Here is a 55,727-nt window from a genome sequence, read left to right as displayed (position 1 = left end):
GTCGCCTCAATGGCGCCAGAGGCATGCAACGTGCGCTCGGAGAAGAAGACCTCATGGTCGATGCCGAGAACGGCGAGGTCGCCACGGATGAGTTCCATCATCGCGTCGATCGACGCATTGCGAACGATGGGCAGCCATTCGGCCTCCTCCATCTTCGCCAGCACGTCGCCATGTTCGGCGGCGAGCATCGCGCCCACGGGCTTCAGATAGTCACCCGGATAAAGGCCCTCGGGGATAGAGATCGTTTCGCCGAGCGCTTCGCGGTAGCGCAGATAGGCGCTGCGGGCGAGCACCTCGATCTGACCGCCGGCATCGTTGATGTAATATTCGCGGCAGACCGTGTGGCCGACCTTTTCGAGCAGGTTCGCCAGCGCATCGCCGAAAACCGCGCCGCGCACATGGCCGACATGCATGGGGCCCGTCGGATTGGCGGACACATATTCGACGTTCACACGTTCGTTCTTGCCAAGGTCGCTCGCGCCATAGGTCGCGCCGCTGCGGAGAATCGCGGGAAGGGCCGCTCGCCACATGTCGGGCTTCAGGCGCAGGTTGATGAAACCCGGCCCGGCGATGGAGACCTCCGTCACCGATTCCTCGCCAGAGAGCTTCGCGGCGAGTTTCTCGGCCAGCTGGCGTGGCTGAACGCCTGCGGGCTTCGCCAGCACCATGGCGGCATTGGTCGAAAGGTCGCCATGCGAGGGATCGCGGGGCGGTTCCACGGCGATGCGCGACGTGTCGAGCCCCGGAGGGATCACCCCTTCGCTCGCCAGAGCCTCCAGCCCCGCCTTCACACGCTCTTCGAAATGCCGAAAAATATTCATGGGATCCGTCGCTTAACCCGGTTTGGGCGCGCACTCTAACGGCTGACACGTATGCTTTCCAGTCGCTTCGGGGGCTAAGGGCCAGCCCCTAGCGACAAAATGCTCCTTTCGCGCCGTGGCGCGGCATGATTGTCTCGTCACATGCAAATCGGCGGGGCATATCGCGGGAGCGACCTTCTCCATACCATCCGGTACCGGATGGCGGGCGTGGCCTTTCTTGCGATCTTCCTGCATGTCGTGGTGCCCACGGCCTATGAGATTTCCGGCCCCTCCGTTGCCGGCCTGTTGAAGACCGTCATCTGCTCCGGCGGCGTGGCGACCGAGGTCTACATCGACGCGGATGGCAAGCCTGTCCATCCGGCGAATACGGGCCACCAGGACTGCAAGTTTTCCTGCCTGCATCATTGCGCGGCGCTCGCCGTTTCAGCGCTGACCATCGTTTCCCCCTCCTGGACGATCCTCCTCACCGTCCTGACAGGCGCCGAATCCGCCCCGGCGCATGTCGTCAACGCCTCGAACCCGCGCGGGCCTCCGGCCTGACGCGCCTGTTGCCTGGCGCCCTTTCAGGTCCGCAAGCTCCGATTGCGGGCTTTTTGTTTGTCGAAAGCTCAGGCGCGCGGATCGTCGAGATCGAAGAGGCGCTTATGCTCTTCAATGGCGAACTTGTCGGTCATGCCGGCGATGTAATCGCAGACGCGCCGCGCGGTCTTCATACCCTCCACCCCATCGCATCCTTGCTGCCATTCGGGTGGTAGCAGATCGGGCTCGGTATGAAAGAGGCCGAAGAGATCGCTCACAATGCGCTTCGCCTTGCTCATCGAACGATTGACGCGATAGTGGCGATACATGCGCGTGAAGAGAAACTCCTTCAGCGTCGCGTTGTTCTCGTTCATCTCACACGAGAACGAAACGAGGGGACGGCCGAGCGCGCGCACATCGGCGGCGGATTGGGGCTTGGCCGCAGCGATGCGCGCCTTCGTTTCCGTGATGACGTCACCGATCATGCTGCCGATGAGGCGACGCACGGATTCATGGATGACGCGGTTCGTTTCGAGTCCCGGATATTTTTCGATGACGGCGCGGAAGATGTCGCCCACATGCGGCAGCGCCATGAGATCATAGATGGTGAAGAGCCCCGCCCGGAGCCCGTCGTCGATGTCGTGATTGTCATAGGCGATGTCGTCGGAAAGCGCGGCCACCTGCGCTTCCGGCCCGGCATAGGTCGCGAGTTCGAGATCCTGCGTATCGGCATATTCGGCCAGCGCGCGCGGCAGATCGGCCATCGTGCGGTTCGGCGTCAGCAATGGGCCGTTATGCTTCACCAGGCCTTCGAGCGTTTCCCAGCAAAGATTTAACCCGTCGAATTCCGGGTAGCGATGCTCGAGCTTGGTCACGATCCTGAGGGTCTGGGCGTTATGGTCGAATCCGCCATAGCCCTCCATGCAGGTGTCGAGCGCCGTTTCGCCCGCATGGCCGAAAGGTGTGTGGCCGAGGTCATGGGCCAGTGCGAGCGTTTCGGCGAGGTCTTCATCAAGGCCGAGCACCCGGCTGATCGAGCGGGCGATCTGGGCGACCTCCAGCGAATGGCTGAGGCGCGTCCGGTAGTTGTCGCCCTCGTGGTAGACGAAAACCTGCGTCTTGTATTTGAGGCGGCGGAAGGCGACGGAATGGATGATGCGGTCCCGGTCGCGCTGAAAGGCGGTGCGCGTCGCGCTGTCGGGTTCCGGATAGAGCCTCCCCCGGCTCGCTTCGGCTCGGGTCGCATAGGGGGCAGTCGCGGCTGGGTTGGAAAGCGACAAGGAGACAGGTCCCCGATTGTTAGGCGCGGGTTTAAATCTTCGCCCGCGACGACTACATCATCGATAGGCTATACTTAGTATCGTTCCAGAGTAAAAGCCCAATCCCCGTGGGGATGAGGGCGGAGTGGACCCATATGACCGACACGCTGATCGAAACCATGCCGGGCGCCGGCAAGCCCATCACGCTGAGCGACCGGGCCGCGAAGAGGATCCTCGAGGTTCTCTCCGGCGAGGATGAAGGCGTGACGCTGCGCGTTTCCGTTTCCGGCGGCGGGTGCTCAGGCTTTCAATATGGCTTCACGCTGGACGATCACCGCGATGCGGACGACCTCGTGGTCGAAAATGCGGGCGCGACAGTCTTGATCGATTCGGTTTCGGTGATGTATCTCGAAGGATCGGAAATCGACTTCGTGGACGATCTGATCGGCTCGGCCTTCAAGATCCACAACCCGAATGCTACGGCGTCCTGCGGCTGTGGAACCTCATTTTCCGTCTGAGCCGACCTCCCGGTCAGTGGCCCACGGCCAGCTGCATCAGGAACGGTTCAATCGCGACATAGGTGTAAAGGCAATAGGCACCGATGGAGATGATGGGCGACAGGACGAGCATTGCTACCGTCGCCTTGCCCTGGATCATCACGCCGAGGATCGAGCAGAAAAGGCAGATCGCCGGCACCCAGATGCCGAGCGTCGCAATTGTCCAATAGACCTCAATATCCTGCTTTACGGTGAGCGGCGGAAGCGCCGACATGGTCAGCATGCCATGCACCAGCGTCATGAATGCCGCAAGAATGCCGATAACGCTGAGAAGACAACGCTCCGTCAGGTTTGCCGGCGCATGATATGCGCGGGCCATCTGGCGGTCCTTTGGTCTACTGACCACAGCACGAGTCACCACTTCCGACTCCCTCCCCGGGGGCATTTTGTTGGCGATGATGCTGAGGCTTCTTTGTGCCCCCGTCAATTACCTTCATTAAACTGTTAAAAGGCAGGCGGCAAAGGGGCCCCGTGCTTGTGGGGCCCCCTCATATGCATGGCGTCTGATGCCGACTCAGGCGGATGTGTTGACGACCGTGCCGGTTCCCGGACGCGGCGCGGCGGAGGAGATGGCGGCGCTGGATCCGTCGTCGCCGTCATGATCGTTTTTCGCTCCGACTTCCGGCCCCGGCGCTTCCATGGCTTCCGGCTTCTTGAGCGCGGGTGTGGCGCCCGCGACGCTCGACACATTCATGCGATGTTCCTTTATATGTTAGACGGGCATTCCATATGCCGTACAGCCCGATGCTAGGTCGGGCGGGTTAACGAGATCCCAGCTACATCGAGACGGCCGAAGGGTTTTTCATGAAAGTTTCGTCATTCAACGTCAATTCGCTGAAGGCGCGCCTCGGCAATCTGAAGGACTGGCTGAAAAAGGCGAGCCCGGATGTCGTCTGCCTTCAGGAAACAAAATGTACCGACGACACCTTCCCGCGCGGTGAGATCGAAGACCTCGGCTACAACGTCGCCTTCCACGGGCAGAAGACCTACAACGGCGTCGCCATTCTCTCGAAGCATCCCATCGATGAAGCGATCCCCGGCCTGCCCGGCAATGATGGCGACGATCATGCGCGTTATCTCGAAGCCGTTATCTCGATCGATGGCGGCGCGATGCGCGTGGCCTCGATCTATCTGCCAAACGGCAATCCCATCGGCACCGAGAAATTCTCCTACAAGCTCGCCTGGATGGATCGGCTGATCGCCCATGCGAAGGAGCTTCTGAAATACGAAGAGCCGCTCATTCTCGCTGGCGACTACAACGTCATTCCCATGCCCGAGGATTGCTATGATCCGATAGCATGGGCGGGCGATGCGCTGTTCCAGCCGGAGTCGCGGGCAAAGTTCCGTGAGCTGCTCAATCTTGGTCTGACGGATGCCTTCCGCGCCTGCCACACCGAGCCCCATCGCTACACCTTCTGGGACTATCAGGCGGGGTGCTGGCCAAAGGACAAGGGCATCCGCATCGACCATCTGCTGCTTTCGCCACAGGCGGCAGACAGGCTCAGGGCTTGCGACATCGACAAGGAGCCGCGCGGCCGAGAGAAACCTTCTGACCACACGCCGATCTGGGCGGAGTTCGATTTTTGAGAAATCAGCCCGTGTAAGGCTTGCCGAGCGGCATAACGCGCACGCCGTTGCGCAGATGCTTGTAGTGGAGCTTCGAGAGATCAGCCGTGTTGGGGCCGGGGCTTTCGACTACCAGCACCTCGCGGGCGAGCGGTCCGAAATCGGCGCGGAAATGCACCGAGCTTTTGACAACAAGGATGCCGAGCTTCGCGGGCTCGATGCCGATATGTTTCAGCATTTCCTGATCGGCGCATTGGGCCTTGCGCGATGCGACGACGATTTCGACGCCGCCTTTTCTGAGCCGCGCCGTGGTGCCGAGCGACATGCGGGAGCCGCCATAAAAGGGGCCGGTGGCGAGGAATTCACCATCGGAAATGCGCGCCACTTCGAACTCATCATCAATGGGCTCTTCATCGGCCCCGCCCGTTTTAGCGCCAAGCCGCAGGCGAATGCGCGCGCCCTCGCCCGCTTCCGCCGCCGCTTTTGCGGACTCAGGGTCGAAGAGAACGCCGAGCACGGCGCTCTGTGCATTCTGTACGATCAACTCGCGCAGAATTCCCACCGTGTCGCCATTGCCGCCGGCGCCGGGATTGTCCTGCGTGTCTGCAAGAATGATCGGCCCGCCCTCGCCTGCATTGGCAATCGCATGAGCTACCGCGTCGGGCGCCGACCAGAGTTTTTCCCGGAAGGCGCTTTCGCTGTCGTTCACTTTTTTCGCGATGCGCTCCGCCGCTTCGTTCGCCGCCACTTCCGTATCCGCATAGGCGATGATGGTGGGGCTGCAATCCTTGATGTCGGCGGGCGCAAAGCCCCCGGCAAATGAAACGGTGCTGACGCGGCCATTGCCGAGTATTGCGCCTTCAAGCGCTGCGACGTCGCGATAGATGCTCGCGGAAGGTTCAACCAGGGTGCATTGCGCGGTGAGCGGTATGAGATAGTCGATCTTGCGCATCGCCTTCGCCTGACGCGGCAGGCCCGCGAACATCGCATCGAGATGCGCTGCGGCTCGCGCGCCTGTCTCTGCCATATCGACATGCGGATAGGTGCGATAGGCGATCAGCACGTCGGAATATTCGACCATTTCCGCCGTGACATTGGCATGAAGATCGAGGCTTGCAACCACTGGAATTTTCGGGCCAACCGCCGCGCGGACGCGCTTCAGCAACTCGCCCTCTCCGTCCTCGAGATGCTCGGTCACCATCGCGCCGTGGAGATCGAGATAAACGGCGTCGATTTCCCCCGCATAGCCGAGCGCGTCGAGCAATATTTCGGCGACACGCTCATAGGCTTCCTCGGTCACATGGGCCGATGGCGTGGCGGAACACCAGACGAGCGGCAGCAGCGTATGCCCCCTCGCCTCCGCCTCGTCGATGAAACCGGCAATCGGAATGTTCATACCCTTGAAGGCGGTCAGCAGATGCGGGCCCTTTTGCAGGCCGGGCCATGAATCGGCCTGTTCGAACGCTGCCCAAGGCGCCTTGGACGGCGCGAAGGTATTTGTTTCGTGCTGAAATCCGCCGACTGCTATGCGCATGATGTGCTCAACGCCTCATTCGAAATCCGGCATGACGACCGCTCTTCGGCCTGCCGCCTGTCCATCGTAGGATGGCGCAACAAAAAAAGGGAGGACCGATGATCAAGCTTACCTTCTGCCTCACGCGCAAGCCGGGGATGAGCCGCGAGGCATTCCAGGATTACTGGTTCAACAACCACGCGCCGCTCGTCGCGAAACATCGCGCGGCGCTGAAAATCAGGCGTTATGTTCAGCTTCACACCGGCGATTTTGCCATGACGGATGCCATCCGCGCGGCCCGGTCGGTCAGCATCGAGGCGGTCCCGGCGATCTATGACGGCGTTGCGCAGCTCTGGTGGGACAATCTCGACGATCTCATGACCGACACGCCGGAGGCGCGGGAAGCAGGCCGTGCGCTTCTCGAGGACGAAGCGAAGTTCATCGACTTTTCGAAATCACCCCTCTGGTTCGGCGAGGAAAAGGTGATCTTCGGCTAGGCGCTTCAGAAGGCGGTCAGCCCTCGTGCTTGGCGAGCCAATCGTCGGCGACCGTCTTCGCCTGCTCCTTCTCTCCGTCGCGCATGCGCCCCGAATATTTCGTCATCGCCGTGTTCACTCGGCCCGCATTGTTGGGCTCGGCGAAGCGGTTGGCGAGATCGAGAAAGGACCATCCCGTAATTCGATCCTGCTGGACGCCCTCGCCGTCGAAATAAATGCGCGCAAGCTCAAGCAAGCTCAGCACATGGCGCTTTTCGGCGGCAAGAATGAGCCAACGCAGGCTTTCCGAACGCTCGATCGGAACGCCGAGGCCCCGGCGATACATGTCCGCAAGGTGATATTGCGCATCGGGCCAGGCCGCGAGCGCGCCCACCTCGAACATCTTGAAGGCCTTCTGATAGTCGCGTTTGACGCCGACCACCGCATTGCCGTTCCGATAGACGAGGCCAACCTTGTCGGCGGCCTGCGCGTTCCCGGCCTGCGCCGCGAGAAGGTAATAATGGAACGCCGTTCCATCGGATTGCGGCACGCCGCGCCCCTGCTCATAGAGACGCGCCACCAGATAGCCGGCCATACCATGGCCGCCCTTCGCGGCCTGCGACCATGAATCGACCGCCGCCGTGATGTCGCCCGCGCGAAAGGCCTCGACGCCCGCATTGAACATTGCGTTGGCCGCCGCCGTCGGCTCGGCATGAACCGTGCCAGCAGCGCCGAGCGTCAGTCCTAGCGAGAGAATGAGGGCGGCAAATTTCTGGCGTCGGGACATCGAGGCAACTCCGGCTACGGGGCCGCCATTCTGGCATAAAGCCCGAGCTTGCAAAGCCCCTCGAAGCGCGACCGCATCGACCATTGACCCGGGCCCGTCCCGCAGGTCACCATTGCCCCATAACAGGCCGGTAAACAGGCCGCTCCGGGAGGTAAATTCAAATGAAGGCTGCCGTTCTACGCGAAACAAGAAAGCCCCTCGTCATCGAGGACGTCCAGATCAACAAGCCGGGCCCGCATGAGGTGCTGATCCGCACCGTCGCCGCGGGCGTCTGCCACTCCGACCTCCATTTCGTCGAGGGCTCCTATCCCTATCCGCTTCCTGCCGTGCTCGGCCATGAATCCGCAGGCATCGTGGAACAGGTCGGCTCCGAGGTTCACACCGTGAAGCCCGGCGACCATGTCATCACCTGCCTTTCGGCCTTTTGCGGCCATTGCGAACATTGCCTCACCGGCCACATGTCGCGTTGCGTGAGCCCGGAGACGAAGCGTCAGGCGGGCGAAGAGCCGCGCCTGATGAAGGATGCGGGGCCGATGAACCAGTTCCTCAACCTCTCCTCCTTCGCCGAATACATGCTCATCCATGAGCATGCCTGCGTGGCGATCCGCAAGGACATGCCGCTCGACCGCGCCGCGCTGATCGGTTGCTCGGTGACGACAGGCGTCGGCGCCGTCATTCACACCTCGAATGTGCGCCCCGGCGAAACCGTCGCCGTCATCGGCTGCGGCGGCGTGGGCCTCGCGGCCATCAACGGTGCGGCAATCGCGGGCGCCGGCCGCATCATCGCCATCGACATGCAGGGCTCGAAGCTCAACCTCGCCAAGGAATTCGGCGCGACCGACGTCGTCAATCCGAAGGATGGCGATGCGGTGAAGCAGGTCATGGACATGACCAATGGCGGCGTCCATCACTCCTTCGAGGCCATCGGCATGAAGCAGACCGCCGAGCAGGCGTTCAGGATGCTCGCGCGCGGCGGCACGGCGAACATCATCGGCATGATTCCGGTCGGCGTGAACATCGAACTTCACGGCGCAGACTTCCTCGGCGAGAAGAGGATTCAGGGCTCGCTCATGGGCTCGAACCGCTTCCCCGTCGACATGCCGCGCCTTGTCGATTTCTACATGGCGGGCAAGCTCAAGCTCGACGACATGATCTCGCGCCGCCTGAAGCTCGAACAGATCAACGAGGCTTTCGACGAGTTAAAGCGCGGCGAACTCGCCCGTTCGGTCATTGTTTTCGATAGCTGAGCGATCTATCACCTCAAACGCAAAGAGGCAGCCCAAAGGGCTGCCTCTTTAGTTTTGCAGTCGGCAGCGCCCAAAATGGGCTCACAGTCCTAATTCGTCAGCGCAACGGCCTTATCGACAATTTTGGACGGCTGTTGTTTTTCAGGCTCGACAGCGGCCGAAGCGCCGTTCTGTGCGAGATTGATGTTCACGGTCGACTCATATTTGTTGTCCGAGCCGCTCGCGGAGTCGATCGCCCAGCCGATGCCACCGCCAAGGATGATATTGCCGACCGTCGCTCCGGCCACGTCGGAATGATTGACGTAGCTCGCCTTTTGATAGCCTTCTTTCGAGCACTCGATCATGATGTCGTATTTGGTCTTGTCGATCTTCAGTGAACCCGGCGTCGGATCGATCTTGCCAAGGCTCTCGCCATGGCGCGTGAACTCACAGGCAGCGCCAGGTGGCGTCGTATTCACGCTGATGCGCTGCGAAGTGCCTTCGACCATAGTCGAGCAACCGGCAAGCACCACCATGGCGCCGCCCATAATCAGGATGCGTTTCATTATTTCCCCCAGTGAACGCCGCGAATGCGGCCAGCCCGGGAAAATGCTAGCTGAATTGAATGATTAATCAACCGCTCAGAGTGCGGAGCTTTACACCGCACCTTCGAGCATCTTCAGCGCGTCCTTGAACTTCGTCCGCGCCGCTTCGGCGTCGGCCTTGCGTTCGCGCTGTTCCTCGACGACGTGCTCTGGCGCGGATGCAACGAATTTCTCGTTTGCGAGCTTTGCCGTCAGCTTCTCGATCTCGCTTTCGAGCTTGCCGATTTCCTTGGCGAGGCGCGCAGTCTCGGCCTTGAGGTCGACGAAGTCGGCGATCGGCAGAAGAACCGTCGCCTCGTCGAGCACGAGCTGGAGTGAGCCTGCGGGCACGGCATCCGTCGTGTCGGCGGAGGCAAGCCGCGCGAGGCGCAGGATGAGGTCCTTGTGACGCGCGAGTCGCTGGAGGTTTTCCTGTGACGCGCCCTTGATGAGCAGCGGAATCTTGGCACCCGCCGGTACGTTCATTTCCGCGCGCACCGAACGAACATCGGAAATGAGACGGATGACCCAGCCCATTTCGGCGTCGGCGTCGGCGTGACGCAGACCCGAAAGGTTCGGCCACTCCGCCATGACGAGCAGGCTCTTGCGCGCCGGGCCCGCCGTCGTCGCCCAAAGCTCTTCGGTCATGAAGGGCATGAAGGGATGGAGGATCAGCAGGATCTGGTCGAGCACCCAGGCCGCCGTCGCACGGGTCTCGGCCTTGGCCGATTCATCCGTACCCAGCAGAAGCGGCTTGATGAATTCCAGATACCAGTCGCAGAAGACGTTCCAGACAAAGCGATAGATGGCGCCTGCTGCCTCATTGTAGCGATAGCCCTCGATCTCTTCGGTGACCTTCGCGGCGGTACGTGCGACTTCGCCGACGATCCACTGGTTGACGGTCTGCGTGACCTTCGCCGGGTCGAAGCCCTCGACACGGGCGCATTCGTTCATCTCGCAGAAGCGCGCGGCGTTCCAGAGCTTGGTGCCGAAATTGCGATAGCCTTCGACGCGGTTCGTCGCGAGCTTGATGTCGCGGCCCTGAGCGGCCATGGCCGCCAGCGTGAAGCGCAGCGCATCCGCGCCGTACTCGTCGATGAGCTTCAGCGGGTCGATGACGTTGCCCTTCGTCTTCGACATCTTCTGGCCCTTCTCGTCGCGAACCAGCGCATGGATATAGACGTCGCGGAACGGCACTTCGTTCATGAAGTGCAGGCCCATCATCATCATGCGGGCGACCCAGAAGAAGATGATGTCGAAACCGGTGACGAGCACATCGGTCTTGTAATAGCGCTTCAGTTCCGGCGTCTCGTCCGGCCAGCCAAGCGTCGAGAAGGGCCAGAGCGCCGAGGAAAACCAGGTGTCGAGCACGTCTTCGTCGCGCTTCAGCTCGACGCGCTTGCCGTAATGCTTTTCCGCGGCCGCATATGCTTCGTCCTCGCTATGGGCGACGAAGATTTCTCCGTCTTCGGCATACCAGGCCGGAATGCGATGGCCCCACCAGAGCTGGCGCGAGATACACCAGGGCTGAATGTTACGCATCCATTCGAAATAGGTCTTTTCCCAGTTTTTCGGAACGAAGGTCGTTTCGCCGCGCTCGACGGCGGCGATGGCGGGCTTGGCAAGCGTCGCCGCATCCACATACCACTGGTCGGTCAGATAGGGCTCGATGACCGTCATCTTCGACTTTTCGTCGTGCGGAACCATGACGGTCTTCGGCTCGATACGGTCGAGAAGTTCCAGCGCCTCGATGTCGGCGACGATCTTCTTGCGCGCGTCGAAGCGATCGAGGCCGCGATAGGCTTCCGGCGCCTCGTCATTGATCTTTCCGTCCGCCGTCAGAATGTTGATCTGCGGCAGCCCATGGCGCTTGCCGACTTCGAAGTCGTTGAAGTCATGCGCGGGCGTGATCTTGACGGCGCCCGAACCTTGCGTCGGGTCAGCATGCTCGTCAAAGACGATCGGAATCTTGCGGCCGACCAGCGGCAGGATGACATGCGCGCCCTTGAGGTGCTTGTAACGCTCGTCTTCCGCATTCACGGCAACGGCGGTATCGCCCAGCATGGTTTCGGGGCGCGTCGTCGCGACGACGATATAGGGGCGATCCTCCCACGCGGTGGGCTTGCCCTCCTCATCGAATTCGCTCGGATAGCGAACCGTCTTGCCATCGGCGAGCGGATAGCGGAAATGCCAGAAGTTGCCCTTCACCTCGATGTTCTCGACTTCGAGGTCGGACACGGCGGTCTGAAGCTTCGGGTCCCAGTTCACCAGCCGCTTGTCGCGGTAGATGAGGCCCTGGGCATGCAGTTCGACAAAGACTTTGGTGACGGCGCGGACCATCTGCTCGTCCGGCGCACCGCGCTCGCCAAGCGTGAAGCGCTCGCGGCTCCAGTCGCAGGAGGCGCCGAGGCGCCGCAACTGGTTGATGATGCTGCCGCCCGATTCGCCCTTCCACTTCCAGACGCGCTCGATGAAAGCCTCGCGGCCCATGTCGCGGCGGCGGACATTGCCCTCACCCTCGAGCTGGCGTTCCACGATCATCTGCGTCGCGATGCCTGCATGGTCGAGGCCCGGCTGCCAGAGCACGTCCTTGCCGCGCATGCGCTCGAAGCGGATCAGCACGTCCTGCAGCGTGTTATTGAGCGCATGGCCCATATGCAGGCTGCCGGTGACGTTCGGCGGCGGGATAACGATGCTATAGGGCTTGGCGCCCGCCGCTACCCGCTCGGGATTGCCCGCCTTGAAGGCTCCGCTCTCTTCCCACTGGCGGTAGAGGCGTTCTTCGACGTCCTTGGGGCTGAATGTTTTCTCGAGCATGGGAATAGGTCCGGGTGGGCAGATCGGCACCGGGCCCTTTCGGGGGCCTCCGGCCGGGGAGATGGGAAACAGAAGCGCGGAATACCGCCGTCTTACAGCACGTGCCGTTCCCGGCCAAGCGCCGTGAACGGGGGCAGCACGTGCCGTTCCCGGCCAAGCGCCGTGAACGGGGGCAGCACGTGCCGTTCCCGGCCAAGCGCCGTGAACGGGGGCAGCACGTGCCGTTCCCGGCCAAGCGCCGTGAACGGGGGCAGCACGTGCCGTTCCCGGCCAAGCGCCGTGAACGGGGGCAGCACGTGCCGTTCCCGGCCAAGCGCCGTGAACGGGGGCAGCACGTGCCGTTCCCGGCCAAGCGCCGAAAGCGGCGGGCCCTTTATCGAGGACCACCGCAAGGCTCGAAGCTCGAAGATAGGCGATCCTAGCGGTGGCCGCGGGCCACACGCTCGATTTCCTCGCGGACCAGCCGTTCGACAAGCGGCGGCAGGTTCTGGTCGAGCCACTGCTTCAGCATGGGTTTCAGTAGGTCGGCCACCAGATCCTCGAGCGTGCGGGAGCCGCCCGCCGAGGTCATGAGCGAATTCGCCAATGCGCCGAAGGCCGCCGAAGCGGCGCCGGCCGCATCGCTGGACAACAGGCCGGACGGTGCGGGCGCCGCGGGCTGCGGGGTAAAGGTCGGAGCGGGGGTCGGTTGCGCGTTCATCACGGGCTCGCCAAAAGTAATGTCTTCGTCGGATTCGTCATAAGCAGGCTCGGGAGCAGGCTCCGGCTCGGGCTCGTAGGCCATGGGCGGAGGCTCGTAAGCCGCCGGAGCGGGCACGGTTGCCGCAGGCGCCGGGACATATTCAGGCTCCGGCTCAGGTTCAAACTCGGCCACCGGCTCGGCTACCGGTTCCGGCTCATAAGCCGGTTCGGGCGTATATGCCGGTTCGGAAAGGGGTGCGCTCGCCTCGATGAGGGGTTCCTCCTCGGGCAACGGCTCGGTCAGTTCGAGCACGTCTTCCTCGAGCTCCTCGTCGAAGCCGAGTTCCTCTTCGAATTCGGGCTCCAGCGGCTCCTCGACAGGAGCCGGCGGCGGCGGAGCGGCCTCTGTGACCTCTTCCGCCTCGTCCTTGCCTGTATCCTCGGAGATGATCCGGCGAATGGAGGCGAGAATCTCCTCCATCGTGGGTTCCTGTGCCGGGCCTTGATTGCTCATACTACGTCCTGTCAGTCCTCGGTCGCGACTTCAACCTACATACCAGACAAAAGCTTAGGAGATGTTGACTTCAAAAGCCAACATTCACCGACCGGGAAACGTAGTTAAAGAGCGTGTTTATTGGCCTTCGTCGCTCGCCGTGCCGAAGCCGATCCACTTGTCGCGCACGTCATCGGCATTCACCTTCGGGTCATAATATTTAACCGGAAGCTGAAGCTGCCGTGCGGTGAGCTGGCCCGTCGCTGCGAGCAGATTGTAGGCAGCCACCACTTCGTCGCGCTCCGCGCTGACGAGAGTGACGCGGGCATTGAGGAGTTCCTGCTCGGCATTCAACACATCGAGCGTGGTCTGCGAACCGACCTGCTCTTCCTGCTTCACGCCTTCGAGCGCGATCTCGTTGGCTTTCACCTGCTCCTGGCTCGAAACGATGTTCGAGCGCGCGGCGTTAAGCTGCTCCCACGCGTCGCGGACAGCCTCGTCCACGAGACGCTGAACCGAGGCGATCTGCATCAGCGCGGCGCTCGCCTGCTCCTTCGCGGCGCGAACCTTGGAATATTCGGACCCGCTCTGATAGAGCGGAATGGTCAGAACGCCCATGATGGAGCTTTCATCGCTCGAACGCACAGCCGTGCTCGACAGCGCGCTGGAAGAAGGATCGCGGGCATACTGGTACTGCGCCTGAACGTCGAAGGTCGGCAGCAACCCGCCCTTGGCGACGGAAACGGCAGACCGGCTCGCGGCTTCGCTCGCGCGGGCGGCCTTGAGATCGGGATTATTGCGTTCGGCATAGGCGCGGGCCTGGTCTTCGCTCTGCGGCAGGTTCGCGGCAGGCGCGGGCTTCGCGAGATCCGCAGGCGCATGGCCGACGATCTTTTCGTAAGACGCGCGGCTGGCGGTCAACTGGGCTTCCGCCTGACGAAGCGAGGTCTTCGATCCGCTGAGGCGAGCCTCCGACTGGGCCACATCCGTGCGCGTCAACTCGCCGACGCGGAAGCGGTCCTGCGTCGCTTCGAGCTGGCGCTTCAGCACCTGCACGTTGCTCTTGTTGAGATCGACGACGCCCTGATCGCGGATAACGTCCATATAGGCGGCGACGGCGTTGAGCAGAGTGGTTTGCTCGGCGCTGAGCAGCGAGTTCTGTCCGGCCTCGACGACATGCTCGGCCTGCGCAGTCGCATTGACCGTGCGTCCGCCCGCAAAGAGATTCTGACTCAGCGTCACGCTACCCGTCAGGGGCCGGGAGTTCGCGCTGAGGCTTGCACCGGCAGGTGTCTTGAGATTGGCGCGGGAGCGGGTCGCGGCGTAGGTGCCCTGCGCCGTCAATGTCGGGCGCCAGCCGGCCAGGGCCTGCGGCACCTGCTCGTCGGTGGCGCGCTGCTGGGCGCGCTGCGCCTGAAGGTCGGGATTGCTCTGATAAGCCGCGGACAGCGCATCCACGAGGTTCTCAGCCGAGGCGACGGGCGCGAGCATCGTTAAAGCCAGCGCACTGACCCCGCCAAGAGCCATGAGCTTCACGGACGCCCCAAAGGATCGTTTCATCGTATTGCCTCTCCGCAAAGCGGGGCCTAGCCCCTCTACGCTTACGCGATTGGTACCTGATCTAGTTCCGGCAAGGTACAGATATGAACGGTTGGGGCCAAGTGTCAGTTAAGCGCATGGCCTTTACTGTCAAATTGCTGTTATCGCTCGCGAATCGGGTTGAACGAGGTGCGACGTCGCCGCCCCGCTTCGCTGGTCAGAAGACGAAGCTTTCCGCGACTTCGAAGCCTGGCAGAGCATGAATTTTTGCATCGAAAGCCATGCGGCTGCTGATCGCGCCATGCGCCCGGATGAATATACGCGCATGAGCAGCGGGGCCGGAGCCGGTGACGACGACGAGGCGGCCGCCATCTTTCAGCTGATCGAAGAGATTCTCTGGCGCCACCGGCGTCGCGCCGCCGAGAAAAATCACGTCATAGGGCGCGCCCTTGGCGTAACCCTCATTCAGGCGGCCGGTTACGACCGTCACGTTGGAAGCGCCAAGTTCCGCGAGCTTCGTCGTGGCGGTGGCGGCAAGCACCTCGTCCACTTCCAGCGCGATCACCGTCCTGGCGAGGCGGGAAAGGACCGCCGAGGAATAGCCCGGGCCTGCACCGATATCGAGGACGTGGTCGCTCTCCTGAACCTCTGCGAGCTGGGCGAGCTTCGCGAAAGCGCGCGGTTGCATCAGGTAGCGCCCGGCACCCTGCCCGTCATCGAGGCTGACATCTTCATCCATATAGGCGACGCCACGGCGGTCGTCGGGAACGAAGAGTTCGCGCGGCACGGAACTCATGGCGGCGATCAGTCGCGCATCGGTCACGGCGTTACAGCGCACCTGGTTCTCGACCATGTTGATGCGGGCGGCAGCGAAATCGGTCATGGGAGGACGTCCTGAGGCGAGATGGGCCGCCGGGGCTGGATAGCCTCCGGACGGAGTCATTGGAGGCGTTTATAAGGCTCCCCGGCTCCAAACTCAATTCGCCTGCGATGAAGGTTTAGCTCTCCTTTATCCTTGCAAGGCAGAATTGGGCCAGGACAGCACGCAAAAGCGGCCCGAATGTGCGGAGAATGTGCATTGTCTGTACGGCGGGGAGTTGCTATACCCCGCCTTGTCTAGGATGGCCACGTGGCGGAGTGGTTACGCGCCGGACTGCAAATCCGTTTACCCCGGTTCGATTCCGGGCGTGGCCTCCAGATACCCCCGTTAGATAGAGATGCCGCTCGGGTCCCCCAAGGTGCGCCGATCCGCAACTCATCAGCCCGTGAAGCCGGCTGCGCCGAGCGGCCCTCGCGCGTCGGCACGCCGCGTCCTCGCGGCCCCTGCCATCTCGCGGGCGAGAATGACGCCCCAGATCATGCCGAAGAGCAGATAGATGTGCCGCCAGTTCTCGATGTCGATGATGAAGGCCTCCGTCATCTGACCCACCGCGCAGGCATAGGCAACGATCAGATATTCCTGCCCCGGGCCTGGCTTGAACGAGGCGAGCCACCCGCGCCGCAGCGTCAGCAGCACAAAGGCAATGAAGGAAAGCCCGGAAAGGAAGCCCCCCGCCACCAGCACATGCAGGTAGACATTGTGCGTGTCGAGCTTGTTGAGCTTCGCCCATTGGTTGGGCCCCAGCCCAAGCGGATTTTCGAGCGTCTTCGCGAAGGCGCGCTTCTGGCTTTCAAAGCGCCCCTGCTCGCCCACGTCATAATCCTGCACCAGCATGGCGCGCTCCTTGAACAGCGCCTGTACCTGAGGCGCCGAGAGCGCGGCGGCGAGCATGCCGACGACAAAAAGCCCCATCAGAACGGCGGAGACGATGAGCCGCATCGACTGCTTTGCCGACTTCGAGGTCGCCAGCGTCAGCCCCAGAAAGATCGCACTCGACAGAACGAGCGAGCCCCATGCGCCGCGGGAAAAGCTCAGAAGCACACCGAACAGCAACACCGCAATGCCGGGCACGAGCAGCAACGCGCGCATGCTTTGCGCCATGCTGAGGCGCTGTGCGAGATAGATCGTCGGAGGAATAAGGAAGGGTCCGAAGACGTTCGGATCGTTGAAAGTGCCGGTGGCGCGGCCCATGGCGAGATAATCGTCGGCATTCGGCATCACGCCGAAATAGGCGGCGACGGCGACAACCGACACGATGACGGCGCCGAGGGCCCATGCGTTGAAGAGCAATGGAAGCCTGCGGCCGGGCTCCTCATAAACATAGGCCGAAAAGAAAATGAAGGCGCAGACCTGATAGGCGCTGACCGTCACCGCATCCTGCACCAGGTCCATGTAGGGCGCCGACACGCCCCCGAGGATGTAGCCGACCAGCACCAGCCCCCAGCAGAGCGCAGGCCAGACAATGCCGCGCGGGAGCTTGAGGCCAAGCAGGAAGAAGAGCCCCATGCAACCGATGAGCGCAAGATCGTAAGGCACGGGCTGGCTCTCGCCCGCTTTGCTCTTCTGGTAAAAGCCCCCGACGACGATGAGGAACAGCAGAGCCTCGCCAGCGCGTTTGCCCCAGAGGCTCGCGGCCGACGCCTTGGGCACATGGGGATCAATGGCGAACCCGTTCATAACCCCACCCGTCAAAACGCGTTCTCGCCGCGCAACATGGAGATGGGCGTTCGCGCGATGATGTAGAGGTCGAGCAGCAGCGACCAGTTCTCGATGTAATAGAGATCATGCTCCGTGCGCCGCAGGATCTTTTCGCGCGTATCAGTTTCGCCGCGCCAGCCATTGATCTGCGCCCAGCCCGTGATCCCGGGCTTCACACGATGACGGGCGAAATAGCCATCGACCACATCGCCGTAAAGCTCGTCGCCCGCCTTGGCGAGGATCGCATGCGGACGAGGGCCGACGATCGACATGTCTCCCTTCAGCGCAGTGATGAACTGCGGCAACTCGTCGAAGCTCGAACGCCGCAGGAAGCGCCCTACTCTGGTTACGCGGTCGTCATTGGCGGTGACGAGGCGCGCTGCATTGGCGTCTGTCTGTTCATGCTTCAGGGTACGGAACTTGTAGACCTCGATCAGCTCGTTGTTGAAGCCGTAGCGGCGCTGCTTGAAGAAGACTGGCCCCTTGCTGTCGAGCTTGATCGCCACAGCGATGAGCAGCAGCAGCGGCGAGAGGAGCATGAGGAAGATCGCCGCCAGAAGGCGATCCTCGACCGTCTTCAGCACATGATCCCAGTCGGACAGTGGCTTGTCGTAAAGATTGAAGAAGGGAACATTTCCCACATAGGAATAGGTCGCGGACGTCATGCGCAACGGCACGTCGAGCGCAGAAAGCCGGATGTCGACAGGCAGAACCCAGAGTTTGCGCATCATTTCGAGGACGCGCCGCTCCGCCGAAAGCGGCAGCGCCATGATGAGCAGGTCGATACGGTTGGAGCGTGCGAAGCGCACAAGCTCGTCCACCGTGCCGAGCATGGGGTAGCCCGCCACCTCGCTCGACACGCGATCGTCGCGCCGATCGTCGAAGACGCCGCAAATCTTGATGTCGGGTTCGGCGGAAGCCTTGAGCGCCTCGATCAGGTGACGTCCATGCTCGCCGCCACCGACAATGACGACACGCCGCTCAAGACGCCCACTCCGCATCCATCGGCGGATCAGGCCCGTCATCACGCCACGCATGACCAGCATCGCGCCGAGGCCGGTGAAATACCAGCCCACGAACCAGACGCGCGAAACCTGATCGCTCATTTTGAACAGAAAGCCGAGCACCAGCAGCGCGGCGGCAACGCCCGTCCACGCCATGACCAGGCGGCTGCCTTGCCGCAGGGGGCGCTGGAGAACGGGAATCCGATAAAGCCCCGCAAGCTGGAAGCTCACAAGGGCAAGCACTGCTCCCGAGAAGATCGTCGGATAATAGATGAACTTCAGAGCGGGCGCGGACTCACGGAGATAGGCATGAAAAAGCAAGATGCCGGCAAGTGCGATGAGCGCGGCGTCCGCAATGCGCACCGAGCCCGAGATGACCGCAGGCGAAATCATCGGGATGATGGCCGAGCGCCGTTCTTCGCCGAGTCCACCCGGATCGCGCACCTGCCCTTCCCGCGCGCCACGGCTATGGCGTAGCGGCCCGGCGCCTGTGGCGGCGATGTCGGATGGCGCGGCATGAATGCCGGTCGGTGTGCCGTCGCCGCTCATGACGAAACACCTTCGCGGAAACGGACGCCGGATGCGTTCGCGGCTTTGCCGGAATTGCACCTCGTCACCGGATCGAGCCGGGTGCGATAAAACTCGGTTACCCCTTCGGCCATCCGCGCGGCGGAAAAGTCGGTGGTCACACGTTGGCGCAAACGCGCTGCAAGCAACCTCATGTCGTCAGGATTGCCGGTGGCATGTGCCAGCGCGGAGGCAAGCGCCGCCGGATCACCCGGCGCGACGAGCCGGGATGCATCCGGGCCGAAGATTTCCGGAACGCCACCAACATGCGCAGCGATGAGCGGCACTCCGGCGGCCGCTGCCTCAAGCGCCACATAGGGCATCGATTCATGATGAGACGGCAGGACGACGACGCGGCCGAGCGCAAAGCCCTCGCGGGCAGGTAGCGGTCCCATGAAGTCGATGCGGACGTTGTGCGGTGCCTTGCGGGCCATGGCTTCAAAGCACTCGCGTTCTGCGCCAGATCCGACGATACGAAGATGCGCAGCGTCCTTCAGGAGGCCCATTGCCTCGATCAGCGTTCCAACGCCTTTCAGGGCGCGAAGTTCGCCGATGAAAACGAAATCGGCGGCGTCCTCCTCCGACGACACGGGCACACTATCGGCTTCCGTCACGCCATTATGGATGACGATAGCGGGCGCGATGGGATCACCCACCTTCTCGAAGAAGGTTCGGAGTCCGAATTCAGATTCGAAGATAAACCCGTCGGTGCGGCCGCGCATGAGGCGTTCGGCCGCGAAAAAGAGTCTACCCTTGAGGCTCTTTGCGTCGAAATGCAATGAGCCTCCATGCGGCGTATAGAAGCGAAATCCGCCCGCGAGGCGCGGCAGCACCCGCACATAGGCGCCGCCCTTGGCGCCATGGCCGTGAATGATTTCGGCGCCGAGCCGTCGTGTATGCTCATAGAGCCGCAACAGGTTTGTCACATCGCCGAGCCCCGGCATCCGGCTCATGGGCATGACATGAATGCCGAGTTCGCACGCGCCAGCCATGTCGCGCAACCGGGCGACCGAGACGGGATCGCGCGGCGCTTCGCCCATGACGATTCCAACCTTGAGCCCCGCCTGGTGCTGACCCTGTGCAAGATCGCAGACATGGCGAAAGAGCCCCCCGAGCGGCGCGCGCATCACATGCACCACCCGCAGGCTTTCCGATGCATTGGACATCGCGCGGCCTGACATCAGAAATAGCGCTCCTCGACCAGGATCGTATCGCCGGGCCGGACAGGCGCGTCGGTGTCGACATCCATCTCGACGAGCTTGTCGCCCCGCTTTCGCGTGATGTGGACCGTGCTCTGGTCGGCGCGATAGGAAAAGCCGCCCGCGATGGCGACCGCGCTCTGCACCGTCATGCCGTTCACGTAAGGGTACTGTCCCGCCTTCTGCACCTCGCCGAGGATGAAGAATGGCCGGAACTCCATGACCTGAACGCTGACGTTGGGATTGCGCAGCAAGGTCTTGCCGAGCGATGCGGCGATGGCTGCCTGAAGCTCGTTGGTGGTCAGTCCTCGCGCCGCAACGGGGGGGATGAGCGGAATGGCGATGTTGCCGCCGCCATCGATAGCGAAGTCTCCGCTCAGATCGGTCTGTCCGAAGACGGTGACACGGAGCTTGTCGCCGCTGTCGAGCAGATAAGGCTCGTTCGCCTCATTGACGGGCCGCTCCGCAACCACACCATGCCCGGCGCAGCCACCGAGAGCTGCGAATCCGAGCCAAAGCACCAGCAAATGAACGCCGCGGCGAGCCATGGCCCTGCGATCCCTAAAATTGTTCGCTTCGCTACACCTTAGGGATCAGTGGTTAATTTTTTGGAAGGAACACCGGTGTTTTGAGGGACTGAATGGAGAGAAGCGGCGGATTTACGCGGCTTTCGGTCGCATCGCAGCCGACGCATTAAAGCTTCCGTTACCAAAAGACGCTCTACTGCTCCGACACGAATGGATGCCGGACGCGGCTCCAAACAGGCAGAGTGCATGAGCAACACCCCCAGCATGCCGGTCCTAAGCTTCGGCGACAGGCGCCGTTCGACGCCCGACGCACAGGGCGCGGGCGACGTTTCGCCGTGGGATCTGCTGCGCGGCATCTGGGCGCGGAAGGAGCTCGTCGGCCTCTGCTTCGGCGGCTTCATGGCGCTCGCATTCCTCTGGCTCGCCACCGTGACGCCGACCTATACAGTCGAAACACGCATTCTGCTTTCGCCACGCACCGGCGAGATTTCGAGTTTCGACACCCAGAACCAGCCCGCGCCGCCGGATGCGGAAACGCTGCAAAGCGAAATCCAGCTCCTCACCTCACGCCCCTTGCTCACGCGCCTCGTCACCGATCTACATCTCGACCGGGATGCAGAGTTCAATCCATCGCTTCGCGACGGCGCGAAGGCACAGATCCTTTCGCTCATCGGCGTGCGCGGCAGCGCGCCCGACGAAGCCGATATTGCCGACAATCTGCTCGGCCAGCTCAACGTCTTCCAGAAAGGTTCGTCGCGCGTCATCGCGATTGATTTCACCTCGACCAGCGCGGAAACGTCGGCTCGCGTCGCCAACCGTCTTGCCGAACTCTATATCGCGCAGCAGATCGAGCAGAAGGTCGCCGTCAATCGCGAAGCGACAAAATGGCTCGGCCAGCAGATCGAGCAGCTCCGGCAGAAGGTGCAAACCTCCGAAGCTGCTGTCGAAGCCTTTCGCAGCGAGTCCGGCCTTTTCCTGACCAACGGCTCCACCGTTCCCCAGCAGCAGCTCACCGACATCAACTCGCAGCTCACACTCGCGCAGGCCGCCCGCGCCGAAGCCGAAGCCAAGCTTCAGAACGCGCGGAGCCTCATCGCGTCCGGCAACTCGGTCAATTCAGCTGCCGCCGTTCTGCAATCGCCGTTGATTCAGAATCTCCGCCAGCAGGAAGTCGCTCTTCGCGCCCAGATTGCGCAAATGTCCGAAACGCTTCTTCCCTCCCATCCGAAGATGATGGAAGCGCAGGCGAACCTCGCCGACCTCGATCGCCAGATCGAGAAAGAGGTGAACAAGATCATTCAGGGCCTCGAAAACGAGGCCCGCGTCGCCGCCGCCCGCGTCGCCTCGCTCCGCCAGAGCCTCATCCAGCTTCAGGCGCATATGGGCACGCTCAATCAGGACGAAGTGCAGCTTCGTGCGCTGGAACGCGACGCTTCCACCAATCGCTCTCTGCTCGAATCCTTCCTCAAGCGTTACGAGGAAGCCAATGCCCGTGCCGAAGCTGATGCGAGCGCCGCCAACGCGCGGATCGTCTCACGCGCGCAGGAACCTTCTTCGCCGACCTTCCCCAAGACCGGCGCCGTGCTGACGCTCGCCACCGTCGCGGGGCTTCTGCTCTCACTCATCATCAGCTTCCTGCTTGAAGCCTTTTCGAGCGGATTCCGCACGGCCGAACAGGTCGAGCGCGCGACCGGCATGCCGTTCCTCGGCCTCATCCCCGAACTCGAAACAGGCCCGCGCGCAAGCCCTGCGAACAACCTCATGCGCGAGCCTTTCGGCCTTTATGCGGAATCGATCCGCGGTCTTCAGGGCAGCGTGCTCACCGCCCGCATCGGCGACCGCCGGGCGAAGACGCTGCTCATGGTTTCCGCGCATATGGATGAAGGCAAGACATCCACGGCGGCGAGCCTTGCCAGAGTTCTCGCCATGGGCGGCTATCGCACCATTCTCATTGATGCCGACATGCGCGCGCCTTCGGTGCATCTCGCGCTCGGCATGCCGCCTCAGGCGGGCCTCGCGGAGCTTCTGACGGGCCAGGCGAATTTCGGCCATGTCATTCGGCAGGATTATGGCAGCTATGCCCATGTCATGCAGGCAGGCGGCGCCTTGCCGAACCCGACGGCCGCACTCGCATCCGCCCAGATGGCCTGGGTGCTGAAAGCGCTGGAGCAGACCTACGACTACGTCATCATCGACTCGCCCGCCGCCATGGCAGCAGGCGACGCTATGGTTCTGGCGAAGATGACGGACCTCACCATTCTCGTCGTCCGTTGGGCCTCCACCAACCGGCGCGTCGTGGCGCGGGTGCTGAAGATGCTGTCGGCCGCCAGCGGCCGCCGTGTCGGCGTTCTGCTGACGCGCGTCAATCTGCGCCGCTATCGCCGCTATTCCGATACGGTGATCGAGGAATATCCGGCCCGGCCCGCGCGCGCCGCCTAGTTCGCCACGGCGGTTCGGCCGAAGAACAGCGCGACAGCCTTGCGCCGATCGCCGACAAACTTCTTCACCACATCATAGAGCGGCCGCGCCACATCGTAGGCGGCAACCTTGATCGCATCGAGCGCCTTGCTGGTGCCCGCTGGCCGTTGCGGGAATCCGAGCTTGCGCAGCCCAGCATTCACGTAGGAAAGCTTCACCAGATTCTCCGATGTGTCCGTATGCCATGTAATCGAAAAAGACACGGAAACCTCGGGCCCGTTCTGCACCCAGTGCGGATCAAAAAGCGGCACGAAGATGCTATCCCCGGGCTCCAGATGCTGTTGTGTGGCCTTGGCCTCGAAGCTCTCGCGATATGGAAGATTACGGTGCTTGCCGGGATACATTTCCAGATCTTCCTCGGAGACGAAGCGACGATCCTTGTGATCGAAGAGGCTCATGCGCTTGGAGCCACGGATCTGCAACAGGAAATTATATTCCGGATCCATGTGGAACGGCGTCACATTGTTCGGCGATGTAACGAAGATGAAGGCCTGCCGCCGCCGTGCGCCACCCATGACGCCGCCGGTCTGGTCTGCCACCTGATCGAGGCAGGCGTCGAGCAACGCCTTGTATTCCGGGTCTTGTTCCACGTTCTTGATCACCATCCAGGACTGGCACTCCTCAATGCGGCGCACGGTTTCTTCCGCGCTCAATCCATTCGAAGGTGTAAGCTTCGGGTCTTGACCTGGCGCCACCGGGCCATTGAACTCGGTGCTTTCGGCGGGCAGCGAGGCCGCGAGCTTCGCAAGGCGTTCCAGCTTGAAAAGCGAATGACCTGCCAGCTGATGTTTCAGACGAAAGGTCCTTGACGGCATTTCCCTGCCAACGGTTCCGGGCAGAACTTCAATGAGCCTGGTCATGCTCTACCTCCTTGCGGATGCGATAGTAAACGGCGCGGGCCTTCGCCCAGACATATTCGGCGATGTGCGCTGCGCGAGCGGTGTAGGCGACAAGAAACGCACTGAAGCGATGCGATGTCGCGATATTGACTTCGCGAATGCCGCGACGCTCGGCCCAGATATGATCGATCATCGGATGATTGGGGATAGCGCAGGAATCGACCCAGGCAATGCGCGGATCGCACTGGAAGGCGCCGATCACCTTCATCATCAGAAGTGCTCCCGGCGAATATTTTGCGAAGGCTTCGTCATAGGCGATCTTGAAGCTGTAGGCGCCGCCGCCCGAAAGAAAACTTGCCAGCATGGCGATAGGCTTTCCGTCGAAACGGATTTCGGCGCAATGGAGCTTGGCTCCCGCGCGCGAACGGCCTGCAAGGCTTTCGAAGAAGGCGCGCTCTTCAGGACGCTCGGCAAGCGCCGTTCCGCGTTTGCCTTTCCAGCCGGCGCGTTCGAGGCGCAAGAATTCGTCAAGCCAGCCGCTGAAATCAGCGCCGCCGCCATGCGTCACAAATTCCAGTGCGCCCGTCTCTGCAAGACGGTTCCAGAGCCGATTATATTCCTTGCGCTTCTTCTTGCGCATATGCGCAGCCAGATAGGCCTCGCCATCGAGATCGGATTTGAGGAAGGCGCGTTCGTGCCGCGCGGTTTCGACCTGCCGCAATCTACCCTCAACAAGCACCTCATTCAGCGCCGTATCGAACGCGCCGCCCGCTTCAAACAGCGGAAAGCGGATGAGCGGCGCACCGCACCGATCTGCATAGGCAAAGAAGCGCCGGATAGCGGCTCGCTCAAAACCTGCGCGTACGAGCGGCGTGGCAAGGAAGCTGTGGATATGCGTCCAGATCGTCCAGACCTTCACCGGCAGCCCGAGATAGAAGCGTCGCGCCTGATAGGGAAAGGCACCAATCAGAACGCGCGCACCACCGGAACTGGACTCGCCCCAGATGAGCGCAAGATGGACGGCGCCTGCTGGCGCCAGATACTGCATGCCAGCCTGGAGTGCCGCGCTTTCGAACAGTGGATTGCTATCTGTCGCGGAGGCTGCGAGTTCATCCAGCGCATCAAGATAAGGCGTCAACGCATCGGCGCTTTCGATGACAATGATGTCGTCGCCTGCGACATGAGCCGCACGCCTTTGCGTGGTCGCTGTGGGTGCGGGGGCCCGACGCTGCCAGACGAGCTGGCCTTCCGGTTGTTTGAGGTCGGTCATTTCGTCGCCCCAGACGGGCAGAGCACAAAGGCATTGATGCCAAGGCGCCTGCGGACGATCAGGAAGAGGCAGAGGCTCGCGCTGGCGAGCGCGATGGCGGTGGCCGAGGCCGCGCCCATCAGCCCGAAACGCGGAACGAGGATGAGGTTGAGCGCGATGTTGAGCGCCGCCGCGCCGCCATAGACGATTGATGTCACGTTCTGGTGGCCGGTCATGTTGAGCAGATATTCGATCGGACCCGTGGACGCGCGGGCAACGAAGCCGAGCATCAGAATGGCGAGCAGCGGAAAGCCGGCACTGAAATCCTGCCCGAAGAGGCCAAGCGCAAACCGTCCGCCGAGAAGGATGATCGCGGCGGCGGCGAGCGTCGGCCAGAATATCCACTGGATGATGTTGTGAACGAAGGCCTGCAGGCCGGCGCGATCATTCATCGCGTGAAGCTCTGCGAACTTAGGCACGGCGCGAGCAGCGACCGCGAAATAGATGAAGACGATGAGGTTCACGATCCGCGTCGCCGCGAAATAGATGCCGACCTCCTGCGGATTGACGAAATAGCCGAGCAGCACGATGTCGGTATTGAGAAGAACGAGATAGAGCCCTTCCGAGAGCACCATCGGCATGGAGGCTGCGATCCAGTATTTCGTGTGATGAATTGGCTTTGCCCGGGGGATCGCCGTGGCGATGCGGCGGGAAAGCAGAAGCCTCTGGCCTGTCAGTGTCGCCAGCGTTGCGGCCAGCGCGCCTGCGACGGCCGCAACGCCGCTCAACTCACCGGTGACGAGATAGACGATGCCGCCGACGAGTACGATGCCGAGCGGACGAATGATATAGGTCGGAAGATAGGCAAGGCCGACCCAGCCAAATGCGCGGGCGGTGCCTTCGAGCGTGTCGCCAAGCGCAAAACCCGGCACACAAAGCATGGCGAGCACCAGAGGCAACACGTAATAGGGTTGAAGTTCGTCGCGGAACGCGAGCACCGCGAGCAGCCCCGCCGCCATGAAGGCCAGTCCGAGGACAAGCACGATGCGCCAGGACGCGTCGAGAATGCCGGCAAGCCGCCGCCACTTACCGTTGACCCGGTAATCCGGCACGAAGCGCAGTGTCGAGGTGCCGAAACCCATGGGCGCGAGAATGCCGAGGATGATTACCCAGACCCAGACATAAGCGAAGATGCCGTATTCGAACGCGCCCATCCAGCGCGCGAGCAGAACCTGGCTCAGAAGCGCGATGGCCGCGCCCGCGATGCGGATCGCCATGACGAGCCCCGCGCCACGCACGACCTCGCCAAGATGACCATCGGCGAGCCGCGCCGCAATCGTCTCGCCGATCCGCCTGAACGGTTGTGGAAGCGCGGAGGCATCCATTGGGGTCATCATCCTTCGAGAAGCATCACACTCGGGCAACGCCCGGACGCACCAACGCACCCGCCGCGGCGCGGAGGCGGGTGAATGCGTCCCAAAGTACCGGCGTCTGCTTGATGAAGCGTTTAACCCGGCGATAAAGAACCGCCGGCAGCAGCGCCAGCCAGCCCCGGAGCGTCACGGCTTCAAGGTGATCGAAAAGGCAGATTTCCACCTCGCACCAATCGGCCTTGTAGGCCTCATCGCCGATGGTGAAGTCGAACTCCGTGTGACCGGTTTCGGTTGCGTGGCGTATCAGCTCCATCAGCTGGATCATGCCCGGTCCGCGCCGCGCGAAATCCTCCTGCTCGGCGTAGCTCGACAGCACATAGTGATAACGCCCGCCGAAGCTAACGCCCCAGTTCGCCGCCGCGATTCTGCCGCCGACTTCGAGATGGCAGACATGAACGAGCCCCGTCTCGTTTCTCGCCAGATCCATGTAGAAATCGCGAACGCCGGGCTTCTCGAACGGATTGACGACGCCCATGCGGGCGAAAGTCGCGCCCTTCTGCGCGATCAGCGCGTCAACCGTGCGGCCAATTTTCTCGCGGGAGTCAGGCGTCACCAACTCGACCGCACCGAATTCCTCAAGCTTGCGGCGCTTCTGCTTGTCGCGCTTCTTGCTCCCGGAGGAACGCTTGGCGCCGTAATACTCGTCCCATGTCGGTGCGAGCCGCGTCATATGCGCGTTCGACGCATGCGGCTGCACATTGCCGAGCGCGAGGAACGGATTGCCCTGCCCGCCGATGGCTTCCGGCAAGCGATCGAGTTCGACGATATCGTGATGCGGTAGCGCGGCGCGGATACCTGCCCACAATGTCTTGAACTGATCGCGGCGCACATGACGCGCGAAGTCTTTCGCCAGCACAGGGCCCTGATAGTCGCATAGGCAACCGCCGAGCCAGACGAGCCGTATCCCGATGACCCCGCGCTTCAACCCTAACGGCATAATGAAAAGCGTCTTACCTCCGGCCTCCCGCCCGACGACGATTGCGGGCTTGATGCCTGAGCGCTTGCCGATATGCCGGAACCAGGTCGAGAGCCAGGCATAGGTCTGAAAGGCCGTGCAATCGGCATCACGCTCCAGCTGCGTCCAGACGTCCTGCAGCCCCTCGAACGTCTCGTGTATCGAGAGCAGCACTTCCGGTTTCGCGCCCCAGGGCCCGCTGATGACTTGTCCGCCTTCATGCGCCGACCCGCCGACGCTGTATTGGTTAACGCGCAGGTTCGGTTTTGCAGCTTCGATTTTCTTCGTCGGCGGCGTCACGGGGGGCCTCGCCTTGCCAATGGATCAACTCGGGACGTTTCGCCATCCCGAAGGCTCGACTGCGCCGGATTGCATCAATCTTTTCTCAATTCCGGACGCGCATTCTCGCCTTGTCGTCACGGCTGCAAGGGCCGTGCTAAACTCCGGCGTTTACCGAGACGAGCCCGAACCCGCTATGGCCGCCCCTGTCCAGCGCTCCTTCATCGCCTCGCCCGGTTCCTGGGCGAAGACGGGGCTGCTTGCGCTCCATGCAAGCGGGGCGCACAGGTTTGCGCCGAAGTCGCTGGCCGGTGTCGGCGCGATCCTGATGTTGCATCGCGTTCGCGAAGCGGATGGCGCCGGCTTCGCGCCGAACGCCGCCCTTGAAGTCACGCCGGAATTTCTCGACGCAACGATCCGGCACGTCGGTGACCTCGGCTATGACTTCGTGAGCCTCGATGAAGCCGTGCGCCGCCTCAAGGAGAGGGACTTCATCCGCCCATTCGTCGTTTTCACGCTGGATGACGGCTATCGCGACAATCTCACAGACGCGGCGCCCGTCTTCCGCCGGTACAATATTCCGTTTACTGTTTATCTCTCGACGGGCCTGCCGGACGGCACGGCGGAGCTCTGGTGGGCGGCGCTGGAGCGCGTCATCGCAGGCGCGAGCAAACTCCATGTGCGCTTCGCCGATGGCGCGGAGACCATCGCCTGCGCAACGACAGAACAGAAGAATGCCGCCTGGTTCGCGATCTATTGGCGCCTGCGCGCAGGCTCCGAGGATGCCATGCGGACCGAGATCGCCCGCCTTGCCGATGAGCAAGGGATCGACCTCGCCGCCCTCACCCGCGAACTGGCGCTGAGCTGGGACGAAGTGCGCGAACTCGCCGCCGATCCGCTTGCGAGCATCGAGGCGCATACCGCGGGCCATTTCGCGCTGGCGAAGCTCGATGGCGCGTGTGCCCGTGAGCAGATCGCGCAGGGCCTCGCGCGCCATGAGGCGGAGCTTGGACGCCGCCCGCGCCATTTCTCATATCCTTATGGAGATCCGGGTTCCGCAGGCGAGCGCGAATTCGCGATGGCCCGGGAGTTCGGCTTTGCCTCTGCGACAACGACGTGCAAGGGCCTCATCCAACCCCGCCATGCCGACCGGCTGGCTGCGCTTCCCCGGCTTTCGCTCAACGGGCATTATCAGGATGTGCGCATTGTCGAGGTGCTTTTGAGCGGCCTGCCCTTCGCGATGGCTCGCCCCTTTGCCGGCGCCTCGATCGACTGACCGCGCCGTCAGGACCTCCGCCTTCGGCCCCACCAGACTTCGGTCCGGCGGCGAACCCGCCTGACGCGGTGCGAATCAACCGACAGGACAACGACGCCCAGGGGAATCATCCAGAACCCCAGAACGGGTAGAAAACCAAGCGCGCCACCGCCGATCAGCGCGGCACCCGCGGTCTTCCGCATCCAGGGCGAGCCCGGAACGGTGACTTTCCTGCCAGCAAATCGAACGAAAGCCATTTTCCAGCGCCTTTGCCCGGGGTTTACCCCACCGAAATCAGAAGATGTGCATAGTTCCCGCCCGAGGCAAGATTTGGGCTGGCAAGGGCCACACGACTTTGCTATAGGACCGCACGTCTTGCTCTTGAGTTCGCAAGATATTCCTCGGTAGCTCAGTGGTAGAGCAATCGGCTGTTAACCGATCGGTCGCTGGTTCGAATCCGGCCCGGGGAGCCAGTTTTGAAGGGCCTGGTCGCCAAACGCGACCGGGCCCTTCGCATTTCATGCCTCAGATAAATCAGATAAAGAAGTCGGGAAACGCCGCCTCGAAGGCGCGCGCGGCCGACAGCACTTTCGCATCCGCGCCTCTGGCCCCGATGATCTGGAGCCCCACGGGCAGGCCTCTTTCAGTCTGGCCACAGGGAACGACGCAAGCCGGCTGTTGGCTGAGGTTGATGGGAAAGCTGAAGCCCGCCCATTCGGTCCAGCGGCCCATTTCGCTCTCGGGTGGAAGCTCCTCGCCTGCTGCAAAGGCTGGAATGGCGGTGCCCGGCGAGACGATGAAGTCATAATCCGTCAGCAGTTGATCCATCGCCGCACCGAACTGGGCGCGTTTGACCTGCGCGGCGACCAGTGCAGGCGCATCATAGGCAGCGCCAGCAGCAGCAACTTCCAGAAAGCCCTTGTCGATCATGCCGCGCCGCTCAGCAGGCACGGCGGACAGGCGGTTCGCCGCGCCGCTGAACCAATGGCGGCTGAAGATTTCGGGCAGGTCGTCACCCGGAAGCTCGATCTGGGCGATCCGCGCGCCGAGACGTTCAAATGCCGCGACGGCAGCGTCGACGGTCTTCGCGACCTCAGGATTGACCTTGCCGCATGGCGGCTTCGTCCAGTAACCGATCCGCGCGCCCGCCAGAACCCTGTCGGCTAGCACGAGCGGCTCAAGTTCACCGGGGCCTTGCGCCCAGTCTCGCAGGTCGCGTCCCGACATCGCCTGCAACATGAAGAAGGCATCCTCCGCGCGGCGCGCCATGGGACCAACATGCGCGACCGTTCCGAAGGCGCTTGCCGGATAGGCGGCGACGCGCCCGAAGGTCGGCTTGTGGCCCGTGATGCCCGTGAATGAGGCGGGAATCCGGATCGATCCGCCGCCGTCGGTGCCGAGATGGAGAACACCGGCTCCCGTGGCCGCCGCGACAGCCGCGCCGCCCGAAGATCCGCCGGGCGTCATATCGGCGTTCCACGGATTTCGCGTCACGCCGCTGAAGGCACTATCGGTTACGGCCTTCCAACCGAACTCGGGCGTCGCCGTGAGACCCAGAAAGATCGCGCCGGCGTCGCGCAGGAACCTCACTGAAGGCGCATCGGCGATGCAGGGCGTCGCATCCGTCGTCAGGCTTCCATAGCGCACCGACCAGCCCTCGACCCAGACGATGTCCTTCAGCGTCGTCGGTACGCCGTCGACGGGCGACAAAGGCTTGCCCGCGCGCCAACGCTTCTCGGATTCGTGCGCCGCGGCCAGCGCTCCTTCGCGGTCGATGAAAGTAAAGGCATGGAGTCGCGGATTGATTTCTTCCGCCCGATCGAGCGCGGCGGCAGTCGCCTCGACAGGCGAAATCGTGCCCTTTGCATAAGCGTCGGTCAGGGCGACGACGCCGAGCCGGCACAGCTCATGCGCGTCGGCCAGTGGTGAAGAATTCAATGTCATGCTTGCTACTATCGAGGCGGGTTGCAATGCTCCGAGGGTAGGGATTTCACGGCGTCAGACAAGCGCACAGCGGCAGCGCCCAGCTGTTTCAGCTCTTGAGCCCGCGCTCATCCGCCTCCCTCAACGTCGCGTCAACCAACGTACGTCCCATCCAGACCATCACATCGTCGACACGCTGCGGCGGAAGCTCACCGACATCGCGCAGCCAGACCCAGATATCGAATCCGATCATCGCGGCGAGCGCAGCAGCAAGCCGGTCATAGAGATCCTCCGGCAGCTCCGGCTTGAGTGGCGCCAATACCTCGGCAACCCAGTCGATGCGGCGCTGCCCACGCGGCCGGCCCACATGTTTCGCGTCATCGGGTGCGCGATCCAGAGCGGAACGCACTATCACCCGCAGCTCATTTTCATAAGTGGGCGCAAGCCGGTTCAGTGCCTTGATGAGAGCCTCAAGGCGATCCGATGGAGCGGAAAGCTCGCGTGATGTCTCGAGGACGCGGGCGAATACAGGCCTCAGGGACTCAAGCGCGGCATCGGCCAGCATGTGGTCCTGCGAGGTGAAGTATCGATAGGCTGTCCGCTTGGAGATGCCGACAGCGTCGGCGGCCTCCTCGACCGTCGGGCGCTTTCCTTGCTGCATCAATAAGCTGGCGGATTGAAGCAACATCGCTCGTGTGCGGGCCTTCTGGGCGGTCCGACCTTCATTCAGCTCTTGCATTTCGGCTTTTCATGTCACTATAGTGCCATTACGCTACGTTGGTAGCATAAACTCAACGCATCTGCTGGTCAAACTCGATCGCGACTGCGGGACCGAAGCTCCCCGGCGCTTCCATGAAAGAGAAGCCAATGCTGCACCACATCTCCATTCCAGCCCGTGATCCCGCACATGTCGCAACCGTGCTCGCCGAGATCCTTGCGGGTCGCGCATTTCCCTTCCTCGGTCCCCTGCCCGGCGCTTTCTCCGCGGTAGCGGGCGATGAGCACGGTACGCTTATCGAGGTCTATCCGCAGCACATGGCCATCAACCCGGATCCCAAGGAAGGCACCTCACCCTTCCTCGCCCTCGAAGCGCCTGCGGAGAAGATCGCCGCCACGCCAGTCGCCTTCCATGCCCTGATCTCAGTCCCCCTGAGCCGCGCCGAGATCGAGGCCATCGGCGAGCGCGAAGGATGGAAGACGCTCTATCTCGGTCGCGGCGCGCCGGGCCGTACGCCATTTTTCCACGTCATCGAGTTCTGGGTGGAAAACCGGATCATGCTGGAACTCGCCACGCCCGACATGCTCGCGCCGTACCTCGCGACAATGAATATCGCCGCGCTGGAACAGCGCTTCCCGCATGGCATCGTATAGGGCGCGGCTGCGAATTGGAGATCGGCAGGAAAATATCCGCCGAGTTTCAACTCAACGATGCTCGCCGACGACCGCGAGAAATGCCTTGCCGTAGCGGGCGAGTTTCGAACCGCCGACGCCCTGAATCTCGCCTAAATCCTCCATGGTCGCGGGACGCCGGCGCACCATTTCGCGCAGCGTCGTGTCGTGGAAGATCACGTAAGGGGGTACGCCCTGTTCGCGGGCAAGCCGCATGCGTTCCGAGCGCAGCGCCATGTAGAGCGCATCCTCTTCCGGCGTGGACGAGACTTCCGGCTCCGCTGCCTTGCCCGAGCGGCGCTTGCCTGGCGAAACGAGATCGCGGCGGAACTGGACGGGCTGCTCGCCTTTCAGAACAGGCCGCGCCGTCTCTTCGAGCTTCAACGCGCCATAGGCCGTGTGGTCGGCGGCGATGAAGCCGCGCGCCGCGAGCTGGCGGAAAACCGATTGCCAGCTCTTCTGGTCGATATCCTTGCCGACGCCAAAGGTCGGCAGCGTGTCGTGCCCGAAACGCACAATCTTTTCGGTCTTGCTACCGCGCAGCACATCGATGACATGGCCCGCCCCGAAGCGCTGGCCGGTGCGATAGATCGCGGACAGAGCCTTTCGCGCGGCCTCAGTCCCGTCCCACATTTCGGACGGCGTCAGGCAGGCGTCGCAATTTCCGCAAGCATCGCCATGCGCCTCGCCGAAATGGGCAAGCAAAGCCTGCCGCCTGCAAGTCGCCGTTTCGCAGACATGAAGCAGCGCGTCGAGCTTCGTCCGTTCAACCTGCTTCACCTCTTCGGGTGCTTCGCCCTCGTCGATCATCCGGCGGCGCAGGGTCACGTCGCCGAGCCCGTAAGCCATCCAGGCGTCAGACGGCAAACCGTCGCGTCCTGCCCGCCCCGTCTCTTGATAATAGGCCTCGATGCTCGACGGCAGATCGAGATGCGCGACGAAGCGCACATCCGGCTTGTCGATGCCCATGCCGAAAGCAATGGTCGCGACGAGTACCGGGCCCTCGTCTTTCAGAAACGCATCCTGATGACGGTCGCGAACCGCGCGGTCGAGGCCCGCATGATAAGGCAACGCGCGAATGCCCTGCGCGGTCAGCCATTCCGCCGTCTCCTCCACCTTCTTGCGGCTCAGGCAATAGACGATGCCACTCTCATTGCGATGGGCGGCGAGGAAGGAAAGAAGCTGGGATTTCGCATTGTCCTTGCGAACGATGGTGTAGCGGATGTTCGGCCTGTCGAAGCTCGCGGAAAAAACGTGCGCATCGTCGAGTTTCAGACGATGGATGAGATCGTCGCGCGTCTGCGGATCCGCCGTCGCCGTCAGCGCCACGCGCGGCACACACGGAAAGCGCTCCTTCAGCAGCGCCAGCTGCAGATATTCCGGTCGGAAGTCGTGGCCCCACTGGCTGATGCAATGAGCCTCGTCGATGGCGAAGAGACCGATTTTCGCGCGAGACAGAAGCCCAATGAACCCGTCGCTGACGAGGCGCTCCGGCGTCACATAGAGCAGGTCAAGTTCGCCCGCGACCAGCGCGTTGCGAATGTCTCGCGCCTCATCCGGCGTCAGCGTGGAATTGAGGGCTGCGGCCCGGACGCCGGATTGACGCAACGCCTCCACCTGATCGCGCATCAGCGCGATGAGCGGCGAGACGACAATGCCGGTCCCTTGCCGGCAGAGCGCAGGGATCTGATAGCAGAGCGATTTGCCAGCACCCGTGGGCAGCAGCACCACGGCGTCGCCGCCATCGACAATGTGCTGGATGATCTCCGCCTGCTGGCCGCGGAACGAGGGAAGGCCGAACACCTCCTTCAGCACCCCTTCGGGGTGAGGCATGGGCTCATTCTTCAGTTCGATGGATTCAGGCATCAGGCGACTCAGTGGGCGCGCGGAACCGCGCGGCCAGAAGGTAGCACCTCGCACCCTCAAAGGAACCCCGGCGACTGAACCGGCAGCTTTCCGCCCTCGTATTGAATGATGACGCCGCCATTCCAGCCGCTATAGTCAAAGGCGTTGACGCAGGAGGGCGCCCGGATGAGCCAAGTTCCCGTTGACGTGCGTACCGATGTCGACACGGCAAGAATGATCGACATGACCGCTGCCAATCTCCGCCACATCGTGGGGCTTCCGCGGCTCGTGCGGATTGCCTTTCGCATTCTCCTCCATATCCAGCGCGGTTCGCTCACCGTCGTCTTGCCAGATGGGCGGCACCTGCGCTTCGCAGGCCGCGAGCCCGGCAAGGACGCGACGATGGAGATCAGGGACTTCGCGCTTGCCCGGCGCTTCTTCGCCGCGGGCGATCTCGGCGCGGCCGAAGCCTTTCTCGATGGTATGTGGGACAGCCCGAACATCGCGGGCTTTCTCGAACTCTTCGCCCGCAACCGCGATGCGCTGCGCGAGAGGCTCTACGGACTTTCAGTCATTCACTTTAGCGCGCGGCTCTATCATCTCCTGCGCCGCAATTCGAAAAGCGGCTCCAAACGCAACATCGAGTTTCACTACGATCTCGGCAACGCCTTCTATCGCCGTTGGCTCGACCGAACGATGACCTATTCCTCCGCCCGTTTCACGCATCCGGGACAGGATCTTTCCGAAGCGCAAACCGCCAAATATCGCTCGCTCGCCGAACGCATCGACCTCAGGCCCGAACATCACCTGCTCGAGATCGGTTCGGGCTGGGGCGGCTTCGCGGAGTTCGCGGCAAGCGAGATCGGCTGCCACGTGACCGGCATCACAATCAGCAGGGAGCAGCTCGCCTTCGCGCGCGAGCGCATGGCGGCGAAGGGCCTCTCCGACAAGGTCGACATCCGCTATCAGGACTATCGCGACGTCTCGGAGAAATATGACCGTATCGCCTCCATCGAGATGTTCGAGGCGGTCGGCGAGGAATATTGGCCGGCCTACTTCGCGAAGCTTCGCGACTGCCTGAAGCCGGGCGGTATCGCCGGACTTCAGATCATCACCATCGAGGACGGCATTTTCGCCAGCTACCGCAAGGGCGCCGACTTCATCCAGCGCTACATCTTTCCGGGTGGCATGTTGCCCTCGCCCACGGCGCTCAAGGAGCAGGTCGCGAAGGCGGGCCTTACCTGGGTCGGCAATCTCGATTTCGGCCTCGACTATGCAGAGACGCTGAAGCAATGGCGCCAACGCTTCCGCGCGGCCTGGCCGGAAATCCAGCCGCTCGGATTCGACGAACGCTTCCGCCGCATGTGGGAATACTACCTTGCCTATTGCGAAGCGGGATTCCGCGCAGGCCAGATCGACGTGACACAGGTGACGCTGGCGAAGCCATGAAAAGCGTATGCTCTTGCTGAACCTGCCCTCTGCATGACGAGGATGCCAATTGGACGCCCCACTAAAAATTTTGCTTGTGTGCGCATTTTTCATCGCCGGATTTATTATCGTGGTCTTTCGCGACAAGGATCCGTGGAACAGCCACAATCTCGGCCCAGGTTGGGAATGCGGCACGACAAGCGGCGGCGCAGCTTTCTGCACCCACGACGTCCCGCCGGAGCTTCAGTCCAAGCAGAAAATGAAATAGACCGGGGCCCGCTCTGGCGAAGCCCTGAGGCGCTGACTACACTCCGACTCCCATCATCTTCCGCACAGGAAGAAGCCGGAGTCCCTCATGGAAGACCGCCTCATCCCGACGCCGCGCACACTCGACGACGTTGAAATCCGCTCGCGCGAAACGATCGGCCAGGGCTGGGGCAAGCTCGAGCGCTTCACCTTCCGCCATCGCCGCTTCGACGGTACATGGTCCGATGTCGTGACGCGCGACATGTACACCATTGCCGAAGTCGCGATGGTGATCCCCTACGATCCGGCGCTCGACGCGGTGGTGCTGATCGAGCAGTTCCGCACCTGCGGCCTCGTCTGGAACGAAGCGACGTGGCTCTTCGAGGCGGTGGCCGGTATCGTCGATCCGGGCGAGACGCCGCCTCAGGTCGCGAAGCGCGAGGCGCTGGAGGAAGCCGATTGCGCCATCGGGGAGCCGGTACTCATCGGCAAGCTCTTTTCCTCGCCCGGCGGCTATGGCGAGCGCACCTATGTCTATGCCGCCAAGGCCGATCTTTCGGGCATCGGCGGCGTCCATGGGCTCGCCCATGAGCATGAGGATATCCGCGCCGTCGTCGTGCCGCTGGCCGAAGCGTTGCGCGCCACGGAGGACGGGCGCATCCGCGACGCCAAGACCTTCCTCATGATCCAGTGGCTGGCGGCCAATCGGGCGAAATTCACATGAGATTGTCTGGGTTTACCTCCATGCCTTGAACCAGCCTTCCACCCTCCGTATATTCCCCACCAAGGAAACGCCCTGCAAAAAATTTCACCGGATGAATTGTAAAATGGACATCAGAAGCGGACTTGTGGACTCCATCGGCAATACGCCCCTGATCCGGCTGAAGGCCGCTTCCGAGGCGACCGGCTGCGAAATTCTCGGCAAGGCGGAGTTCCTCAATCCGGGCCAGTCGGTGAAGGACCGCGCCGCCCTTTACATCATCAAGGACGCGGTCGCCAAAGGCACGCTGAAGCCCGGCGGCACCATTGTCGAAGGCACGGCGGGCAACACCGGCATCGGTCTGGCGCTCGTCGGCAATGCGCTCGGCTTCAAGAGCGTCATTGTCATTCCCGACACGCAGTCGCAGGAAAAGAAGGACATGCTCCGCCTCTGCGGCGCCGAGCTGATCGAGGTTCCGGCTGTTCCCTACAAGGACCCAAACAACTACGTGAAATATTCCGGCCGGCTGGCCGATGAGCTCGCGGCGAAGTCTCCGAACGGCGCCATCTGGGCCAACCAGTTCGACAATGTCGCAAACCGGCAGGCGCATATCGAAACCACGGGCCCGGAAATCTGGGCGCAGACGGATGGCAAGGTCGACGGCTTCACCTGCGCCGTCGGCACCGGCGGCACGCTGGCCGGCATCGCAATAGCGCTCAAGGAGCGCAACAAGAATGTCACCATCGCACTTTCCGATCCGATGGGCGCCGCGCTTTATCACTATTACAAGCATGGCGAGCTGAAGGCCGAAGGCAGCTCCATCACCGAAGGCATCGGTCAGGGCCGCATCACGGCGAACCTCGAAGACGCGCCGATCGACGACGCCTTCCAGATCCCGGATGAGGAAGCCCTGCCCTTCGTCTTTGACCTGCTGAAGCATGAAGGCCTTTGCCTCGGCGGCTCAAGCGGCATCAACGTCGCGGGCGCGGTCCGTCTCGCGCGGCAGATGGGCCCCGGCCATACCATCGTCACTATTCTCTGCGACTACGGAACGCGCTATCAGAGCAAGCTTTTCAATCCGGCATTTCTGAAGGAGAAGAACCTTCCTGCGCCGGATTGGCTCTAGCCTGTTTATAATTGTCATCCCGACCTTCGTGCCGGGATCCAGAGGCAACAAGCACTGAGCAAGCGCCCCTGGACCCCGGAATAAATCCCGGGGTGACATGAAAAATGGAATGAGTTCTGAGACATGCCGCAGATCGTAGAATACCCCCTCGTCACCACCGAATGGCTGGCCGCGCATCTCGATGCGCCGGATGTGCGCATCGTGGACGGCTCGTGGTATCTGCCGCAGGCGCAGCGCAATCCCCGCGCCGAATATGAGAATGAGCACATCCCCGGCGCGGTGTTCTTCGACATCGACGAGATCGCGGATACCGACAGCCCCTATCCGCACATGCTGCCTGCGCCTGAGAAGTTCTCGTCGCGCGTCCGCGCAATGGGCCTTGGCGACGGCGTCCGCATCGTTGTCTATGACGGCGCGGGCCTTTTCAGCGCGCCGCGGGTCTGGTGGATGTTCCGCGTCATGGGCCATCGCGACGTGGTGGTGCTCGATGGCGGCCTGAAGAAATGGAAGGCCGAAGGCCGCCCGCTCGACGACGCCCGCCCGCGCCACAGCGCCCGGCACTTCACGGCGCGGCGCGACGTGCCCCTGGTGCGCGACCGCGAGGCGATGCTGCACAATCTCGAAACCTGCGCCGAGCAGGTCCTCGACGCGCGCTCCGGCCGCCGCTTCCGCGCCGAGGAGCCGGAGCCCCGGCCCGGTCTCAAGGGCGGCCATATTCCCGGCAGCCTCAATCTTCCCTCGGCCAATCTCGTCAACGCCGACGGCACGCTGAAATCGCGCGAGGAGCTCGTGCGCCTTTTCGACGATACGGGCATCGACCTCTCCCGCCCCGTCATCACGACTTGCGGCTCCGGCGTCAGCGCCTGCATTCTCGCGCTCGGCCTTGCCGCGTTGGGGCATGACCGCGTATCGGTCTATGATGGATCGTGGGCTGAATGGGGCGCGGTCAAGGGCTTGCCGATCGAAGCCTGAAAGGCGCGCCCTGAAAGGTGATTAGAGCGATGGGTAAGACGCACAAGGCCATCGTTACCCGCCTGGAAATGAAGGCGCCGCCGCGCCTCGCGCCTGCCCCGCGCCCGCTCGGCAAATACGCCCTGCTTCGCGCCAAGAAGCCCCCGCTTCACTTCTATCGCTATCTCTACGACGCCGTCGGCCGACCCTATGTCTGGGTCAGCCGCCGCAACATCCCTGACGATGCGCTCGCCGAGATCATCCATCACGACGCGGTGGAAATCTACGTGCTCTATGTTAATGGCGCGCCGGTCGGCTATGTGGAACTCGACTTCCGCGACCTTCCGCAAGCGGAGCTTTCGTTTCTGGGAATCGTGCCTGAATATATCGAGCAGGGACTGGGGCGGTTCCTGCTGGGCGAAGCGATCTCGCTCGCCTGGCTGAAAAACCCCGAACGCCTCATCGTCCAGACCTGCACACTGGACCACCCGGCAGCACTGACGCTCTACCAGCGCATGGGCTTTTCGCCTTACGGGCAGAGCGAGGTCGAGGTGGAGGAGTGAACCTCTCCCGCAGGCTACGCTATAAGCCATTTGAATGCTCGACGGATGAACGCTTGGCCGTCACCGATCACCGGCGCCCCATGCGCCATCAGCACATTTTCAGCAGGCCACGCCAGAATATGCTCAAGCGCGACGCGCGCGGCCCGGCGCCCTATAAAAGCTGTACGGAACTTCCTGGGCACAGCAGGTTCGGCACCGATCATGAGGTCCAGTCGCGCCACAATCGCTCGCCATCCGGAAAACCAATCAGCAGGAAATTGCTGGATCAAATCGGTGAAAAGCACCGTGCCGCTCTTTCGGTGGAAGAAAACCACCTCCGTCGTAATGAGATTGCCTGGCACCACGACTTGATCGATATCCGCAGCCCATCCGGCGATCGGTTCGTTTCCAAGCTCTCCGTCGAAAACAATATCCCTTCGCTTTTTTGCTAGGCCGGGAGGAGCGTATAGCTTTGCGCTGCCATATACGCGTCCCCACTCACCCAAAAACAGGTGATGAAGTGAATTGGGCGCGACGAGATATCGTACGTCGCCGAGTACGTCGACCGCCGCTCGCAGAGCATCCGTAAGCTGTATCGGAGACCAAATGAAGAGGCCGCCCTCCGACAACCGGATCACGACCATTCGTGTTGGATATCCAAACCCAGCAGTCGACACGGCGTGACCATCCGCAGTCCAGATATCACGGCCAAACGGTTTCAACATCAGCGGTCTCGTGTTCTGTTCCACACATCCACGACTTGCCCGGCGTTCAAATACTATCCCCTCAAAATCTGCGCGAGAAACGCCTTTGTCCGCTCACTTTTCGGGCTGGTGAAAAACTCCGCAGGCGGCGCTTCCTCGACAATTTCGCCTTGGTCCATGAAGACGACGCGATCGGCGACTTCGCGGGCGAAGCCCATTTCGTGGGTGACGCAGATCATGGTCATGCCGTCATTGGCGAGGCCCACCATGACGTCGAGGACTTCCTTGATCATCTCCGGGTCGAGCGCCGAGGTCGGTTCGTCGAAGAGCATGATCTTCGGGTTCATGCAGAGCGCGCGGGCGATGGCGACGCGCTGCTGCTGGCCGCCGGAAAGCTGGCCGGGATATTTCAGCGCCTGCTCCGGAATGCGGACGCGCTCGAGGAAGCGCATGGCCGTCGCCTCCGCCTCTTCCTGCGGCTGCTTACGCACCCAGATCGGCGCGAGCGTGCAGTTCTCAAGCACCGTCATATGCGGAAAGAGATTGAATTGCTGGAACACCATGCCAACTTCACGGCGCACCTCGTCGATGCGTTTCAGGTCTTCGGTGAGTTCGATGCCATCGACCGCGATGCGACCCTTGTCATGCGCTTCGAGCCGGTTGATGCAGCGGATCAGCGTTGACTTGCCGGAGCCGGACGGCCCGGCGATGACGATGCGCTCGCCTTCCGCGACCGACAGGCTCACATCTTTCAGAGCATGAAAATCGCCATACCACTTGTCGACATGCGCGATCTCGATGATGGGTGATTTTGTCATGACCAATTACCTCACCATGCCCTTGTTGAGCCGGCGCTCCATGAAGGCGGAATAGCGCGACATGCCGAAGCAGAAAACCCAGTAGACGAAGGCCGCGAACACATAGCCGGTCGCGGCCCCCTGCGGCGTCGACCAGTGCATGTCGCTAAGCTGCACGCGCACCTGGCCCAGAAAATCGAAAAGCCCGACGATCAACACCAGCGTCGTATCCTTGAAGAGGCCGATGAAGGTGTTGACGATGCCTGGAATGACATGGCGCAGCGCCTGCGGCAGAACGACGAGGCCCATGGTCTGCCAATAGCTGAGGCCGAGCGCGCGCGCCGCCTCAATCTGCCCGCGCGGCACGGCTTGCAACCCGCCGCGCACGACTTCCGCCATATAGGCCGACGAGAAAAGCGCCACGCCGACGAGGCAGCGCAGCAGATTGTCGAGATGGATTTCGCGCGGCAGAAAGAGCGGAAGCATCACGCTCGCCATGAACAGCACCGTGATGAGCGGCACGCCGCGCCAGAACTCGATGAAGATCGTGGAAAGCGAACGGATCACCGGCATTTCCGAACGCCGCCCGAGCGCGAGCAAGACGCCAAGCGGGAACGATGCCACGATGCCGGTGATGGCGACGATGAGCGTCACCAGAAGCCCGCCCCAGAGATCCGTATCGACGCCAATCAATCCCGGCCTGTCACCGGAAATGAGCACAATGGCGATCATCGGCCAGGCAATGACGAGATAGCCGAGATTCCAGAACTTTGCGGGCACGCGCGGGATGAGCATGGGAACGAGGCCCGCGAGGCCGAGCAGAAAGGCCACATTGACGCGCCAGCGCAGCTCCGCCGGATAGCGGCCATAAATGAACTGGTCGAGATTGGCATAGACGAAGGGCCAGCAGGCGCCCTTCCCCGGCCCGAGGCAGGCGGCGCGGCCCTCTCCATGCCAGACGGCGCTGACGAAGGCCCAGTCGATAAACGGCGGAACAGCGCTCCACAGCACATAGAGCACGAGGACCGTGAGGCCCGTATTCCACCAGTTGGAGAACAGGTTGCGCCTCAGCCATTTGATCGATGTCGTCACCATGTCAGCGCTCCACGATTGCGACGCGCGCATTGTAGAGATTCATGGCGAACGACGTCGCGAGGCTGATGACGAGATAGACCCCCATGGTGATGGCGATCACCTCGATTGCCTGCCCCGTCTGGTTGAGGACGGTGCCCGCGAAGACCGAGACGAGATCGGGATAGCCGATGGCGACGGCGAGGGAGGAGTTCTTGGTCAGGTTCAGGATCTGGCTCGTCAGCGGCGGAATGATCACGCGCAGCGCCTGCGGAATGACGACAAGACGAAGCGTCTGCCCGTTGGAAAGCCCAAGCGCATGGGCCGCCTCGGTCTGCCCGTGGCCGACCGACTGAATGCCGGCGCGCACGATCTCGGCAATGAAGGCTGCGGTATAGAGCGTCAGGCCAAGCAGCAGCGCCAGAAACTCCGGAAGCAGACGCCAGCCACCCGTGAAGTCGAACTTGCCCATCTCTGCGTGCTGGAGCGTGAAGGGCGCACCGCCGACCAACCAGACAAGCGCCGGCAGTCCAATAATGATAACGGTGTTAACAATGACCGCCGGGAACCGCTGGCCGGTCGCGAGAAGCCGCGCCCTCGCCCGCCGCGCGATGTAGAGCGCGGCAAGTACAGCCACGATGAGCGTCGCGAAAAAGGCAAGGCTCGTTCCCGTCAGGCCAATCCCCGGCATGACGATGCCGCGATTGCTGAGGAATACGCCCGGCAGCAGCGTCAGGCTTTCGCGCGGGCTAGGCAATGGCTGAAGGATGGCGAAGTACCAGAAGAAGAGCTGCAGCAGCAGCGGGATATTTCGCAGCGTCTCGACATAGGCCGCGGCGAGCTTCGCAACGAGCCAGTTCGACGACAGACGCGCAATGCCGACCACGAAGCCGAGCGCCACCGCCAGCACGGTGCCAAGCGCCGCGACGAGCAGCGTGTTGCAGAGGCCAACGAGAAAAGCGCGGCCATAGCTCGCCTCTTCCGAATAGGGAATAAGCGACTGGACGATGCCGAATCCTGCCGTGTTCTGCAGGAAGCCGAAGCCCGTGGCGATATGCTGGCGGGAGAGATTCTCATGCGCCGTCGCCGCGAGATACCAGAGCGTGACCACGACAATGGCGAGCGCACCAATCTGCCAGATCAGCGCCCGCAGATGCGGATCGTTCCACGACCAGCGCATTGCCCGTTTTGCCGTAGCCTGTTTCCCCCCAGCCACGCGCGAGCCCTCAGCGGATAGGCGGCGCGTACATCAGCCCGCCATTCCGCCAGAGCGCGTTGAGCCCGCGCGGAATGCCGAGCGGCGTTTTCACGCCCACATTGCGCTCGAACATCTCGCCGTAATTGCCGACGGCCCCGATTGCATCGACCGCCCAATTCTTTGAAAGCCCAAGCGCCTGTCCGAAATCGCCTTCCGTGCCGAGCATGCGGCGCACTTCTGGGCTCGGGCTCGCCTTCATCTGATTGACGTTGGTGGAGGTCACGCCCAGCTCTTCCGCGTCGATCAGCGCGAAAAGCGTCCAGCGCACGATGTCTTCCCATTGCGGGTCGCCCTGCCGCACCAGCGGCCCAAGCGGTTCCTTGGAAATGACTTCTGGTAGCACCATATGCTCGACCGGGTTCTTCAGGATCAGCTTCTGCGCGTGGAGGCCCGACGCGTCGGTCGTATAGGCATCGCAGCGGCCGCTGTCATAGGCGCTGAGCGCCTCCTCGTTCTTCTCGAAGGGCAGAACCTTGTAGGTCATGTTCTGGCCTCGGAAATAGTCGGCGAGGTTCAACTCCGTCGTCGTGCCCGTCTGCGTGCAGATCGTCGCGCCGTTGAGCTGCGCGGCGCTGGTGATGCCCGAGGCCTTCTTCACCATAAAGCCCTGCCCGTCGTAGTAGATCACGCCCGCGAAATTGAAGCCGAGCGAGGTGTCGCGCGACATGGTCCAGGTGGTGTTGCGCGAAAGCACGTCCACCTCGCCGGATTGCAGCGCGGTGAAACGGTCCTTGGCGTTGAGCGGGCGATATTTGACCTTGGTCTCGTCGCCGAAGACGGCGGCGGCGACCGCCTTGCAGAAATCGACATCGATGCCGGTCCAGACGCCCTTGTCGTCGGGGTTGGAGAAGCCGGGCAGGCCGGTGCTCACGCCGCATTGCACATAGCCCCGCTCCCGGACCGTGGCGAGCGTCGCGCCCTGGGGCTGCGCGGCCGGAGCCGGCTGGCCCGCCTTGGCCACGGGCTGCCCCTGCACGGGCTTGCCCACCGAGGCGCCCGGCCCTGGCATGAAGAAATAGAGCGTGCCCGCGCCAACCAGCAGCCCGAAGACGAACGGGAAGAGACGAGACAGGAGGCTGGGTCTTCTGGCCATGGGTCGGGACTTTTCTCTTCGCCCCCTTTGCCAGGGGGCGTTGCTTGGGTGCTATGCTTCGACGATATGGGGTATCCCCCTTCGACGGCACAGACTAACCGCATCGCGCCACGGTGCAATGCCTGAACATCCGTCGAACATTCGTTGATTTGCCCAGTGAGCCGAGATGAAGCCCAAGCAGGATACGCTGATTGTCACCGCAGGACGCCACCCGGACGTGCATTTTGGCGTCGTCAATACGCCCGTCTACCACGCCTCGACGATTCTCTTCCCCACCGTCGAGGCGATGAAGACCCGAAGCCAGCCCTACACCTATGCGCGGCGCGGCACGCCGACTCTGGCCGCGCTTGAGGAAGCCATTGCTGCCCTCGAAGGCGGCGCAAAGACGGTGCTGACGCCTTCGGGCCTCGCGGCGGTCTCCACCGCGTTGATGGCCTTTCTCAAGGCAGGCGATCACCTGCTGATGGTCGACAGCGTCTATGGCCCCTCGCGCCATTTCTGCGACACGATCCTCAAACGCAATGGTGTGGAAGTCGAATATTACGATCCCGAGATCGGCTCCGGGATCGCCAGGCACATGAAACCGAACACCAAAGTCGTCTATGCGGAATCGCCGGGCTCGATCAGTTTCGAGATGCAGGATATTCCCGCGCTGGCGAAAGCAGCGCATGAAGGCGGCGCGAAGCTCATCATCGACAATACGTGGGCCTCGCCTCTCTACTTCAAGCCCTTCGAACATGGCGCCGATGTTTCGATCCAGGCGGTCACCAAATATCTCTGCGGTCATTCCGACGTCATGATGGGCGCTATCACCGCGACGGAGGAAGCCGGCAAGACGGTGCTTGCGACGCATGGCGCGCTCGGCATGACGGTCGCGCCCGACGATGTGTACCTCGTCCTGCGCGGCATGCGCACGCTCTCCGTCCGCCTCGAACGGCACATGAAGACGGGGATTGCACTTGCCCGCTGGTTCGCGGAGCGTCCCGAAGTCGCCCGCGTGCTTCACCCTGCGCTGCCCACCGATCCGGGTCACGAACTCTGGAAGCGGGACTTTACCGGCGCAAGCGGGCTTTTCAGCATCGTGCTGAAGCCCTGCCCAGATGCTGCCATCGCCGCCATGCTCGACCATCTCGAATATTTCGGCATGGGCTGGTCATGGGGAGGCTATGAAAGCCTCATCGTGCCGCAAGACCTTCACGGCATCCGCACAGCGACGCCCGCCGCCCTCGAGGGGCCCATCCTGCGCATCCATGCGGGGCTCGAAGATCTACGCGATCTCATCGCAGATCTCGAAGCAGGCTTCGCGCGCTTCAACGCGATCATCGGCTGAACCATGGCGGATTGGAGCTCGTGGCTCTCGCCGGGCGAAGCGCAGGCCCTCTGGCTGTCGCTGAAAACGGGCGTCATCGGCACGGCGCTTTCCCTGCCGCCGGGCGTCGCGGTGGCATGGGCGCTGGCGCGCGGGCGCTTTCCGGGCAAGTTCGCGCTGGACGGGTTGGTCCATATGCCGCTCATTCTGCCGCCCGTCGTCACCGGCTATCTGCTGCTCATCCTCTTCGGGCATAAGGGCCCCATCGGCCATTTCCTCGAAACGCAGCTAGGCTTCACGCTGGCGTTCAACTGGAAAGGCGCGGCGCTTGCTTCCGCCGTGATGGGCTTTCCGCTTCTCGTCCGCGCCATCCGGCTCGCCTTCGAAACGGTCGATCCGAAGCTCGAAGCCGCCGCACGCACGCTCGGCGCGGGGCGCATGGATGTTTTCGCGACCGTGACGCTGCCGCTCGTCATGCCGGGCATCATCGCCGGAACGCTTCTCGGTTTCGCCCGCGCGCTTGGCGAATTCGGCGCGACCATCACCTTCGTCGCCAATATTCCCGGCGAGACGCAAACGCTCCCCATCGCGCTTTACAGTGCCTTGCAGGTTCCCGATGGGGAAATCAATGCGCTGCGTTTCGTCGGCCTCTCGATAATGCTCGCCATCGGCGCGTTGGCGGCGTCAGAATATTTCGCGCAGAGGCAGCAGCGCCGCATCAGGGGCGTGGAATGAGCGGAACACAGCTCAGCGTCCGCGTCACGCAGCGCGTCGAAGGCTTCGCGCTCGATGTCGCCTTCGAGGCAGGCCCGGGTGTGACAGGTATCATCGGTCCCTCGGGTGCCGGAAAGTCGATGACGCTTGGCGCGATCGCGGGCCTCGCGCGGCCGCAGAGCGGGCGCATCGCGCTTGACAACCGAGTGTTTGTCGACACAGCGCGGGGCGTTTTCATGCCGCCCGAACAACGCCGTGTCGGCTATGTCTTTCAGGAAGCCCGCCTCTTCCCGCATTTGAGCGTCGCCGAAAATCTCGACTACGGCGCAAGGCGGCGTGGTGGCGCCGGCACCATGCCACGCGCCGAGGTGATCGACCTCCTCGGTCTCGGCGCCCTTCTCGACCGGCGACCGCATCGGCTCTCTGGCGGAGAAGCGCAGCGCGTCGCCATCGGTCGCGCGCTTCTCTCCGCCCCACAACTTCTGCTCATGGACGAGCCGCTTTCGAGCCTCGACATTCGTCGCCGCCGCGAGATCATGCCTTTCATCGAAGCGCTGCATCGTCGCCTCGATTTGCCGATCCTTTTCGTCAGCCACAATATCGACGAGATCGTGCGGCTTGCGGACCGCGTGTTGGTACTGCATGGCGGTCGCGTCGCGGCATGTGGCGAAGTTGCGGAGGTGCTGAACCGCCTCGACGTTCAATCGCTGATTTTGGGGGAGGATGGCAGCGCCGCCGATCCGGCTACCATTATCGAGGCCCGTGTCTCGCATCACGACGACGCCCATCATCTGACGGAACTGGACATTGGCGGCGCGACACTTGCCGTGGCGGAGCTTGCACTTGCGCCCGGCGCCCGGGTTCGCCTGCGGCTTCACGCCCGCGACATCGCGCTGGCGACGGAGCGACCGACCGCGCTCAGTATTCAGAATGTGATAGAGGCCAAGATCGTCGAGATCAAGGCTGCAGGGCCATCTCAAGTCGATGTGAAACTGGCGGTCGGCGCTGAGCTTCGCCTCTTCGCGCGGATCACCAATCGTGCCGCCGAACAGCTTCAGCTCGCGACCGGGCGACCCGTCTGGGCACTCGTCAAATCGGTGGCACTGGCGAGCGACATGAGCGAAAGCGGCCGGATGGCCTGATCATTCCTCGCCGAAAATCCGCCTGAGATAACCGTTGAGGAATTTTCCTTTCGGATCGAGCTTCATTCGCATCGCCTGAAATTCATCCCAATGCGGATAAAGCGCGGAGAGCTCCGCAGGCCCGAGTGTGTGCAGCTTGCCCCAGTGCGGGCGCCCCTCGTAACGCGCGAAAATCGCCTCAACGCCTGCAAAGAGCTTCTCGTAAGGCTGACGATAATATTGATGCACAGAGATCGTGGCGCTGTCGCGGCCGTAAAATGGGCTCAGCCAGATGTCGTCGGCGGCGACATAACGATATTCGAGCGGGAAGAGAAAGTTCTCGCCGCATTTGCGCATATGGGCCGCGACCTCGCGCAGGCAATCCGGCCCCAGATCGGCCGGCACCGCATATTCCATTTCGTTGAAGCGCACATGGCGATCGCTCGGGAATGCCTCATGCGACCAGCGCACACGGCCCGGCTCCGTCAGCGTTCCGGAGGAATAGCGCTCCGTGTTCGATGTCAGGAATTTCTGCAGCGGCCCGCGTATAAACGGCGCATAACGCGTCGCCTCGCAGGCGGCGACGAAAATCTTTTCATCGCGCGAGAGCTCGCCCTCCTCCCGGCGACGGCGCGGCTTGGCCTGTTTCGCCGTCTGGCCCAGTATCTTGACGATGGCGAGGTCGGAATAGGGAAACCAGAAAAATTCGAAATGCCGATTGGCGTCGCGCAATTCCTCGACGCGCGACAGAACATCTTCGATCGGCATGGCACCGCCCGTTTCTTCCAGCACATAGGCTGGGCGGCACTGCATGGTGATCTCGCTCATGATGCCGAGACTGCCCATCGATACACGGCCCGCGTTGAACACGTCCGGGTTCTCCTTGCGGCTCGCCTGAATGACCTCGCCATCGGCGGTGACGAGACGGAAGCCTACAACACCGGCCGAGAGTGAACCCAACTCGCCGCCCGTGCCATGCGTGCCGGTACCGACCGCGCCCGCAAGCGACTGACGATCAATGTCTCCCTGATTGACGAGCCCGAGCCCGCGGTCGAAAAGCAGCGGGCCGAGATCGCGGATCGTCGTGCCCGCCTTGATCCGCGCGGTTTCGGTATCCGGATCGTGGTCGACAACACCGGCGATGTGGCGCAGCGTGACGATTGTACCGGGGCTCTCGACCAGCGGCGTGAACGAATGCCCGGTCCCTGCGGGCCTGACCGGCGCCTCAGCCTCGCGCAGGATGGAGGCGAGCTCTTCTTCGGTTGCGGGCTCTGCAATGGATCTGGGCCAGGCTCTTACCCAACCGGACCAGTTCGACCAGACGTAATTCATGCGCCGCTCCAGAGTGAGATCAATGCCCACGACGAGCATGCTACAGAAGTTCTGTGAAAACGAGAAAGGGCTCCGCCGCGGCGAAGCCCTTCATTCGCGAAATGATCGCTTCAGCGTGTGGCCGCCTCCGGCGCACCTATGACCGGCTTGAAATCACGGGCGAGAAGTGTCGCCTGCTTGATGTCTTCCGGATTCATCGTCTTCGAAAGCTTCTCGAGTTCCTTGTTGGCGAACTGCGGAAAGCCTGCATCGACCGCAAGCAGGAAATACATATAGGCTTTTCTCTCGTCCTTCGTGACACCTTCGCCTGCTTCATACATGGTGGCGATGTTGTATTGCGCCTCGGCCATGCCTTGCTTTGCCGCCGCCTCGTACCATTTCGCCGCCTCTGCCGCGTCGCGTGTCACGCCCCAGCCCTTGTCGTAGAAGCTTCCAAGATCCATCTGCGCGCGCGCATCGCCACGCTCCGCACCGAACTTGTAATATTTCAGCGCCGTCGCAACGTCGCGCTGCACGACCTTGGCGTCGAAATATTCCTCGCCAAGACGGAACGCCGCGCCGCCGTCCTTATGGACGTCGACGGCCTTCTTCCACTCCTCGAGGGCTTCTGGATAGTAGCCGCGCTTGTAGAGATCCTCGCCGCTGGCCTCGCTCGGCGCCGCCGGGGCAGCCGCTTCCGCCGCATGCCCGGCCATTGCCCAGAAACAGATCGCCATGAGCACCAGAAAGCCCAAGGCCAACCGCATGATCGTCGTTTCGGATTGCCGCGCCGCGCGCGCGGTATGAACGCATTCCGCCATCATGTTCACTCCCACCCCCGACCCCGTTTCTTCACATGCCCGGTTTCTCCGGTTCGACATCATCATGACGCGCGAAACAGGAAATGTGAACCATCGAGACCTTTCGGTCCCGTCAAGGTAGAGCATGCCTCATCAGCGCCTTGTGATGTTCTGCAGTACAAGCGCCATAATGTCGAAGCGGCGCCTCACGTATCTCACGTCCATTTTTGCTTTTACATCGGCGTGATTGACGCCTGAATGGCGCACGAGCCTCGTCGCGTGACTATCTGATCGCGCAACGCTTTTTCGGCTGAGAGCGAGATGGCAAGCGCGACGACCGCCGCACGGCGGTCCGCTGGTGATCCCGGCAGGATTCGAACCTGCGACCGACGGATTAGAAATCCGTTGCTCTATCCAGCTGAGCTACGGGACCAGGAGAGACAGCGTGGCGCTCAATGCGTCCACTGGCCGATGCGGTCGGCCTTGAAGTTGTCGGCATAGGCCTTGATGAGGGGCTTAGGCGCATGGGTCTCGACGACCTGGAACTCGATGCCCTTGCGCGTCGCATAGGCGATGGCCTCTTCCTTCGAGTCGAAGCGGAGAACGACCTGAGAATTGGTGTCGGGCGAGCTTGTCCAGCCCATCAGCGGCTCGACCTTGCGCGCGGCAGAGGGTTCGAATTCAAGCACCCACTTCTTCGTCTTCGCCTTGCCGGACTGCATGGCATTTTTCGAAGGCTTGTAGATACGCGCGCGGGCCATTCCTTAAACTCCGTTCATTTGCCCCATAATATGGGCAAAGTCTTGAAATCGCACTCTTATCGCCCCAAATCGGCCAGACTTGCAAGCGACAAGCAGACACGGGCACGGAACGCTGTTTCCACTGCCCGAATTCAGGCCCACCTCTAACCCGGAACCAGACCATTCACCCAAGATTGATGCCGGGGTCACGCCAATGACATGCCCCGGTCGTAAACTGCCTTTGCGACAGAGTAAGGAGGCCCCCCAATGACTCAGTATCTCGACCTTGCTTCTGCGACGCGGCTCCTCAAAGCCCAAGGCTTCAATCCGCTCGATATCGAATGCGTACTCGACCTGACCGGCCCGCAGCACCGTAACGGTGCATCCGTCTGGCGTGCCGACCGGATCGAAAGACTGGCGTCCCGTGCGTACTGGCTCGGCAAGACCGACATCGCGGTGTCGGTTCCCGCCGCCGCCTGATCTGCCCCTCGAGGGCCCTCCCCGCGCCCCTCACGGGGAGGGCTTTCGGCAGATGTCCGGCACTTTTTTTCAGATCGCCTCTCCTAGACCGGGTTATCCAGACTGAGCATCGCCTGGTTCTCGTCATAGGCGAAAACCTCGGCAAAGCGGCCCCAGTTGATGACGCTGCGGAGCGTCTGCTCCGCCCATTCCTCGGTCATGGCGTCTTCGAGTTCCTCGGCAAACCGCGCATAAGGCGCACGATGGGCCGGTCGCTCGTCCAGCACACGCTTGATATGCGCCGCCAGCGGCACGTAGGTGAGCAGGTTTTCGGCGAACATCTGCTTGCGCACATGCGGATCTTCGTTGGCAAAGCGCGTGCCTGCCTCGGTCAGCCTGATGTCGCCGCCCTCGATCTCCGCAAAGCGAAGAAGTTGAAGCGTCTCGCCGATACTGAACAACGCATCCGTGGTCATGCGCATATGTTCGGCCACCTGCGGCAGGTCGGCGCGGCCGTGATAGGGCGCGCCCGCCACGGCTTCTATCAGGCCGGCGATGGAGTTCGTGGAGACGCGCGGAAGCACCATGTCGATGCCGCCGCCCGCGAAAGATGGCAACGCAGCGCCTGCGACCAGCGCCTTTGCGGGGCTGGTCATGCGTTCGTAGATGCTGTCGACGAGTCGGCGGAATTTCGGATCGAGACGATTTCGGGGACGCGTGATGTCCACCGGAATTTCCGCGATCACCCGGCCGGGGTTGGACGAGAAAAGCAGGATGCGGTCGCACATCAGCACCGCCTCCTCGATATTATGCGTCACAAGCAGGATCGACTTGATCGGCATCCGCCCCTCGGACCAAAGGTCGAGCAGATCGGTGCGAAGCGTTTCGGCGGTAAGCACGTCGAGCGCGGAGAATGGCTCGTCCATCAGCAGTAGATCGGGATGAACGACGAGCGCACGGGCAAAGCCGACACGCTGCCGCATGCCGCCCGAAAGCTCCTTGGGATATGCGGACTCGAAACCGTCGAGGCCGACGAGGTCGATTGCTTCCAGCGCGCGCTTATGTGCTTCGTCGGCTGGAATCTGCAAGGCGTCCAGCCCGAGCTGCACGTTTTGAAGAACGGTGAGCCAGGGGAAGAGCGCGAAGGTCTGGAAGACCATCGCAATGCCTTCCGCCGGGCCGTCGATCGGCTTGCCAAGGAACCGCGCCTTGCCGCCCGTGGGCTCGATGAGACCCGCCATGATGCGCAGCAGCGTGGACTTGCCGGAGCCGGAACGCCCCAGAAGTCCGACGATCTCGCCCTCCTTCAGCGTCATGTCGACATTGTCGAGAACGGTGAGTTCGCCACCCGAGGGCCGCGGAAAGGCCTTTCGCACACCCTCGATCTGAAGGACCGTCTGTACCTGAAGCGTCGATGCCATAGCCATGTCGAACCTCCCTCAGATCATGCGTAGACGGCGTTCAGCGTAAGCATGCAGCGGACGCCAGAAGAGCCGGTTGAACAATGTCACGAAAACGGCCATCACCATCACCCCAAGGATGATGCGCGGATAATCGCCTGCCGCCGTCGCCTTGGCGATATAGGAGCCGAGGCCATTCGCTTCGAGCCGCGTGTTTCCCCAGGTGACCAGCTCGGCGACGATGCTCGCATTCCACGAGCCCCCCGAGGCCGTCAGGCCGCCGGTGATGAAATAGGGAAAGACGCCGGGCAGCATCACCTTGAACCACCAGTTGCGCCCCCGAACGCGGAAGTTGGCGGCGGCATCCTGAAGATCGATCGGAAATGCGCTCGCGCCTGCGATGACGTTGAAGAGGATGTACCACTGCGTGCCAAGGATCATCAGCGGGCTCAGCCAGATGTTCGGGTTGAGCCCGAAATGCAGGATGCCCACCACGGCGACCGGAAACAGAAGGTTCGCCGGAAAGGCGGCGAGGATCTGCGCGACAAGCTGCAGCCGCATGGCGAGGCCCGGCCGCAGGCCGATCCACACGCCAACCGGCACCCAGACGAGGCTTGCGAGCCCAACCAGAACGATGACGCGCGTCAGCGTCATCAGGCCGAGCTTGAAAGCGCTGAAGACTTCCGCCCAGCCGATCTGACCCGCCATTTCCACATAAAGCGCGCGCAGCCCGTAAGCGCCGACCAGCGCCCAGAGGCCCCACCAGATCACGCCCCAGCCGATATTGAGCCAGCGCCTCTGAAGGGGCGACCGGCGCCAGCCCCAGCGACCAAAGCTCAATGGCGCATGGGCGACTGCCACGAAGCTCTTGTGCACGGGGACCAGCGCGATCTGCACCAGCCGTGCGCGGTTCAGCACGCGCAGCAGCCAGACGCCGGGCGTGGGCTGGCCCATGGTCTGTTCGAAGCGGAACTTCTGCGCCCAGGCCACAAGGGGGCGGAACAGCAATTGGTCATAGGCAAGGATGACGACCAGCATCGCGCCGAGAGCGAAGAACACCGCCGTCAGGTCGCGCCGCTCGATCGCCAGCGCGACATAAGAGCCGATGCCCGGCAGCGTGATCGTGGTGTTACCAACGGAGATCGCCTCCGAAGCGACGATGAAGAACCAGCTCCCCGACATGGACATCATCATGTTCCAGATCAGGGCCGGCAGGGCGAAGGGCACTTCGAGCCGCCAGAAGCGCTGCCAGGCGGAAAGCCGGAAGGCCCTGCTCGCCTCGTCGAGATCTGCGGGAATGGTCCGGAGCGACTGATAGAAGCTGAAGGCCATGTTCCAGGCCTGAGCGGTGAAGATCGCGAAGATCGCCGCGCATTCGGCCCCCGCGACGCTGCCTGGAAAGATCGCCATGAAGCCCGTCACGGTGAAGGACAGGAAGCCCAGCACCGGCACGGACTGAAGCACGTCGAGGATGGGGATGAGCACGGCCCCCGCCCGCCTGCTTTTGGCGGCCGCCGTCGCATAGGTGAAGGTGAAGAGTAGCGACGCGGCGAGCGCGGCGAACATCCGCAGCGTCGTCCGCAGCGCATATTCGGGAAGTGCTGCCGGCGAGAGCGAAATCTGCGCCTTGGAGACGCTGGCCAGCGGCGCATTCATCTGCTGGGCGCCATAGATGATGAGGGCGAGTGTGCCCGCCACGAGGCAAAGCGCGATGCCGTCCCAGGCGGATGGCGCGACCCGCTCGCGCCGCGCCACGGAAATGGTCGAAATATTGCTCATAGCCCGCCCTCCATCGCCTTCGAGTGAGCGAAGAAAACGCGGTCAGATACCACCCTCCCGGGCGGCGAAATCGCAAAAAAGGAGATATCCATGATCACCTCGCGCGGGCCAACGAAAGCCACCCGCACGAGGGAGGCGAGCCCGCCTCCGACGCGTCAGGTTCAGCCCCGCAGGCCCAACCGACTACTGTCGCCGTCCATCATTTCCTCTTAGAGCTTCGGGGCGAAGGCCCCGTCGTCGCCGCCCGTATAGGCCCGCGCGCCGCACCGGTCAATCGCAGTGCAGCATGGCGCATGTGAAATTCCATTCATATTGCGCCCGGGTGCACGCATGGTTGCGGCAGGGGCCTTTCCCGGTGTATTGGGAAGCCGTCGGGGCGTAGCGCAGCCTGGTAGCGCATCTGCTTTGGGAGCAGAGGGTCGGGAGTTCGAATCTCTCCGCCCCGACCAGTTTTCCGCCGTTTTCCTGAGTTTTCGCGCAGCGCCGTTTTCATAAAAGACGGTACAAACGGGGACATGCAGGCAGGTGTTAGACACAACTGCGTCACAGTGATTGCCGCCGTTGGCTGCCGATCCAATGTGGATCGCTAGTGCCGTCGTCCCTTTATCTGCCTGATCAAATACGGCGACATTCTTTCCGCGATCAATCCGGAGATACGTTTAATGTGTTCGGGCGATAAAATTTCACCTTCTTTAGCGCCGCAATTATCAAATGCGTAACTTACTGCATCTGATAGGACGCGCTGCTTTTCATCCTCCCATTTACGCTCTAAAGCTGGGATCAAGACGGCCTCAAAGGCCTTTTGCATGGCTCCGTTGGGAACGCGCGCATACTTATAGATTTCATCAATGTCCTTCTTGTTGAAGGTCATAGCCACAGACATATCCAAGGTGCGCCCCGTCAGCGGGTTAATCGCATAACATTGTTGAATTGCGGGACCGCTATAGCAATCAGACAGGCAAACCACCATTCGCATTGAACCGAAAAACTCAACGTATGCCAGCAGAAGATTTGTCGACGGGTCACCAGAGACAGCCACACAATGAAACGGGACTCCGACAGGCCGATTAGTCACCAAATCAGTCTCAAAATAATACCCGAAGCAGCAAAGGGCTGAAGGATCGCGCAAATATGACGCGGCCAAAGCATAGTCAACCGCAGGGATTCCACAGAAGTGTGCAAAAGCCGCAGCGGTTTTTACGATCGAACGAGGTGAGTGATCCCCGCCTATCCCGAATCCGAAGTGAATTTGCCCGTCAGGATAGGTGCTCTTGACTTCCGCCTGCTGAAGCGTCCGCTCAACGTCAATGTTTTTGAATTTGCGCTGCACCCCCTTAAGCATCTTGCGTGCTTCGGCCATATTGCGTGCTGTAAATTCAATGCGTGTTCCGCCAGAAGTCTCTGTCTCGCTATAACTGGGCTTAGTGATTGCAAGACCTCCACCAGGAAGAACCATAAGCTCCTCACCCGCTGTGGTGACAACGCGCATCGGAGGCGGAGCGCCTGTCTCGCGCACTATGCCAAAAAAAACACAAAGCGGATTGAACGAACCCGCTGACGCGGGACTGGCGTGTGTGTTGGCTTGGATGGCCTCCTGATGGGAAGGTTTGGTTGCTGAGACCAACCCCTGACCAGGAGACCATCCCATGGCTGAAGCCAAAGCAGCGGTAAGCCCGCTGCGCCGTCGTATGATCGACGACATGAGTTTGCGCAACCTGTCGCCCGCGACGCAACGATCTTATTGTAAGCGGTGTTTTGCCCCCACATTACCTCTGGCGTCGTGATCTGCGATCACCTTTTGATGGAAGATTGCAGGGAGT

The 55,727-nt window shown here is 62.3% G+C and carries 52 protein-coding genes, 4 tRNA genes and 1 pseudogene (1 of these 57 running past the window's edge); 22 read left to right on the top strand and 35 right to left on the bottom strand.

Annotated features, from left to right (window positions below):
• On the bottom strand, window positions 1-821 hold the 5' portion of the coding sequence (gene argS, locus F2P47_RS11145; protein ID WP_152216440.1) for an arginine--tRNA ligase. The gene continues 925 nt to the left of window position 1, outside the view; the window shows 821 of its 1,746 coding nt (coding positions 1-821); its start codon is at window positions 819-821; its stop codon lies off the left edge, out of view.
• Window positions 822-1,028: 207 nt separating this feature from the next.
• On the opposite strand from argS, the gene F2P47_RS11140 reads away from it, so the two are divergent.
• Window positions 1,029-1,361, top strand: a complete 333-nt coding sequence (locus tag F2P47_RS11140) for a DUF2946 family protein (RefSeq protein WP_152216439.1) — start codon at window positions 1,029-1,031, stop codon at window positions 1,359-1,361.
• 68 nt (window positions 1,362-1,429) lie between these two features.
• On the opposite strand, the gene F2P47_RS11135 is transcribed toward F2P47_RS11140, so the two are convergent.
• Entirely contained in the window at window positions 1,430-2,620 is a 1,191-nt protein-coding gene (locus F2P47_RS11135; RefSeq protein WP_152216438.1) for a deoxyguanosinetriphosphate triphosphohydrolase, read from the bottom strand.
• Window positions 2,621-2,754: 134 nt separating this feature from the next.
• Between F2P47_RS11135 and erpA the strand changes: the two genes are divergently transcribed.
• Window positions 2,755-3,117 (top strand): iron-sulfur cluster insertion protein ErpA, encoded by a 363-nt coding sequence (erpA, locus tag F2P47_RS11130; protein WP_246176851.1) that lies wholly within the window; start codon window positions 2,755-2,757, stop codon window positions 3,115-3,117.
• Window positions 3,118-3,130: 13 nt separating this feature from the next.
• Here erpA and F2P47_RS11125 read toward each other — a convergent pair whose 3' ends face one another.
• Together F2P47_RS11125 and F2P47_RS11120 are read right to left on the bottom strand one after the other, a co-directional pair.
• Window positions 3,131-3,475, bottom strand: a complete 345-nt coding sequence (locus F2P47_RS11125; protein ID WP_152216437.1) for a hypothetical protein — start codon at window positions 3,473-3,475, stop codon at window positions 3,131-3,133.
• Between the two features lie 195 nt (window positions 3,476-3,670).
• Window positions 3,671-3,850, bottom strand: a complete 180-nt coding sequence (locus tag F2P47_RS11120; RefSeq protein WP_152216436.1) for a hypothetical protein — start codon at window positions 3,848-3,850, stop codon at window positions 3,671-3,673.
• A gap of 110 nt (window positions 3,851-3,960) precedes the next feature.
• On the opposite strand from F2P47_RS11120, the gene F2P47_RS11115 reads away from it, so the two are divergent.
• Window positions 3,961-4,743 carry an exodeoxyribonuclease III gene (locus F2P47_RS11115; RefSeq protein WP_152216435.1) on the top strand — a complete coding sequence of 261 codons (783 nt, stop codon included), beginning with the start codon at window positions 3,961-3,963 and terminating at the stop codon, window positions 4,741-4,743.
• Between the two features lie 4 nt (window positions 4,744-4,747).
• Here F2P47_RS11115 and F2P47_RS11110 read toward each other — a convergent pair whose 3' ends face one another.
• Entirely contained in the window at window positions 4,748-6,259 is a 1,512-nt protein-coding gene (locus F2P47_RS11110; protein WP_185681081.1) for a M81 family metallopeptidase, read from the bottom strand.
• 95 nt (window positions 6,260-6,354) lie between these two features.
• Here F2P47_RS11110 and F2P47_RS11105 point away from each other — a divergent pair, with 95 nt between their 5' ends.
• Window positions 6,355-6,732 carry an EthD domain-containing protein gene (locus F2P47_RS11105; protein WP_152216433.1) on the top strand — a complete coding sequence of 126 codons (378 nt, stop codon included), beginning with the start codon at window positions 6,355-6,357 and terminating at the stop codon, window positions 6,730-6,732.
• Window positions 6,733-6,748: 16 nt separating this feature from the next.
• Here the strand turns inward: F2P47_RS11105 and F2P47_RS11100 are convergent, their stop codons facing one another.
• A complete protein-coding gene (locus F2P47_RS11100; RefSeq protein WP_185681077.1) occupies window positions 6,749-7,498 on the bottom strand; it encodes a tetratricopeptide repeat protein in 750 nt (249 codons plus the stop codon).
• Between the two features lie 161 nt (window positions 7,499-7,659).
• Between F2P47_RS11100 and F2P47_RS11095 the strand changes: the two genes are divergently transcribed.
• Entirely contained in the window at window positions 7,660-8,745 is a 1,086-nt protein-coding gene (locus F2P47_RS11095) for a Zn-dependent alcohol dehydrogenase (protein WP_152216431.1), read from the top strand.
• 89 nt (window positions 8,746-8,834) lie between these two features.
• On the opposite strand, the gene F2P47_RS11090 is transcribed toward F2P47_RS11095, so the two are convergent.
• From F2P47_RS11090 to F2P47_RS11070, 5 genes are all read right to left on the bottom strand, one after another.
• Window positions 8,835-9,290, bottom strand: coding sequence for a hypothetical protein (locus F2P47_RS11090; RefSeq protein ID WP_152216430.1), 456 nt, complete (start codon window positions 9,288-9,290; stop codon window positions 8,835-8,837).
• Between the two features lie 90 nt (window positions 9,291-9,380).
• Window positions 9,381-12,125, bottom strand: coding sequence for a valine--tRNA ligase (locus F2P47_RS11085; protein WP_152216429.1), 2,745 nt, complete (start codon window positions 12,123-12,125; stop codon window positions 9,381-9,383).
• Window positions 12,126-12,543: 418 nt separating this feature from the next.
• A complete protein-coding gene (locus F2P47_RS11080; protein ID WP_152216428.1) occupies window positions 12,544-13,320 on the bottom strand; it encodes a DUF2497 domain-containing protein in 777 nt (258 codons plus the stop codon).
• A 117-nt stretch (window positions 13,321-13,437) separates the two neighbouring features.
• The gene (locus F2P47_RS11075; protein WP_152216427.1) at window positions 13,438-14,859 is read right to left on the bottom strand and encodes a TolC family outer membrane protein; all 1,422 of its coding nucleotides are present in this window, start codon (window positions 14,857-14,859) and stop codon (window positions 13,438-13,440) included.
• Between the two features lie 196 nt (window positions 14,860-15,055).
• Window positions 15,056-15,721, bottom strand: a complete 666-nt coding sequence (locus tag F2P47_RS11070) for a protein-L-isoaspartate O-methyltransferase family protein (RefSeq protein ID WP_152216426.1) — start codon at window positions 15,719-15,721, stop codon at window positions 15,056-15,058.
• A gap of 240 nt (window positions 15,722-15,961) precedes the next feature.
• On the opposite strand from F2P47_RS11070, the gene F2P47_RS11065 reads away from it, so the two are divergent.
• Window positions 15,962-16,035: transfer RNA gene (locus F2P47_RS11065), tRNA-Cys, on the top strand.
• A 61-nt stretch (window positions 16,036-16,096) separates the two neighbouring features.
• Here F2P47_RS11065 and F2P47_RS11060 read toward each other — a convergent pair.
• The 4 genes from F2P47_RS11060 to F2P47_RS11045 are packed head-to-tail and all read right to left on the bottom strand — an operon-like array spanning window position 16,097 to window position 20,734.
• Window positions 16,097-17,395, bottom strand: a complete 1,299-nt coding sequence (locus F2P47_RS11060; protein WP_152216425.1) for an O-antigen ligase family protein — start codon at window positions 17,393-17,395, stop codon at window positions 16,097-16,099.
• Window positions 17,396-17,406: 11 nt separating this feature from the next.
• Window positions 17,407-18,969, bottom strand: coding sequence for an undecaprenyl-phosphate glucose phosphotransferase (locus F2P47_RS11055; protein ID WP_152216424.1), 1,563 nt, complete (start codon window positions 18,967-18,969; stop codon window positions 17,407-17,409).
• Window positions 18,966-20,168 (bottom strand): glycosyltransferase, encoded by a 1,203-nt coding sequence (locus F2P47_RS11050; RefSeq protein WP_152216423.1) that lies wholly within the window; start codon window positions 20,166-20,168, stop codon window positions 18,966-18,968. Before F2P47_RS11050 ends, F2P47_RS11055 begins: the two co-directional genes overlap by 4 nt.
• Complete coding sequence (locus F2P47_RS11045) at window positions 20,168-20,734, bottom strand: polysaccharide biosynthesis/export family protein (RefSeq protein WP_152216422.1); 567 nt, start codon at window positions 20,732-20,734, stop codon at window positions 20,168-20,170. The genes F2P47_RS11050 and F2P47_RS11045 overlap by 1 nt, the downstream gene beginning before the upstream one ends.
• 225 nt (window positions 20,735-20,959) lie before the next feature.
• Between F2P47_RS11045 and F2P47_RS11040 the strand changes: the two genes are divergently transcribed.
• Window positions 20,960-23,152, top strand: a complete 2,193-nt coding sequence (locus F2P47_RS11040) for a GumC family protein (RefSeq protein WP_185681076.1) — start codon at window positions 20,960-20,962, stop codon at window positions 23,150-23,152.
• Here the strand turns inward: F2P47_RS11040 and F2P47_RS11035 are convergent.
• The 4 genes from F2P47_RS11035 to F2P47_RS11020 are packed head-to-tail and all read right to left on the bottom strand — an operon-like array spanning window position 23,149 to window position 27,967.
• Window positions 23,149-24,051 (bottom strand): cupin-like domain-containing protein, encoded by a 903-nt coding sequence (locus F2P47_RS11035; protein ID WP_152216420.1) that lies wholly within the window; start codon window positions 24,049-24,051, stop codon window positions 23,149-23,151. The two genes, F2P47_RS11040 and F2P47_RS11035, sit on opposite strands and share 4 nt — an antisense overlap.
• Complete coding sequence (locus F2P47_RS11030) at window positions 24,035-25,300, bottom strand: GNAT family N-acetyltransferase (protein WP_152216419.1); 1,266 nt, start codon at window positions 25,298-25,300, stop codon at window positions 24,035-24,037. Before F2P47_RS11030 ends, F2P47_RS11035 begins: the two co-directional genes overlap by 17 nt.
• Entirely contained in the window at window positions 25,297-26,664 is a 1,368-nt protein-coding gene (locus F2P47_RS11025) for a lipopolysaccharide biosynthesis protein (RefSeq protein ID WP_185681075.1), read from the bottom strand. Before F2P47_RS11025 ends, F2P47_RS11030 begins: the two co-directional genes overlap by 4 nt.
• Before the next feature lie 25 nt (window positions 26,665-26,689).
• On the bottom strand, window positions 26,690-27,967 hold the full coding sequence (locus F2P47_RS11020; RefSeq protein WP_185681074.1) for a GNAT family N-acetyltransferase: 1,278 nt from the start codon (window positions 27,965-27,967) through the stop codon (window positions 26,690-26,692).
• A 175-nt stretch (window positions 27,968-28,142) separates the two neighbouring features.
• Here F2P47_RS11020 and F2P47_RS11015 point away from each other — a divergent pair, with 175 nt between their 5' ends.
• A complete protein-coding gene (locus F2P47_RS11015; RefSeq protein ID WP_185681073.1) occupies window positions 28,143-29,222 on the top strand; it encodes a polysaccharide deacetylase family protein in 1,080 nt (359 codons plus the stop codon).
• Between the two features lie 8 nt (window positions 29,223-29,230).
• Here F2P47_RS11015 and F2P47_RS11010 read toward each other — a convergent pair whose 3' ends face one another.
• Window positions 29,231-29,458 carry a hypothetical protein gene (locus F2P47_RS11010; RefSeq protein ID WP_152216415.1) on the bottom strand — a complete coding sequence of 76 codons (228 nt, stop codon included), beginning with the start codon at window positions 29,456-29,458 and terminating at the stop codon, window positions 29,231-29,233.
• 141 nt (window positions 29,459-29,599) lie between these two features.
• Here F2P47_RS11010 and F2P47_RS11005 point away from each other — a divergent pair.
• Window positions 29,600-29,674, top strand: a tRNA-Asn gene (locus tag F2P47_RS11005).
• Window positions 29,675-29,735: 61 nt separating this feature from the next.
• On the opposite strand, the gene F2P47_RS11000 is transcribed toward F2P47_RS11005, so the two are convergent.
• A complete protein-coding gene (locus F2P47_RS11000; RefSeq protein WP_152216414.1) occupies window positions 29,736-31,145 on the bottom strand; it encodes an amidase in 1,410 nt (469 codons plus the stop codon).
• An 88-nt stretch (window positions 31,146-31,233) separates the two neighbouring features.
• A complete protein-coding gene (locus tag F2P47_RS10995; protein ID WP_152216413.1) occupies window positions 31,234-31,863 on the bottom strand; it encodes a TetR/AcrR family transcriptional regulator in 630 nt (209 codons plus the stop codon).
• Between the two features lie 113 nt (window positions 31,864-31,976).
• Between F2P47_RS10995 and F2P47_RS10990 the strand changes: the two genes are divergently transcribed.
• On the top strand, window positions 31,977-32,495 hold the full coding sequence (locus tag F2P47_RS10990) for a hypothetical protein (protein ID WP_204886642.1): 519 nt from the start codon (window positions 31,977-31,979) through the stop codon (window positions 32,493-32,495).
• Between the two features lie 51 nt (window positions 32,496-32,546).
• On the opposite strand, the gene recQ is transcribed toward F2P47_RS10990, so the two are convergent.
• Complete coding sequence (gene recQ, locus F2P47_RS10985; RefSeq protein WP_152216412.1) at window positions 32,547-34,379, bottom strand: DNA helicase RecQ; 1,833 nt, start codon at window positions 34,377-34,379, stop codon at window positions 32,547-32,549.
• 165 nt (window positions 34,380-34,544) lie between these two features.
• On the opposite strand from recQ, the gene F2P47_RS10980 reads away from it, so the two are divergent.
• The 6 genes from F2P47_RS10980 to F2P47_RS10955 all read left to right on the top strand — a co-directional run bounded on the left by F2P47_RS10980 (window position 34,545) and on the right by F2P47_RS10955 (window position 39,372).
• Entirely contained in the window at window positions 34,545-35,807 is a 1,263-nt protein-coding gene (locus tag F2P47_RS10980) for an SAM-dependent methyltransferase (RefSeq protein WP_152216411.1), read from the top strand.
• 49 nt (window positions 35,808-35,856) lie between these two features.
• Complete coding sequence (locus F2P47_RS10975; RefSeq protein ID WP_152216410.1) at window positions 35,857-36,054, top strand: hypothetical protein; 198 nt, start codon at window positions 35,857-35,859, stop codon at window positions 36,052-36,054.
• Between the two features lie 87 nt (window positions 36,055-36,141).
• Complete coding sequence (locus F2P47_RS10970) at window positions 36,142-36,756, top strand: NUDIX domain-containing protein (RefSeq protein ID WP_152216409.1); 615 nt, start codon at window positions 36,142-36,144, stop codon at window positions 36,754-36,756.
• Window positions 36,757-36,859: 103 nt separating this feature from the next.
• The gene (locus tag F2P47_RS10965; RefSeq protein WP_152216408.1) at window positions 36,860-37,858 is read left to right on the top strand and encodes a cysteine synthase A; all 999 of its coding nucleotides are present in this window, start codon (window positions 36,860-36,862) and stop codon (window positions 37,856-37,858) included.
• A 123-nt stretch (window positions 37,859-37,981) separates the two neighbouring features.
• Window positions 37,982-38,830 carry a 3-mercaptopyruvate sulfurtransferase gene (gene sseA / locus F2P47_RS10960; protein WP_152216407.1) on the top strand — a complete coding sequence of 283 codons (849 nt, stop codon included), beginning with the start codon at window positions 37,982-37,984 and terminating at the stop codon, window positions 38,828-38,830.
• 29 nt (window positions 38,831-38,859) lie between these two features.
• Window positions 38,860-39,372: a GNAT family N-acetyltransferase gene (locus F2P47_RS10955; protein ID WP_152216406.1), complete on the top strand. Its 513-nt coding sequence runs from the start codon at window positions 38,860-38,862 to the stop codon at window positions 39,370-39,372.
• Window positions 39,373-39,386: 14 nt separating this feature from the next.
• Here F2P47_RS10955 and F2P47_RS10950 read toward each other — a convergent pair whose 3' ends face one another.
• Genes F2P47_RS10950 through F2P47_RS10930 form a run of 5 tightly spaced genes read right to left on the bottom strand, consistent with a single transcriptional unit; the run spans window position 39,387 to window position 44,190 of the window.
• A complete protein-coding gene (locus F2P47_RS10950; RefSeq protein ID WP_152216405.1) occupies window positions 39,387-40,076 on the bottom strand; it encodes a DUF4336 domain-containing protein in 690 nt (229 codons plus the stop codon).
• A gap of 53 nt (window positions 40,077-40,129) precedes the next feature.
• Window positions 40,130-40,873: an amino acid ABC transporter ATP-binding protein gene (locus F2P47_RS10945; protein WP_152216404.1), complete on the bottom strand. Its 744-nt coding sequence runs from the start codon at window positions 40,871-40,873 to the stop codon at window positions 40,130-40,132.
• A 6-nt stretch (window positions 40,874-40,879) separates the two neighbouring features.
• Complete coding sequence (locus F2P47_RS10940; protein WP_246176850.1) at window positions 40,880-41,947, bottom strand: amino acid ABC transporter permease; 1,068 nt, start codon at window positions 41,945-41,947, stop codon at window positions 40,880-40,882.
• Between the two features lies 1 nt (window position 41,948).
• On the bottom strand, window positions 41,949-43,103 hold the full coding sequence (locus F2P47_RS10935) for an amino acid ABC transporter permease (protein ID WP_152216402.1): 1,155 nt from the start codon (window positions 43,101-43,103) through the stop codon (window positions 41,949-41,951).
• A gap of 46 nt (window positions 43,104-43,149) precedes the next feature.
• A complete protein-coding gene (locus F2P47_RS10930; RefSeq protein WP_152216555.1) occupies window positions 43,150-44,190 on the bottom strand; it encodes an amino acid ABC transporter substrate-binding protein in 1,041 nt (346 codons plus the stop codon).
• Between the two features lie 250 nt (window positions 44,191-44,440).
• Here F2P47_RS10930 and metC point away from each other — a divergent pair, with 250 nt between their 5' ends.
• The 3 genes from metC to modC are packed head-to-tail and all read left to right on the top strand — an operon-like array spanning window position 44,441 to window position 47,439.
• Window positions 44,441-45,604 carry a cystathionine beta-lyase gene (metC, locus tag F2P47_RS10925; RefSeq protein WP_152216401.1) on the top strand — a complete coding sequence of 388 codons (1,164 nt, stop codon included), beginning with the start codon at window positions 44,441-44,443 and terminating at the stop codon, window positions 45,602-45,604.
• 3 nt (window positions 45,605-45,607) lie between these two features.
• Window positions 45,608-46,318 (top strand): molybdate ABC transporter permease subunit, encoded by a 711-nt coding sequence (gene modB, locus F2P47_RS10920; protein WP_152216400.1) that lies wholly within the window; start codon window positions 45,608-45,610, stop codon window positions 46,316-46,318.
• Window positions 46,315-47,439 carry a molybdenum ABC transporter ATP-binding protein gene (gene modC, locus F2P47_RS10915; RefSeq protein ID WP_152216399.1) on the top strand — a complete coding sequence of 375 codons (1,125 nt, stop codon included), beginning with the start codon at window positions 46,315-46,317 and terminating at the stop codon, window positions 47,437-47,439. Before modB ends, modC begins: the two co-directional genes overlap by 4 nt.
• Here the strand turns inward: modC and F2P47_RS10910 are convergent, their stop codons facing one another.
• From F2P47_RS10910 to F2P47_RS10895, 4 genes are all read right to left on the bottom strand, one after another.
• Complete coding sequence (locus tag F2P47_RS10910; RefSeq protein ID WP_152216398.1) at window positions 47,440-48,789, bottom strand: D-arabinono-1,4-lactone oxidase; 1,350 nt, start codon at window positions 48,787-48,789, stop codon at window positions 47,440-47,442.
• A gap of 71 nt (window positions 48,790-48,860) precedes the next feature.
• Window positions 48,861-49,553: a tetratricopeptide repeat protein gene (locus F2P47_RS10905; protein ID WP_185681072.1), complete on the bottom strand. Its 693-nt coding sequence runs from the start codon at window positions 49,551-49,553 to the stop codon at window positions 48,861-48,863.
• Window positions 49,554-49,885: 332 nt separating this feature from the next.
• A tRNA-Arg gene (locus F2P47_RS10900) sits at window positions 49,886-49,962 on the bottom strand.
• A 19-nt stretch (window positions 49,963-49,981) separates the two neighbouring features.
• Window positions 49,982-50,290, bottom strand: coding sequence for an ETC complex I subunit (locus F2P47_RS10895; protein WP_152216396.1), 309 nt, complete (start codon window positions 50,288-50,290; stop codon window positions 49,982-49,984).
• Window positions 50,291-50,536: 246 nt separating this feature from the next.
• Here F2P47_RS10895 and F2P47_RS10890 point away from each other — a divergent pair, with 246 nt between their 5' ends.
• Window positions 50,537-50,749 (top strand): hypothetical protein, encoded by a 213-nt coding sequence (locus F2P47_RS10890; protein ID WP_152216395.1) that lies wholly within the window; start codon window positions 50,537-50,539, stop codon window positions 50,747-50,749.
• 83 nt (window positions 50,750-50,832) lie between these two features.
• On the opposite strand, the gene F2P47_RS10885 is transcribed toward F2P47_RS10890, so the two are convergent.
• Window positions 50,833-52,149, bottom strand: coding sequence for an ABC transporter ATP-binding protein (locus F2P47_RS10885; protein WP_152216554.1), 1,317 nt, complete (start codon window positions 52,147-52,149; stop codon window positions 50,833-50,835).
• Between the two features lie 18 nt (window positions 52,150-52,167).
• Window positions 52,168-53,907, bottom strand: a complete 1,740-nt coding sequence (locus tag F2P47_RS10880) for an ABC transporter permease (RefSeq protein ID WP_152216394.1) — start codon at window positions 53,905-53,907, stop codon at window positions 52,168-52,170.
• A gap of 372 nt (window positions 53,908-54,279) precedes the next feature.
• Between F2P47_RS10880 and F2P47_RS10875 the strand changes: the two genes are divergently transcribed.
• Window positions 54,280-54,356 (top strand) — tRNA-Pro (locus F2P47_RS10875).
• A 137-nt stretch (window positions 54,357-54,493) separates the two neighbouring features.
• On the opposite strand, the gene F2P47_RS10870 is transcribed toward F2P47_RS10875, so the two are convergent.
• Window positions 54,494-55,396 carry an HNH endonuclease gene (locus tag F2P47_RS10870; RefSeq protein ID WP_185681071.1) on the bottom strand — a complete coding sequence of 301 codons (903 nt, stop codon included), beginning with the start codon at window positions 55,394-55,396 and terminating at the stop codon, window positions 54,494-54,496.
• Between the two features lie 157 nt (window positions 55,397-55,553).
• On the opposite strand from F2P47_RS10870, the pseudogene F2P47_RS10865 reads away from it, so the two are divergent.
• A pseudogene (locus F2P47_RS10865) lies at window positions 55,554-55,649 on the top strand (tyrosine-type recombinase/integrase); the annotation flags it as partial.
• Between the last annotated feature and the right edge of the window lie 78 nt (window positions 55,650-55,727).

The organism is Parvibaculum sedimenti (genome assembly GCF_009184905.1).
GTDB lineage: Bacteria > Pseudomonadota > Alphaproteobacteria > Parvibaculales > Parvibaculaceae > Parvibaculum > Parvibaculum sedimenti.
The sequence above is the reverse complement of the archived record's forward strand: the minus strand, read 5'-3'. Positions and strand labels throughout refer to the sequence as shown.

What these genes read in the sequence shown, in the direction of transcription:
- erpA (WP_246176851.1), top strand. Translation starts at nt 2,755, where the DNA reads ATGACCGACACGCTGATCGAAACCATGCCGGGCGCCGGCAAGCCCATC.
- F2P47_RS11125 (WP_152216437.1), bottom strand. Translation starts at nt 3,475, where the DNA reads ATGGCCCGCGCATATCATGCGCCGGCAAACCTGACGGAGCGTTGTCTT.
- F2P47_RS11120 (WP_152216436.1), bottom strand. Translation starts at nt 3,850, where the DNA reads ATGAATGTGTCGAGCGTCGCGGGCGCCACACCCGCGCTCAAGAAGCCG.
- F2P47_RS11115 (WP_152216435.1), top strand. Translation starts at nt 3,961, where the DNA reads ATGAAAGTTTCGTCATTCAACGTCAATTCGCTGAAGGCGCGCCTCGGC.
- F2P47_RS11105 (WP_152216433.1), top strand. Translation starts at nt 6,355, where the DNA reads ATGATCAAGCTTACCTTCTGCCTCACGCGCAAGCCGGGGATGAGCCGC.
- F2P47_RS11100 (WP_185681077.1), bottom strand. Translation starts at nt 7,498, where the DNA reads ATGTCCCGACGCCAGAAATTTGCCGCCCTCATTCTCTCGCTAGGACTG.
- F2P47_RS11095 (WP_152216431.1), top strand. Translation starts at nt 7,660, where the DNA reads ATGAAGGCTGCCGTTCTACGCGAAACAAGAAAGCCCCTCGTCATCGAG.
- F2P47_RS11090 (WP_152216430.1), bottom strand. Translation starts at nt 9,290, where the DNA reads ATGAAACGCATCCTGATTATGGGCGGCGCCATGGTGGTGCTTGCCGGT.
- F2P47_RS11085 (WP_152216429.1), bottom strand. Translation starts at nt 12,125, where the DNA reads ATGCTCGAGAAAACATTCAGCCCCAAGGACGTCGAAGAACGCCTCTAC.
- F2P47_RS11080 (WP_152216428.1), bottom strand. Translation starts at nt 13,320, where the DNA reads ATGAGCAATCAAGGCCCGGCACAGGAACCCACGATGGAGGAGATTCTC.
- F2P47_RS11075 (WP_152216427.1), bottom strand. Translation starts at nt 14,859, where the DNA reads ATGAAACGATCCTTTGGGGCGTCCGTGAAGCTCATGGCTCTTGGCGGG.
- F2P47_RS11070 (WP_152216426.1), bottom strand. Translation starts at nt 15,721, where the DNA reads ATGACCGATTTCGCTGCCGCCCGCATCAACATGGTCGAGAACCAGGTG.
- F2P47_RS11060 (WP_152216425.1), bottom strand. Translation starts at nt 17,395, where the DNA reads ATGAACGGGTTCGCCATTGATCCCCATGTGCCCAAGGCGTCGGCCGCG.
- F2P47_RS11055 (WP_152216424.1), bottom strand. Translation starts at nt 18,969, where the DNA reads ATGAGCGGCGACGGCACACCGACCGGCATTCATGCCGCGCCATCCGAC.
- F2P47_RS11050 (WP_152216423.1), bottom strand. Translation starts at nt 20,168, where the DNA reads ATGTCAGGCCGCGCGATGTCCAATGCATCGGAAAGCCTGCGGGTGGTG.
- F2P47_RS11045 (WP_152216422.1), bottom strand. Translation starts at nt 20,734, where the DNA reads ATGGCTCGCCGCGGCGTTCATTTGCTGGTGCTTTGGCTCGGATTCGCA.
- F2P47_RS11040 (WP_185681076.1), top strand. Translation starts at nt 20,960, where the DNA reads ATGAGCAACACCCCCAGCATGCCGGTCCTAAGCTTCGGCGACAGGCGC.
- F2P47_RS11035 (WP_152216420.1), bottom strand. Translation starts at nt 24,051, where the DNA reads ATGACCAGGCTCATTGAAGTTCTGCCCGGAACCGTTGGCAGGGAAATG.
- F2P47_RS11030 (WP_152216419.1), bottom strand. Translation starts at nt 25,300, where the DNA reads ATGACCGACCTCAAACAACCGGAAGGCCAGCTCGTCTGGCAGCGTCGG.
- F2P47_RS11025 (WP_185681075.1), bottom strand. Translation starts at nt 26,664, where the DNA reads ATGGATGCCTCCGCGCTTCCACAACCGTTCAGGCGGATCGGCGAGACG.
- F2P47_RS11015 (WP_185681073.1), top strand. Translation starts at nt 28,143, where the DNA reads ATGGCCGCCCCTGTCCAGCGCTCCTTCATCGCCTCGCCCGGTTCCTGG.
- F2P47_RS11010 (WP_152216415.1), bottom strand. Translation starts at nt 29,458, where the DNA reads ATGGCTTTCGTTCGATTTGCTGGCAGGAAAGTCACCGTTCCGGGCTCG.
- F2P47_RS11000 (WP_152216414.1), bottom strand. Translation starts at nt 31,145, where the DNA reads ATGACATTGAATTCTTCACCACTGGCCGACGCGCATGAGCTGTGCCGG.
- F2P47_RS10995 (WP_152216413.1), bottom strand. Translation starts at nt 31,863, where the DNA reads ATGCAAGAGCTGAATGAAGGTCGGACCGCCCAGAAGGCCCGCACACGA.
- F2P47_RS10990 (WP_204886642.1), top strand. Translation starts at nt 31,977, where the DNA reads ATGAAAGAGAAGCCAATGCTGCACCACATCTCCATTCCAGCCCGTGAT.
- recQ (WP_152216412.1), bottom strand. Translation starts at nt 34,379, where the DNA reads ATGCCTGAATCCATCGAACTGAAGAATGAGCCCATGCCTCACCCCGAA.
- F2P47_RS10980 (WP_152216411.1), top strand. Translation starts at nt 34,545, where the DNA reads ATGAGCCAAGTTCCCGTTGACGTGCGTACCGATGTCGACACGGCAAGA.
- F2P47_RS10970 (WP_152216409.1), top strand. Translation starts at nt 36,142, where the DNA reads ATGGAAGACCGCCTCATCCCGACGCCGCGCACACTCGACGACGTTGAA.
- F2P47_RS10965 (WP_152216408.1), top strand. Translation starts at nt 36,860, where the DNA reads ATGGACATCAGAAGCGGACTTGTGGACTCCATCGGCAATACGCCCCTG.
- sseA (WP_152216407.1), top strand. Translation starts at nt 37,982, where the DNA reads ATGCCGCAGATCGTAGAATACCCCCTCGTCACCACCGAATGGCTGGCC.
- F2P47_RS10955 (WP_152216406.1), top strand. Translation starts at nt 38,860, where the DNA reads ATGGGTAAGACGCACAAGGCCATCGTTACCCGCCTGGAAATGAAGGCG.
- F2P47_RS10950 (WP_152216405.1), bottom strand. Translation starts at nt 40,076, where the DNA reads ATGTTGAAACCGTTTGGCCGTGATATCTGGACTGCGGATGGTCACGCC.
- F2P47_RS10945 (WP_152216404.1), bottom strand. Translation starts at nt 40,873, where the DNA reads ATGACAAAATCACCCATCATCGAGATCGCGCATGTCGACAAGTGGTAT.
- F2P47_RS10940 (WP_246176850.1), bottom strand. Translation starts at nt 41,947, where the DNA reads ATGGTGACGACATCGATCAAATGGCTGAGGCGCAACCTGTTCTCCAAC.
- F2P47_RS10935 (WP_152216402.1), bottom strand. Translation starts at nt 43,103, where the DNA reads ATGCGCTGGTCGTGGAACGATCCGCATCTGCGGGCGCTGATCTGGCAG.
- F2P47_RS10930 (WP_152216555.1), bottom strand. Translation starts at nt 44,190, where the DNA reads ATGCCAGGGCCGGGCGCCTCGGTGGGCAAGCCCGTGCAGGGGCAGCCC.
- metC (WP_152216401.1), top strand. Translation starts at nt 44,441, where the DNA reads ATGAAGCCCAAGCAGGATACGCTGATTGTCACCGCAGGACGCCACCCG.
- modB (WP_152216400.1), top strand. Translation starts at nt 45,608, where the DNA reads ATGGCGGATTGGAGCTCGTGGCTCTCGCCGGGCGAAGCGCAGGCCCTC.
- modC (WP_152216399.1), top strand. Translation starts at nt 46,315, where the DNA reads ATGAGCGGAACACAGCTCAGCGTCCGCGTCACGCAGCGCGTCGAAGGC.
- F2P47_RS10910 (WP_152216398.1), bottom strand. Translation starts at nt 48,789, where the DNA reads ATGCTCGTCGTGGGCATTGATCTCACTCTGGAGCGGCGCATGAATTAC.
- F2P47_RS10905 (WP_185681072.1), bottom strand. Translation starts at nt 49,553, where the DNA reads ATGATGGCGGAATGCGTTCATACCGCGCGCGCGGCGCGGCAATCCGAA.
- F2P47_RS10895 (WP_152216396.1), bottom strand. Translation starts at nt 50,290, where the DNA reads ATGGCCCGCGCGCGTATCTACAAGCCTTCGAAAAATGCCATGCAGTCC.
- F2P47_RS10890 (WP_152216395.1), top strand. Translation starts at nt 50,537, where the DNA reads ATGACTCAGTATCTCGACCTTGCTTCTGCGACGCGGCTCCTCAAAGCC.
- F2P47_RS10885 (WP_152216554.1), bottom strand. Translation starts at nt 52,149, where the DNA reads ATGGCATCGACGCTTCAGGTACAGACGGTCCTTCAGATCGAGGGTGTG.
- F2P47_RS10880 (WP_152216394.1), bottom strand. Translation starts at nt 53,907, where the DNA reads ATGAGCAATATTTCGACCATTTCCGTGGCGCGGCGCGAGCGGGTCGCG.
- F2P47_RS10870 (WP_185681071.1), bottom strand. Translation starts at nt 55,396, where the DNA reads ATGCGCGTTGTCACCACAGCGGGTGAGGAGCTTATGGTTCTTCCTGGT.